The sequence below is a fragment of the Rhodopseudomonas sp. BAL398 genome, from assembly GCF_033001325.1.
Lineage (GTDB): Bacteria > Pseudomonadota > Alphaproteobacteria > Rhizobiales > Xanthobacteraceae > JARJEH01.
Map to the genome: position 1 here is coordinate 5,592,116 of NZ_CP133111.1, position 56,472 is coordinate 5,648,587.

Annotated in this window: 53 protein-coding genes (2 of these 53 only partly in view); 28 read left to right on the top strand and 25 right to left on the bottom strand. The window is 63.1% G+C overall.

Annotation, left to right across the window (positions count from 1 at the left end; genetic code table 11):
* Positions 1-212: the end of an acyl-CoA dehydrogenase gene (locus RBJ75_RS26330; protein WP_234707445.1), read on the top strand. It extends 2,014 nt beyond the left edge of the window; 212 of the gene's 2,226 nt are visible here — the last part of the coding sequence; the start codon falls outside the window, past its left edge; it ends in the stop codon at positions 210-212.
* Between the two features lie 9 nt (positions 213-221).
* Positions 222-1,415: a CaiB/BaiF CoA transferase family protein gene (locus tag RBJ75_RS26335; protein WP_044414031.1), complete on the top strand. Its 1,194-nt coding sequence runs from the start codon at positions 222-224 to the stop codon at positions 1,413-1,415.
* 25 nt (positions 1,416-1,440) lie between these two features.
* Here RBJ75_RS26335 and RBJ75_RS26340 read toward each other — a convergent pair whose 3' ends face one another.
* Positions 1,441-1,944, bottom strand: a complete 504-nt coding sequence (locus RBJ75_RS26340; protein WP_044414004.1) for a MarR family winged helix-turn-helix transcriptional regulator — start codon at positions 1,942-1,944, stop codon at positions 1,441-1,443.
* Between the two features lie 282 nt (positions 1,945-2,226).
* Here RBJ75_RS26340 and RBJ75_RS26345 point away from each other — a divergent pair, with 282 nt between their 5' ends.
* From RBJ75_RS26345 to RBJ75_RS26360, 4 genes are all read left to right on the top strand, one after another.
* On the top strand, positions 2,227-2,556 hold the full coding sequence (locus RBJ75_RS26345) for a hypothetical protein (protein WP_044414001.1): 330 nt from the start codon (positions 2,227-2,229) through the stop codon (positions 2,554-2,556).
* An 18-nt stretch (positions 2,557-2,574) separates the two neighbouring features.
* The gene (locus tag RBJ75_RS26350) at positions 2,575-3,894 is read left to right on the top strand and encodes a Rieske 2Fe-2S domain-containing protein (protein ID WP_044413998.1); all 1,320 of its coding nucleotides are present in this window, start codon (positions 2,575-2,577) and stop codon (positions 3,892-3,894) included.
* A gap of 28 nt (positions 3,895-3,922) precedes the next feature.
* Complete coding sequence (locus tag RBJ75_RS26355; RefSeq protein ID WP_044414027.1) at positions 3,923-4,900, top strand: PDR/VanB family oxidoreductase; 978 nt, start codon at positions 3,923-3,925, stop codon at positions 4,898-4,900.
* 81 nt (positions 4,901-4,981) lie between these two features.
* On the top strand, positions 4,982-6,274 hold the full coding sequence (locus RBJ75_RS26360) for a CaiB/BaiF CoA transferase family protein (protein ID WP_044414024.1): 1,293 nt from the start codon (positions 4,982-4,984) through the stop codon (positions 6,272-6,274).
* 147 nt (positions 6,275-6,421) lie between these two features.
* On the opposite strand, the gene RBJ75_RS26365 is transcribed toward RBJ75_RS26360, so the two are convergent.
* The 3 genes from RBJ75_RS26365 to RBJ75_RS26375 form a co-directional block, all read right to left on the bottom strand.
* Positions 6,422-7,438, bottom strand: a complete 1,017-nt coding sequence (locus tag RBJ75_RS26365) for a zinc-dependent alcohol dehydrogenase family protein (protein WP_044413995.1) — start codon at positions 7,436-7,438, stop codon at positions 6,422-6,424.
* Between the two features lie 123 nt (positions 7,439-7,561).
* Positions 7,562-8,437 (bottom strand): alpha/beta fold hydrolase, encoded by an 876-nt coding sequence (locus tag RBJ75_RS26370; protein WP_044413992.1) that lies wholly within the window; start codon positions 8,435-8,437, stop codon positions 7,562-7,564.
* Positions 8,434-9,453 carry a zinc-dependent alcohol dehydrogenase family protein gene (locus RBJ75_RS26375; RefSeq protein ID WP_044414021.1) on the bottom strand — a complete coding sequence of 340 codons (1,020 nt, stop codon included), beginning with the start codon at positions 9,451-9,453 and terminating at the stop codon, positions 8,434-8,436. The genes RBJ75_RS26370 and RBJ75_RS26375 overlap by 4 nt, the downstream gene beginning before the upstream one ends.
* A gap of 24 nt (positions 9,454-9,477) precedes the next feature.
* On the opposite strand from RBJ75_RS26375, the gene RBJ75_RS26380 reads away from it, so the two are divergent.
* The 3 genes from RBJ75_RS26380 to RBJ75_RS26390 all read left to right on the top strand — a co-directional run bounded on the left by RBJ75_RS26380 (position 9,478) and on the right by RBJ75_RS26390 (position 11,383).
* A complete protein-coding gene (locus RBJ75_RS26380) occupies positions 9,478-10,155 on the top strand; it encodes a TetR/AcrR family transcriptional regulator (RefSeq protein ID WP_317528561.1) in 678 nt (225 codons plus the stop codon).
* A 149-nt stretch (positions 10,156-10,304) separates the two neighbouring features.
* A complete protein-coding gene (locus RBJ75_RS26385) occupies positions 10,305-10,763 on the top strand; it encodes a hypothetical protein (protein WP_044407240.1) in 459 nt (152 codons plus the stop codon).
* A gap of 26 nt (positions 10,764-10,789) precedes the next feature.
* A complete protein-coding gene (locus RBJ75_RS26390) occupies positions 10,790-11,383 on the top strand; it encodes a peptide deformylase (protein ID WP_052628843.1) in 594 nt (197 codons plus the stop codon).
* A gap of 129 nt (positions 11,384-11,512) precedes the next feature.
* On the opposite strand, the gene RBJ75_RS26395 is transcribed toward RBJ75_RS26390, so the two are convergent.
* The 3 genes from RBJ75_RS26395 to RBJ75_RS26405 all read right to left on the bottom strand — a co-directional run bounded on the left by RBJ75_RS26395 (position 11,513) and on the right by RBJ75_RS26405 (position 13,728).
* A complete protein-coding gene (locus RBJ75_RS26395; RefSeq protein WP_210165448.1) occupies positions 11,513-11,731 on the bottom strand; it encodes a hypothetical protein in 219 nt (72 codons plus the stop codon).
* Positions 11,732-11,946: 215 nt separating this feature from the next.
* A complete protein-coding gene (locus tag RBJ75_RS26400; protein ID WP_044407246.1) occupies positions 11,947-12,669 on the bottom strand; it encodes a substrate-binding domain-containing protein in 723 nt (240 codons plus the stop codon).
* Between the two features lie 105 nt (positions 12,670-12,774).
* Entirely contained in the window at positions 12,775-13,728 is a 954-nt protein-coding gene (locus tag RBJ75_RS26405) for an alpha/beta hydrolase (RefSeq protein WP_080900911.1), read from the bottom strand.
* Positions 13,729-13,973: 245 nt separating this feature from the next.
* Here RBJ75_RS26405 and RBJ75_RS26410 point away from each other — a divergent pair, with 245 nt between their 5' ends.
* Genes RBJ75_RS26410 through RBJ75_RS26420 form a run of 3 tightly spaced genes read left to right on the top strand, consistent with a single transcriptional unit; the run spans position 13,974 to position 18,087 of the window.
* Entirely contained in the window at positions 13,974-15,593 is a 1,620-nt protein-coding gene (locus tag RBJ75_RS26410) for an FAD-dependent monooxygenase (RefSeq protein ID WP_044407248.1), read from the top strand.
* Between the two features lie 3 nt (positions 15,594-15,596).
* Positions 15,597-16,739 carry a serine hydrolase domain-containing protein gene (locus RBJ75_RS26415; protein ID WP_044407251.1) on the top strand — a complete coding sequence of 381 codons (1,143 nt, stop codon included), beginning with the start codon at positions 15,597-15,599 and terminating at the stop codon, positions 16,737-16,739.
* 55 nt (positions 16,740-16,794) lie between these two features.
* On the top strand, positions 16,795-18,087 hold the full coding sequence (locus RBJ75_RS26420) for a spinster family MFS transporter (protein WP_044407254.1): 1,293 nt from the start codon (positions 16,795-16,797) through the stop codon (positions 18,085-18,087).
* Between the two features lie 112 nt (positions 18,088-18,199).
* Here RBJ75_RS26420 and RBJ75_RS26425 read toward each other — a convergent pair whose 3' ends face one another.
* Both RBJ75_RS26425 and RBJ75_RS26430 read right to left on the bottom strand, forming a co-directional pair.
* Entirely contained in the window at positions 18,200-18,874 is a 675-nt protein-coding gene (locus tag RBJ75_RS26425) for a FadR/GntR family transcriptional regulator (RefSeq protein WP_044407256.1), read from the bottom strand.
* 145 nt (positions 18,875-19,019) lie between these two features.
* Positions 19,020-19,922: a LysR family transcriptional regulator gene (locus RBJ75_RS26430; RefSeq protein WP_317528562.1), complete on the bottom strand. Its 903-nt coding sequence runs from the start codon at positions 19,920-19,922 to the stop codon at positions 19,020-19,022.
* 107 nt (positions 19,923-20,029) lie between these two features.
* Here RBJ75_RS26430 and RBJ75_RS26435 point away from each other — a divergent pair, with 107 nt between their 5' ends.
* The 4 genes from RBJ75_RS26435 to RBJ75_RS26450 are packed head-to-tail and all read left to right on the top strand — an operon-like array spanning position 20,030 to position 25,091.
* Entirely contained in the window at positions 20,030-21,649 is a 1,620-nt protein-coding gene (locus RBJ75_RS26435) for an FAD-dependent monooxygenase (protein WP_044407259.1), read from the top strand.
* A gap of 11 nt (positions 21,650-21,660) precedes the next feature.
* Positions 21,661-22,452 (top strand): alpha/beta fold hydrolase, encoded by a 792-nt coding sequence (locus tag RBJ75_RS26440; protein WP_160297921.1) that lies wholly within the window; start codon positions 21,661-21,663, stop codon positions 22,450-22,452.
* A gap of 22 nt (positions 22,453-22,474) precedes the next feature.
* Positions 22,475-23,887 (top strand): MFS transporter, encoded by a 1,413-nt coding sequence (locus RBJ75_RS26445; protein WP_044407261.1) that lies wholly within the window; start codon positions 22,475-22,477, stop codon positions 23,885-23,887.
* A 4-nt stretch (positions 23,888-23,891) separates the two neighbouring features.
* On the top strand, positions 23,892-25,091 hold the full coding sequence (locus tag RBJ75_RS26450) for a M24 family metallopeptidase (RefSeq protein WP_276156900.1): 1,200 nt from the start codon (positions 23,892-23,894) through the stop codon (positions 25,089-25,091).
* A gap of 193 nt (positions 25,092-25,284) precedes the next feature.
* Here the strand turns inward: RBJ75_RS26450 and RBJ75_RS26455 are convergent, their stop codons facing one another.
* From RBJ75_RS26455 to RBJ75_RS26510, 12 genes are all read right to left on the bottom strand, one after another.
* Entirely contained in the window at positions 25,285-26,184 is a 900-nt protein-coding gene (locus tag RBJ75_RS26455; protein WP_160297914.1) for an MBL fold metallo-hydrolase, read from the bottom strand.
* 14 nt (positions 26,185-26,198) lie between these two features.
* A complete protein-coding gene (locus tag RBJ75_RS26460) occupies positions 26,199-27,419 on the bottom strand; it encodes an FAD-dependent monooxygenase (protein ID WP_044406540.1) in 1,221 nt (406 codons plus the stop codon).
* The gene (locus tag RBJ75_RS26465) at positions 27,416-28,366 is read right to left on the bottom strand and encodes a branched-chain amino acid ABC transporter permease (protein ID WP_317528563.1); all 951 of its coding nucleotides are present in this window, start codon (positions 28,364-28,366) and stop codon (positions 27,416-27,418) included. Before RBJ75_RS26465 ends, RBJ75_RS26460 begins: the two co-directional genes overlap by 4 nt.
* A gap of 32 nt (positions 28,367-28,398) precedes the next feature.
* Positions 28,399-29,196 (bottom strand): branched-chain amino acid ABC transporter permease, encoded by a 798-nt coding sequence (locus tag RBJ75_RS26470; RefSeq protein WP_234707322.1) that lies wholly within the window; start codon positions 29,194-29,196, stop codon positions 28,399-28,401.
* Positions 29,197-29,267: 71 nt separating this feature from the next.
* Positions 29,268-29,963: an ABC transporter ATP-binding protein gene (locus tag RBJ75_RS26475; RefSeq protein ID WP_044406534.1), complete on the bottom strand. Its 696-nt coding sequence runs from the start codon at positions 29,961-29,963 to the stop codon at positions 29,268-29,270.
* Positions 29,956-30,672, bottom strand: a complete 717-nt coding sequence (locus RBJ75_RS26480) for an ABC transporter ATP-binding protein (protein WP_044406531.1) — start codon at positions 30,670-30,672, stop codon at positions 29,956-29,958. The genes RBJ75_RS26475 and RBJ75_RS26480 overlap by 8 nt, the downstream gene beginning before the upstream one ends.
* 9 nt (positions 30,673-30,681) lie before the next feature.
* Positions 30,682-31,941: an ABC transporter substrate-binding protein gene (locus RBJ75_RS26485; RefSeq protein ID WP_080900886.1), complete on the bottom strand. Its 1,260-nt coding sequence runs from the start codon at positions 31,939-31,941 to the stop codon at positions 30,682-30,684.
* Between the two features lie 96 nt (positions 31,942-32,037).
* Positions 32,038-33,231 carry a CaiB/BaiF CoA transferase family protein gene (locus tag RBJ75_RS26490; protein ID WP_201776297.1) on the bottom strand — a complete coding sequence of 398 codons (1,194 nt, stop codon included), beginning with the start codon at positions 33,229-33,231 and terminating at the stop codon, positions 32,038-32,040.
* Between the two features lie 3 nt (positions 33,232-33,234).
* Entirely contained in the window at positions 33,235-33,987 is a 753-nt protein-coding gene (locus RBJ75_RS26495) for an IclR family transcriptional regulator (protein ID WP_044406525.1), read from the bottom strand.
* An 855-nt stretch (positions 33,988-34,842) separates the two neighbouring features.
* On the bottom strand, positions 34,843-36,024 hold the full coding sequence (locus RBJ75_RS26500; RefSeq protein ID WP_044417812.1) for an ABC transporter substrate-binding protein: 1,182 nt from the start codon (positions 36,022-36,024) through the stop codon (positions 34,843-34,845).
* A 152-nt stretch (positions 36,025-36,176) separates the two neighbouring features.
* A complete protein-coding gene (locus RBJ75_RS26505) occupies positions 36,177-36,962 on the bottom strand; it encodes an enoyl-CoA hydratase-related protein (RefSeq protein ID WP_044417810.1) in 786 nt (261 codons plus the stop codon).
* Between the two features lie 16 nt (positions 36,963-36,978).
* Positions 36,979-38,466 carry an AMP-binding protein gene (locus RBJ75_RS26510; protein WP_276156902.1) on the bottom strand — a complete coding sequence of 496 codons (1,488 nt, stop codon included), beginning with the start codon at positions 38,464-38,466 and terminating at the stop codon, positions 36,979-36,981.
* 127 nt (positions 38,467-38,593) lie between these two features.
* On the opposite strand from RBJ75_RS26510, the gene RBJ75_RS26515 reads away from it, so the two are divergent.
* From RBJ75_RS26515 to RBJ75_RS26530, 4 genes are all read left to right on the top strand, one after another.
* Positions 38,594-39,757: an AraC family transcriptional regulator gene (locus tag RBJ75_RS26515; protein ID WP_160297944.1), complete on the top strand. Its 1,164-nt coding sequence runs from the start codon at positions 38,594-38,596 to the stop codon at positions 39,755-39,757.
* 122 nt (positions 39,758-39,879) lie between these two features.
* Positions 39,880-40,911: an NADPH:quinone oxidoreductase family protein gene (locus RBJ75_RS26520; protein WP_044413469.1), complete on the top strand. Its 1,032-nt coding sequence runs from the start codon at positions 39,880-39,882 to the stop codon at positions 40,909-40,911.
* Positions 40,908-42,431, top strand: a complete 1,524-nt coding sequence (locus RBJ75_RS26525) for an AMP-binding protein (protein WP_044413466.1) — start codon at positions 40,908-40,910, stop codon at positions 42,429-42,431. Before RBJ75_RS26520 ends, RBJ75_RS26525 begins: the two co-directional genes overlap by 4 nt.
* On the top strand, positions 42,428-43,654 hold the full coding sequence (locus RBJ75_RS26530) for an acyl-CoA dehydrogenase family protein (protein ID WP_052628968.1): 1,227 nt from the start codon (positions 42,428-42,430) through the stop codon (positions 43,652-43,654). Before RBJ75_RS26525 ends, RBJ75_RS26530 begins: the two co-directional genes overlap by 4 nt.
* Positions 43,655-43,977: 323 nt before the next feature.
* On the opposite strand, the gene RBJ75_RS26535 is transcribed toward RBJ75_RS26530, so the two are convergent.
* On the bottom strand, positions 43,978-44,640 hold the full coding sequence (locus RBJ75_RS26535) for a TetR/AcrR family transcriptional regulator (protein ID WP_044413462.1): 663 nt from the start codon (positions 44,638-44,640) through the stop codon (positions 43,978-43,980).
* Between the two features lie 146 nt (positions 44,641-44,786).
* Between RBJ75_RS26535 and RBJ75_RS26540 the strand changes: the two genes are divergently transcribed.
* The 8 genes from RBJ75_RS26540 to RBJ75_RS26575 all read left to right on the top strand — a co-directional run bounded on the left by RBJ75_RS26540 (position 44,787) and on the right by RBJ75_RS26575 (position 53,283).
* Positions 44,787-45,650: an FAD binding domain-containing protein gene (locus RBJ75_RS26540; RefSeq protein ID WP_044413460.1), complete on the top strand. Its 864-nt coding sequence runs from the start codon at positions 44,787-44,789 to the stop codon at positions 45,648-45,650.
* The gene (locus RBJ75_RS26545) at positions 45,647-46,156 is read left to right on the top strand and encodes a (2Fe-2S)-binding protein (protein WP_044413459.1); all 510 of its coding nucleotides are present in this window, start codon (positions 45,647-45,649) and stop codon (positions 46,154-46,156) included. Before RBJ75_RS26540 ends, RBJ75_RS26545 begins: the two co-directional genes overlap by 4 nt.
* Complete coding sequence (locus RBJ75_RS26550; RefSeq protein WP_044413456.1) at positions 46,153-48,528, top strand: xanthine dehydrogenase family protein molybdopterin-binding subunit; 2,376 nt, start codon at positions 46,153-46,155, stop codon at positions 48,526-48,528. Before RBJ75_RS26545 ends, RBJ75_RS26550 begins: the two co-directional genes overlap by 4 nt.
* A 41-nt stretch (positions 48,529-48,569) precedes the next feature.
* Positions 48,570-49,814, top strand: a complete 1,245-nt coding sequence (locus tag RBJ75_RS26555) for an ABC transporter substrate-binding protein (RefSeq protein WP_044413453.1) — start codon at positions 48,570-48,572, stop codon at positions 49,812-49,814.
* Positions 49,815-49,944: 130 nt separating this feature from the next.
* Positions 49,945-50,820, top strand: coding sequence for a branched-chain amino acid ABC transporter permease (locus RBJ75_RS26560; RefSeq protein ID WP_044413448.1), 876 nt, complete (start codon positions 49,945-49,947; stop codon positions 50,818-50,820).
* Between the two features lie 9 nt (positions 50,821-50,829).
* Entirely contained in the window at positions 50,830-51,834 is a 1,005-nt protein-coding gene (locus RBJ75_RS26565) for a branched-chain amino acid ABC transporter permease (RefSeq protein ID WP_044413477.1), read from the top strand.
* Positions 51,831-52,586 carry an ABC transporter ATP-binding protein gene (locus RBJ75_RS26570; RefSeq protein WP_044413446.1) on the top strand — a complete coding sequence of 252 codons (756 nt, stop codon included), beginning with the start codon at positions 51,831-51,833 and terminating at the stop codon, positions 52,584-52,586. The genes RBJ75_RS26565 and RBJ75_RS26570 overlap by 4 nt, the downstream gene beginning before the upstream one ends.
* Positions 52,579-53,283, top strand: a complete 705-nt coding sequence (locus RBJ75_RS26575; protein WP_044413443.1) for an ABC transporter ATP-binding protein — start codon at positions 52,579-52,581, stop codon at positions 53,281-53,283. The genes RBJ75_RS26570 and RBJ75_RS26575 overlap by 8 nt, the downstream gene beginning before the upstream one ends.
* 75 nt (positions 53,284-53,358) lie before the next feature.
* Here RBJ75_RS26575 and RBJ75_RS26580 read toward each other — a convergent pair whose 3' ends face one another.
* The 3 genes in view from RBJ75_RS26580 to RBJ75_RS26590 are tightly spaced (at most 49 nt apart) and all read right to left on the bottom strand, a layout consistent with a single transcriptional unit that may run on beyond the window.
* Positions 53,359-54,951: a class I adenylate-forming enzyme family protein gene (locus RBJ75_RS26580; RefSeq protein WP_052628967.1), complete on the bottom strand. Its 1,593-nt coding sequence runs from the start codon at positions 54,949-54,951 to the stop codon at positions 53,359-53,361.
* A gap of 49 nt (positions 54,952-55,000) precedes the next feature.
* Positions 55,001-55,786, bottom strand: coding sequence for an ABC transporter permease (locus tag RBJ75_RS26585; protein ID WP_044413441.1), 786 nt, complete (start codon positions 55,784-55,786; stop codon positions 55,001-55,003).
* A protein-coding gene (locus RBJ75_RS26590) for an ABC transporter ATP-binding protein (RefSeq protein WP_201776319.1) crosses the window boundary here: on the bottom strand, positions 55,783-56,472 show its 3' portion. Its footprint extends 69 nt past the window's final position; 690 of the gene's 759 nt are visible here — the last part of the coding sequence; its start codon lies beyond the right edge, outside the window; the stop codon is at positions 55,783-55,785. Before RBJ75_RS26590 ends, RBJ75_RS26585 begins: the two co-directional genes overlap by 4 nt.

The window sequence follows — 56,472 nt, forward strand, 5'->3', positions numbered from 1 at the left end:
TGTTCTCGGGCGAACTGATGGAGCGGTTCGGCGAAGCCGCGCTCGATATTCTCGGGATGCGTGCAGCGCTGTCCGAGCAGATGGCCGGCGCGATCGACAATGGCAGGTTCGAACAGAACCTGCGGCATTCGCTGATGTGGGTCATCAGCATCGGGACCAACGAAATTCAGCGCAGTTTGATCGCGCAGCGCGCGCTCGGGCTGCCCAGATAGGAGAGATTGATGCCGCAAGACGATGCGTCGGCACCGCTCGCAGGGCTGCGGGTGCTGGATTTCTCGATCATGCTGGCGGGGCCGTATTGCGCCCGCCTGCTCGCCGACGGCGGCGCCGACGTGATCAAGATCGAGCCGCCGGAAGGCGACGATATGCGGCTGCGGGCGCCGCTGCGCGACGGCCACAGCGCGTATTTCGGGCAGCTCAACGCGGGCAAGCGCAGCATCGCGCTCGATTTGAAGAATACCGAGGCGATTGACCTTCTCAAGCACCTAGTCGCGGAGACCGATGTTCTCGTGGAGAATTTCCGGCCCGGCGTGATGGACCGCCTCGGGCTCGGCTACGACGCGCTCCGCGCAATCAATCCGCGCCTGGTGTATTGCTCGATTTCCGGCTACGGCCAGACCGGCCCCGCGGCTGAGCGCGCCGCCTATGCGATGATCGTTCACGCCGAGAGCGGCTTCGACCGATCGTTGATGCGCTACGCAGGCGATCGCGATCGGCCGGCCGCGGGCGCAATCTTTGTTGCCGACGTGCTCGGCGGAATCTTCGGCTATGCGGCGATCCAGACGGCGCTGGTGCAGCGCGCACGGACCGGGGAGGGCCAGCGCATCGACGTGTCGCTGATGGATTGCATGCTGAACCTGATGGTCTACGAATTGCAGGAAGCGCAATTTCCGGTTCACTCGGCGCGCCCGACCTACGGGCCGGTGCGAGCGCTGGACGGCGACATCCTGATCGCACCGATCACGCCGCGGAATTTCGCCGCGCTGTGCGAGGTGACCGGCCAGCGTGAACTTGCCGACGACCCGCGCTTCAACCAGAACGCCAAACGCGGAACCAACTGGTCGGCGATGATGCAGGTGATCGAACAGTGGACCTCGCGGCACACCGTTCAGCAGTGCAAGGAGGCACTCGAGCGGGCCGGCGTTCCCTATGCCGAGTATCGCGATCCGGGAGCGGCGCTGACCGATCCCCATCTCGCGGCGCGGGGATCGTTCGGCACCATCGCGGACGCGGCGGGCGCGTTCAGCGGGGTCAACGCGCCGTGGAAGATGTCGACGGGGCCGACGACGATCGGATGCGAGATTCCGGCGGTGGGCCAGCATCGCGACGAACTGCTCGCCGAGACGCTGGGGCTGTCTGCGGATGCGATCGCAAGGTTGGCGGCCTCCGGCGTGTTCGGAGCGCCGCGGGGCTAGACCGTCCTGCCGGTGCGCGGCGCGGCTAGGTCTCGTCGCCGCCGCCAAGATCCGGCATTGGCGCCTTGGCGATCGCCAGCATGCATTTCAGGAAGCTCGCACGGTCCTCTTTGCCGAGAGGCGCCAACATGATGTCCTGCAGTTCCGCGGCCGACGGGACCACCGCGAGCAGAGCGTCGGCGCCCTTCTGCGTAATCTGAACCTGGATCGAGCGCCGGTCTTCGGCATGCGCGGCCTTGGCCACGAGCTTGCGGGCCGTCATGCGCTTCAGCATTTCGCTCAACGTGTTGCGGTCGCAGCTGATGCGGTCGGCGAGCACCGACGGGGTGAGGGGACCGTGCTGGTACAGCGCCATCAGCACACCGAACTGGCGCGGCGTGACTTCGCTTTGTCGCGTCACCGCCTGGTAGAGCACGTCGTAGCGGGCATCGAGCAACCGGATCAGGAAGCCGATGCCGCCTTCGAGCTGCCAATCGCGCGCAAGCTCCGCAGCCTGCGGCGACTTCGTCGTTTTCTTCTCAGCCGCCATTGTTTCGTTGATCCGAGCAGAGCCCACGCCGAGCGCATGCGGTTAGCAGGTGCAGCACGCGATCACAATCCCCGGAGCCCCTGGGCGGAGGCTAGAGCAGGATGACTCATCTTCGAGACGTCATCCCGCTCCAGCTTGGTTTTCGAGCATGATCTCTTCCGAAAACCGGGACCCACTTTTCGGGATCATGCCCTAAGCAGCTCTTGTAAATCACTCGCAGTAGTAATACGTATACGTATTATAAGCTGGTTCGCGACCAACGAAACCGGCAGGGAGGAAGACTTGGAGCTGCGCGAATTCCTGTCCGTTCCCTATCTGCTCGAGGCCGAAGCGGTCGAAGCCGCGCCGGGGCAGTGGCTCGTGCGCCTTGCCTATCCGGAGCTGCCGGGCTGCACCGCCGAGGGCGCCGTCGTCGAAGACGCGCTGCGCGAGCTGGAGCGGCGCCGGATCGAGACGATCGTCGGCCTGCTCGAAGCCGGCGAGCGGCCGCCGGTGCCACGACCGCCGCTGGCGACGGCCGATCCGCCATGGATTGCGCGCGACCTCGGCCTTGCGGACCGTGTCGAGGCCTTGCTCGGCGAAGCCGCACGATTACCGGACCATCGGCGATGACTCCGAAGGAGAACCAAAATGCTGTCGCATGAAGACAATGAAAGGCTGGTGAGGGTCGGCAAGGGCACCCCGCTCGGCGAACTGTTCCGGCTGTACTGGATTCCGTTCCTGCAGTCGGGCGACCTTGTGGGCGACGGCCAGCCGAAGCGGGTGCGGCTGCTTGGCGAGGACCTGGTGGCGTTCCGCGATTCCGAGGGGCGGGTCGGCTTGGTCGATCAGGCATGCCCGCATCGCGGCGCGCCGATGGTGTTCGCGCGCAACGAGGATTGCGGGCTGCGCTGCGTCTATCACGGCTGGAAGTTCGATGTCTCCGGCGCGGTCGTCGACATGCCGGCCGAACCGGCGCGCAGCCGCCTCAAGGAGCGCGTGCGGATAAAGTCCTACGTCTGCCGCGAGCGCAACGGCATGATCTGGACCTATATGGGGCCGGACCAGTCCGCGCCGCCGCCGCTGCCGAATGTCGAATGGAATCTGGTGCCGCAGCAGCAGGTCCACGTCTCGCTGCGGGTGCAGGAGTGCAACTGGCTGCAGGCGGTCGAAGGCGAGATCGATTCTGCTCACGCGCCGCTGCTGCACGGCCGGCTCGACTCCCAGGGCACCACAAGCGCCTGGATCCAGAAGCGCGACCTGCGCCCGACCTTCGAATGCGTCAAGCAGGAGTTCGGGATGAGCATCGCGGCGCGGCGCAACTACGACGCCAACACGCTGTACTGGCGCGTCAACCAGTTCATGCTGCCGTTCTACACGCTGGTGCCGCCGCTGTCGCCGTTTCCCGATCTCAGCGGTCACGCCTGGGTGCCAATCGACGACGAGAACACGCTGTGCATCATGTTCTCGTATCACCCGTCCGAGCCGTTGCGCGACAAGACCCGGCAGATCTTTGCCGAAGGCCACAACGGCCGTGAAAGTGGCCACGCCAGCCGCCACGCGCTGGTCCAGCATCCGGTGACCGTGCCGTATGCCGGCTATTGGACCAAGTACAATCCGCAAAACGGCTTCCAGTTCGACTTCGAGGCGCAACAGACCACTTGGTTTTCCGGCCTCCCCGGGCTGTGGGTGCAGGACGGGGCCTGCCAGAGCGGGGTGTCGCCGATCTTCGACCGCACCAGGGAGAACCTCTGCGCCAGCGACACCGGCATCGCGATGACGCGGCGGTTCATTCTCGAAGCGCTGGGGGCCTATCGCGATCACGGTACCAAGCCGAAGGGAGTCACCGATCCCGACGTGTTCATGGTGCGGGCGGTGTCGATGCGACTGCCGCCGGAGGATTCGTGGGTCGATGTCGGCGCGCCGTTCATGCGCGCGCAACTCGGCGCCGATTTCGGCTACGAGGTTTGACGCGGCGATGCAGGCGACGCCATCGTCCATGACCCGGCCTGACCAGCCCGGCGCCGTCACCGAAGTCCGCGTCAGGCGGATCGGCTACGAGGCCGAGACGATCAATTCCTACGAACTGACCGCGCCGAACGGGGCCGAGCTGCCGCCGTTCACCGCCGGCAGTCACATCGATCTGCATCTGCCGAACGGCATGATCCGCAGCTATTCGCTGCTCAACGATCCGCGCGAGCGGAATCGCTACGTCATCGCGGTGAACAACCACGCCGACAGCCGCGGCGGCTCGCGCTACATCCACGGCAGTCTCATGGCCGGGGCCCTGCTGATGGTGTCGTTGCCGCGCAACAATTTCGCGCTGCACGAAGACGCCGCGCATTCCGTGCTGATCGCCGGCGGGATCGGGATCACCCCGCTGCTGTCGATGATCCGCCGGCTCGAGGCGCTCGGAAAGCCCTGGGAGCTGTTTTACGCGGCGCGCAAGCGGAGTGCGGCGGCGTTTCTCGACGAGCTGTCGGCGCTGCGCGACAATATCCATCTCGCTCTGCACGTCGATTTCGACGACGAGCGCGGCGGCCGGCTGTTCGATCTGGCGGCGATCGTCGGCAACGTCCGCGCCGACGCGCATTTGTATTGCTGCGGCCCGCTGCCGATGCTGGCGGCGTTCGAAGCTGCCGCCGCCGGCCGGCCGCGCGAGCAGGTCCACGTCGAATATTTTCAGGCCAAGGACGCCCCGGCGCTCGACGGCGGGTTCGAGGTCACGCTGGCGCGCAGTCGACGCACCGTTGCGGTCGAGCCCGGCAAGACCATTCTGGACGCGCTGCTCGATGCCGGCATCGCGGCGAATTACTCTTGTGCGGAAGGCGTCTGCGGCACCTGCGAGACCCTCGTGCTCGAAGGCATTCCCGACCACCGCGACCAGTTTCTCAGCGACGAGGAGCGCGCCGCCAACCGGACCATCATGATCTGCTGCTCGGGCGCCAAATCCGGCAGGCTGGTTCTTGACCTTTAAACAACCACAACAAGTATCGAGCTGGAGGATGCACGAGATGACGAACCTGATCCTGTCGACCCGAGCGTGCCGGTGGTCTCGATGCTAGACCGGATCGTGGCGGAGTTTCCCGAGCATACGCCGCGGCTGCCGGCCGCCCCGACAGCCCTCGGCGGCGTCCGCGTCGTCGACTTCTCGCACTTCATCGCCGGGCCGTTCGCGACCACGATCCTCGCCGACATGGGCGCCGACGTGATCAAGATCGAGGCGCCGGGGCGAGGCGACGATTTGCGCCGCTATCCGCCGGTGCATCCGGAGCTGGCGCACGGCGCGCCGTTCCAGTGGACTAACCGCAACAAGCGCAGCGTCGCGCTGGATCTCAAATCGCCAAGCGGTGTCGCGATCGCGCGCGAGCTGATCGCGACCGCCGACGTCGTGGTCGAGAATTTTTCCACCGGGGTGATGGCGCGGTTCGGACTGGACTATGACGGCTGCCGTCAAATCAAGCCGGACATCGTCTACTGCTCGGTGTCCGCCTACGGCCGCAGCGGGCCGTTCGCGGACCGGCTTGGATTCGATCCGATCGCACAGGTCGAGAGCGGCTTCGTGTCGATGAACGGCTATGCCGATCGCGCGGGTGTCCGCGCGCTGTCGCCGGTGATGGACATTTCGACCGCGATGATGGCCTGCAACGCGATCCTCGGCGCGCTGGTGGCGCGACAGCGGACCGGCGAGGGCCAGGCGATCGAGGTGTCGCTGTTCGACACCGCGGTGACGATGACCGGTTACGCCAGTATGCAGCAATTGTTCAGCGGCGCCGATCCGCAGCGCAACGGCAACACCAGTCCCGACACCTGTCCGTCGGGCGTGTTCCAGGCCAGCGACTGCGCATTCTACATCAATTGCGGCAACGACAAGATCTTCCAGCGCCTGATGGGGCAGGTGATCGGCCGCCCCGACCTCGCGCAGGCGACGGACTACGCGACCGGCCCGGATCGTGTCCGTCGCCGCGACGAGCTGTTCGCCATCCTCGGCGACGCGTTCGCGCAGCAGCCATGGGCGCATTGGCAGGCGCGGATGCGCGCGGCCGGCGTGCCGCACGGGCAGCTTCGCAGCGTCGGCGAGGCGATCCGCTCGCCGGAAGCCCGCGACCGCGGCCTCGTCACCCGCATCCGGCACGACGGCGTCGGCTGGGTGCCGAACGTGGCCTCGCCGATCCGCTATTCGGGCACGCCGCTGGTCGATCCGGTGTCGGCACCGACGGTCGGTCAGCACACCGAAACCGTGCTGCGCGAACTGCTCGGCTACGACGACGCCGGGCTGGCAGAGCATGCCGCGGCCGGCGCGTTCGGCGCCGAAGCGCCGCCCGCATCGCCGCAGGCCACGCGGCGGTGACGTCGCGCACGCTGCGCGGCCGGTCGCGATCGTCGGTATCGTCGAGACCGACAATTTCCGTCATGGCGTTCGCCCGACGCCGAATTCAAGCTGGCGCTTCGTGCGCCCAGCCGCGCGGCGTGGTGGGTTGGGATGGGCTAAGGGGGATCATTGGATCCTCAGAGCGATCTTGCCGAAGTGGCGCCCCTCGGCCAGATAGCCGAGGGCATCCGGGAACGATTCCAGACCGTCGAACACATGGTCAATGACAGGCCGCAAGGCGTGCCGGACGATTGCCTTGTTCATGCTCTCGAACACGGATCGCGGACCGACGGCGACGCCCTGCATCCGCACGGTGCGCATGAAGGTGGTGACCACGTTGAAATCGGGCGCGATATTGCCGGTCACAGATCCGACGAGCATCACATCGCCGCCGCGCCGGACGGCGCGCAGCGACTGGGATAGCGTCGCGGCGCCGCCGAGCTCGATGACCCGGTCAGCGCCCGGATCGCCGAAGATCCGCTTCGCGGTTTCGCCCCAGCGAGGGTCGTCTGCGTAGTTGATCAAATGCTCGGCGCCCATGGCGCCCGCACGCTCCAGCTTCGCCGGATCCTTGGAGGTAATGGCCACCTCCGCGCCGCCCGCGACGGCGAACTGCAGAGCAAAGAGTGCGACGCCGCCTGTGCCTAACACCAGGACTTTGTCGCCCGGCTTGGTGTTCGCTAGGCCATAGAGCGCGTTCCATGCGGTCACCGCGGCGCAGGGCAGACACGCGGCCTCCACGTCGTCCAAGTGCGCCGGGACCTCCACCAAGTCAGGCTCGTCGAACAGCGCTTCTTCTGCGAGCACGCCCTGGCTAGGCCCCCCGCGTGGGCCGCCTTCGGTCGATTCGCCGCCGCTGGCCACCCAGCCCGGCACGTGGATCGGTAGAACTCTTGCGCCGACTTGGAAGCGCCTTGCCTGGGGTCCGGCGGCGATGATCTCGCCGACGCCGTCGGACACCGGGGTTAGGGGCAAACGCATTTTCGGATCGTATCGGCCGTCAACGACGAGAAGATCTCGGAAGTTGAGCGAGACAGCACGCATCCGCACGACCACCTGGCGAGGCCCGGGAACCGGCGTCGGCTTCTCCTCGATGGAGAGCCCGCCCACCCCCCAGGAATTGATCTGGACTACTCGACCCATTAGCCACCCCCGTTGCTGTTATGCGTGGACGCCGGTGCGTTCAGTCGGCGACGAGAACCGCCTTCCGAAGCTGCAGAGCGTCCGGTCCCTGCAGCGCCGTGCAAACCATTGCGTCGAAGGTGTTCATAAGGTGGGAGTGCTCTGATGGAGGAGCGTTCGCAGCGCCGCGCTGAACTCGGGGGCGGACTCGACCTGAGGATAGTGGCCCAGACCAGCCAGGCCAACGCGGCGGGCGGCGGGCAGGTCAGTCTCTGCGTGCGCCAAGATGTGCGCGCCGGAGATCGGATCGGCGAGGCCATAGATGAAGCCGATCGGCGTAGACGTCTGGCGCATCGCGGCGACCCAGCTCGCCCCAAGCTCGGCTCGTTCCGCCATGTAGATCAGCTGCTCCGGCCAAAGATGTTGGCCCTCCTTCCGAGAGATCGCCTTCCACATATCATCTATCCGATCGGCGGTCGGAGGACGCGCCGGGAACAGCGCCGGCAGGGATGCCGCCAGCGTCTCTCGGGTGATCTGCCGGGCCAGGAGCTTTCCGTGAGCCTGATCTACGAGGGCCAGCTGGGTGGGCGTCGGCCGATAGAGCTCGGCATAGACCGATGAATTGGAGAAGATAGCTTGCTCGATCTCCAGGGACGCTTGGCCGTACAGCCCCCGATGTAGCAACTGCTGCAGCAGGATGCCTCCAAGGTCGTGTCCGATCACCGTGGCTTTGTAGACGTCCAAGCTTCGAAGAATCTTCAACGCGCGGTCAGTCTGAACGATCGAGGAATAGTTCGCGTTCTGAGGTTTGTCGGATGCGCCGTAGCCGAGGTGGTCGAAGGTGACGCACCGGAAGTCGTGGGCGAGGTCGGCGATGACCTCCGCCCAGTCGTGGGACGACGTCGGGAAGCCGTGCAGGAACACGAGCGTCGGCCCAGCGCCCCTGACTTGGGTGAAGATTCGATGCCCCTCAAGATCAATGAAGTTCCCATCGGCCCACCACTCTTGAAGCCTGATCACGCGCGTCCCCTCACTCGGATGGCAATCTTTCCCTGCTGCTCGCCGCTCGCGAGGCGCGCAAACGCCTGGGGCGCGTCTTCAAAGCCGAAGACGCTGTCGATCAAGGCGTGGATTCCATTCTGGTCCAAGAAGCGGAGCAGGTCCTCGAAGCTTGTCCGCGAGCCAACCGTCACCCCTCGCACAGTCAGATTCTTCGTGATCATTTGCCCCAGATTGACCTCAGGCGTGGCGCCACCGAGGTAGCCGATAGAGACAATCCGGCCGTTCTGGGCTGCCGCTCCGAGCGATCGTGGAATTGTGCTCTGTCCCCCGACGTCCAGGATCAAATCGGCGCCTTTCTGCTGAGTCAGATCGAGAACTGCGCCGCTCCAATCGGGCGTCGTCGTGCTGTCGATGAGGATCGACGCGCCGAGCTTGCGGGCTGTCTCAAGCTTCTGAGCCGACCTTGAGACGGCTATGACTTGCAGCCCGGAGGCAGCAGCGATCTGGATGGCGAATGTCGATACGCCTCCCGAGCCTTGGACCAGAACGGTGTCGCCCGGGCGCGCCTCGCCTTTTTCGAACAGTGCACACCATGCGGTGAGCGCCGCGATAGGGAGGGCGGCGCATTCATCGTCCGTGAAGCTGGCCGGGGCCGCCACGACGGCGTCTTGCGGAAACACCCTTTGCTCGCAGAGCACGCCGTCCAGAGGCGATCCAAGCGTGTTCCGTCGGTCAGAGGGCCGACTGGGACCTCGGTCCCAGGTCTGCATATAGCAGCCAATTACCCGGTCTCCGACTTTCCACTTCGTCACCCCAGCGCCGATCGCCGACACCGTCCCGACGGCGTCTGAGGCCGGGATCATCGGGAGCCGCTGGCTTGGCGCGTACAATCCGGCCGCGATAGCGAGATCTCGAAAGTTTAGGGTGACCGCGGCGATGTTGACCAGCACCTCGCCCGCGCCAGGCGCCGGGGGCGGCCGATCGGCAAGGGCCAGACTCGCAATGTCAAAAGCCCGCAATTCCCATACCCGCATGCAGAACCCCATCCAAAGACAATAATGTATATCAATTCACCCGTGCTAGGTTGTCAAGGCGTGAAGTGCGAGGAGGAATGGTCTGTGGCGAGGTTGAGTCGTGAAGAGAGCCGCGAGCGGACCCGCGCCCTGTTGAGGCGTGCGGCGGCGGCGAACTTCGCCAAATACGGCTTCGAGGGTGCGTCGGTAGATCAGATCTCGGAGGCTGCCGGTTTTTCCCGCGGCGCCTTCTACTCAAACTTCGCCGACAAGGAGGCTATCTTCCTGGACCTACTGGTCCAGCACCTTGAGCACGACATCGATGGGTTTAAGCGCATCGCAGCCGAAAGCCGAACTCTGGAGGAGTTGATTACCGGCCTCACGGCCAGCTACCGGGATCTTGGTCAACGTCCGGACTGGTGTCTGCTCTCCTCGGAGTTCCAACTATATGCATCGAGGGTTGGCCGGCCGGACTCCGAATTCTCCCGAGCCTATGAGGACTTCCGACAGAGGCTTTCCGCTCTCCTCGACGAAGCCTTCCAGAGGTTCGATTTCCGCGGGGAGTTGAGCGCGCGTCAATTGGCGAGCGCGATCATCGGCCTCTCCCACGGCCTTGCCCTCGAGCGCGCGGCCTCGAAGGTGAATCTACCCATGGAAGTGACAGGCATGGCAATCCGCGCGTTGCTCTTCGGGGCTGCTGCGAGCAACGCGGGTGTTAGGTAGTCAGGATGATTTTAGGGATTTTCGATGAATTCCGAAATCTGATAGGGCGGCATTGGCACAGGAATTGGCAGGGCATTCTCAACCATCACGCGCCATGTCGCTGGAGTAATTCCAGCAAAACGCTCATCCGCCTCCGGATCGATGGAATAATGTCCTTTCTGGCGATTGCTCAAGGCAGAATTGCCAATCCGACCGTCCTGATCGACGAAATCGAGAAGGCACCGACCCAGTCGGCCTACGGCCGGCTCTGGGACGCGCTTCTCGGATTTCTTGAGCCGGAAACCGCGGAGCGCTACCGCGATCCTGCGCTACAGGCGCCGCTCGACTTGTCAATGGCAGCTCGTCAACGTAGCCGATCCTTCAGGAAGCCAAGCCTGCATGATCATCGGCGGCAGGCCGGAGATGCGCGAGTCCAACGGATGGGTATCGGGAACGAGGTAGTTGCGCGCTGGCTATCGAACTGCCGCCCTTGCATGAACATTCCGAATTGCGGCCATGCAACCAGCGAGCAGGAAACCTTTCTGACGACTATCGGCCGGAACCGAAGCTGGAACGTCGGGTTTACGAACGGAGATGCAAGAGTGGCTGCAGCTATCGGCGGTTTTTGAAATGAGCTCCGAAGAGGGTTTTTGAGATGAGCTCCGAAGAGAACGACAAGAGCGTTGACATCATTCGGATCGGCCATCCGGTTCTCGAGCAGGTGGCGACTTCGGTCACGGAAGCCCAGCGCCGATCACCGGCATTTTTGGAACTGGTCCAGGTGATGCGAGCGACTCTAAAAGGCAAGGGCGTTGGGCTTGCGGCCCCGCAGATTCGCGCCGGCTACCGCCTGTTCGTGATGGAAGATACCGAGGAGAACTGCAGGAACGACCCCGAGGCGGTCCGAAAAGGACGGAAGGCGTTCCCGGAGATCGTGGCGATTAATCCGAGTTGGAAACAGGTTGGAGAAGAAAAGACCAGTTTCCTCGAAGGATGCCTGAGCATTCCGGATTTGCAGGGCAAAGTCGAACGTTGCCGGACCATCGACTGCGAGTGGACCGACATCCATGGGAAGCTGCAACGCGAAACGATGACCGATTGGAAGGCGCGCATTTTTCAGCACGAACACGACCATCTGGAAGGCAAACTTTACGTCGAATATCTCCCATCCGCCCCGACCATAAGATACCCCAGCGATGGCCTTGGCGTTCCAGAAGAGTTGTTGAGGGCGATCGGATCAGCCAGATAGTCCCGTCGCTGGACTTGACGCAAATTCAACACCCGGTCCTTGGCAGGCAAGCCCAGAAGCGAGTCTATAGCGACGCTATATTGCTGCGGAGGCTCTGGATGACGGGCGCGCTTGAATCCACTGCGAGGCTCACGGGTCCGATATTTGCTCCTTCGCTGGTGCTACCCAGACCCGCGACTGGATCCGGGCAGCGCTGAGGAAGCGGCGAAGTGCCGGATTATCATTGCGGGGCGACCAGAACGCGCTGAAGGGCAGCCGCTCATCGAGAATCTCCGCGAAGGTGACGCCGGGATAGTCCATTGCGGCGTCGGCGCTGGTGGTGATCGTTACCCCCAGGCCCAGTCCCACACAGTGGAATGAGTTCGCGAAAACCCTCATCGAAGACTACGACAATGTTTTCACAGACCTACAGTCAAACTCGCGTGCCTTTCCATTGCTCTGGGCATCTGCTTTTAACTCGTACCAACATCCATTCGCATCTGCGCCCATCGTTCCGTTCTGTCCGGACGTCGTCAGAAATCGTAGTGAACATATCAACCGGCGGGAGATGGTGGCGTGCTAAACTATGACGCGAAGGCCCTTTCATCGTGCAGCTCGTACCGACAAACACCGCGAGTGCGAAGATAATCGTCCAGCTCCGATGCCGATAGGAACTGGATTAGCTGCAAAGCCATTTCACGGCGGCTGTCCTTGTGGACGAACATCGACATGTCGATGTTCAGGCTCATGTCGGGCGGAAAAATTGCGACCGGCGCGACGCCGGGGGCAGCGATGATTCGCGACAGTGGAGCGATGGCGTATTGCACCAGGCCCTGCGCGGCGGCGATCGGCGGCTCCGCGGCGCCCATCGGGCGAAGACGATCGCGGAGTTGCTCTTGCAGGCCCAGCAGTTCAATGGCGCGCAAGAAGGTCTTCCCGCTGGTGCCGATCGACGTGTAGGCGATCGATTCCGCATCCGCCAGAAGCTCGTAGATAGTCTCCCGCGTCCTCACGATCTCCCCCGGTTCGGATCCGACCGCTCCGATCGCCAGCGGTACGCGTCCGAACGGAACGTGGATATCCGAATGGATGCGGCCTCGTGCGATCATCTCGTCCACAAACCAGGGATTGCTCAATCCGACATCGAAATCCTCGCCGTCGATGACACGCCTGGCGACCGCGGGATTCACGTCGTAATTCACCTCAACTGCGATCCCGGATTGACGCGTGAATTGCGGAACCAACGCCTCGATCTCGGCCTGCACAGCCACGGCGCAGATGAAGGTCAGTTTGTCGTCGGTTGTCATGGCGATTATTTCCTCCGATTCATCTCGACGCTGTGGGACTTCAGCGCCCGGCTCGCGGTGAGTTCACGTCTCTCACCGAGTGCGGCCGACGCCGGCCCCCGTTTTCTATCGTGGATTTCTGATGAAATTCACGATCGCTTTGCCCAGCCGGTCATCGGATGTGCCGATGTGAGCTATGGCGGACGAATGATTGTGTCCGGGCAACCACATCATCGGCGGCGACTTGCGCTTTGCTTGCGCGAGTCGGAACACCAACTCGGCACAATAGACGTCGATCAGGGGGTTCTCGAATTCCGCCCAGGCGACGAAGGTCGCAACGCTGTCGCGATCGATGTGATGCACCGGTGAAAGCTCCTCGAAGCGAGAAGCGTCGGTGCCGTAATATTGTTCGACCCGCTTGGCGTTCGGGTTCTCCGCGAGATTGTCGATTCTCACCCGGCCGCTCACGACGATCATGCCCGCGAGCGCCCGTGCGGGCGTGGAGAACGCCGGATCATAGGCGTAGCTTCCGGCGTGCGCCGCGCCGGCCGAATGGGACATCAGGAACACACGGGCAGGATCGAAGCCGTATTCATGAGCGTGCGCGCGAGCCCAATCGACGGCGGCCGCGATGTCCTGGGTTGCGCCGGGATAGGCCGCGTGCGTAGCCAGCCGATATCCGACATTGATGGCCGCGATTCCGCGCTGGGCAAGGTAGTACAGCACGTTGGAGTAGATCTGCTCGGTGCGGTTGCGGTGACCGCTGACAAATGCACCGCCATGCACGAACAGGACAACGGGTGGCGTATCGACCTTTGCGGTCGGCAGAAACACATCGAGGTGCTGTCGCTCATGCGAACCGTAGGGGATGTCGCGATGCACGTGCACGCCGGCCCGGGACGCCAGTTTCAGAACCTCCGAAAATTCCGCGATCATGATATCGACGTGTCCCCGGGTGTCATCGGGCCATTTTGGGCCGAGTTCGGCCATCATCGCGCGCAGCGGCGCGGGAATATCGGGCAAATCAAGATCGTCGTGCGCAGATAGGGAAGGCCGCTGGAGAGATACCGCGTCTGACATCGGAGCGCTCGTTCAAGAGGGATCGGCAGCAGGAGCAGTGAGACCAATAACTCATTAAAGGTCCCAAAAACTGTAAGCATGTAGCCATAATGATGAGCTTTATCGTGTTACGCAATATGAATGAGTGAACCAATCAAATAGAATGTTGACAGTCGAGCGATCTGGCAATTACACTCCTTGAAAATCGCCGCGGGCCAGCCGTGCCCTTCGCGCGCACGCCTAGGGCGAAACCAAGGGAGGCAGCCATGTTGGAGACGGACGTCCTGGTCGTTGGGGCCGGACCGGTCGGATTGACGACGTCGATCGCGCTGTCGCAGCACGGCGTCAGACATGTCGTCGTGGAGCGTCATCCTGGCACTTCCGTCGCGCCGAAGGCGCGCGGCATCAATGCGCGAACCATGGAAATGTATCGGCAGATGGGTGTCGAGGACGACATCCGTGCCGCGGGGATGCCCTCCCGGTTCGGCGGCATGATTCTGTGGGCCGAAAGCCTTGCCGGCAAAGAGATCAACCGTCTTGCGCCCAACCGGAGATCCGCGACGGGGCAGGCGATTTCGCCGGTGACAAATTGCGGCTGCTCGCAGGACGTGCTGGAGCCGGTCCTGCGCCGTCATGCGGAAGCCTTGGCGCCGAGTTGTATCAAATTCAACACCGAACTCTGCGATTTGCGTGAAGAGGGAGGTCGCGTCACCGGCGTGCTGAAGGGGCCGACGAGCGACGTGACCAATGCATTCCGGGCGCGCTATGTGATCGCCGCAGATGGCACGCGAAGTTTCGTCCGGGACGCGCTCGGGATCGGCAGGACTGGCGAAAAGGACATTTACGACTCGGTGAACGTGCACTTTCGCGCGGACCTCCGGCCGTGGGTCGAGGATCGGCCTGCCTCCCTATATTTGATCGAGCAGCCGGAGCTGCGGGCGACATTTCTGACCGTCAACGGCGCCGATCGTTGGGGCTTTTTGGTTCACAGCCTGAGCGCCTATGACTTCACCAAGCAGAATCTCACGCCGGAGCGCTGTATCGAGTTGGTCCGCCGGGCCGTCGGTGTCCAGGACCTTGCGGTTGAGATCCTCGGCATCAATTTCTGGAACTGCTCGGCGATGGTCGCGGACAGCTTCCGCAGCGGCAATGTCTTTCTGGTCGGCGATGCCGCGCATGAGACCACCCCCAGCGGCGGCTTTGGCATGAACCTCGGCGTGCAGGACGCGCAGAATCTGGCCTGGAAGATCGCGGCGGTGTTGCGCGGTGAGGCCGCGCCGTCGCTTCTCGACAGCTACGAAGCCGAGCGGCGGCCTCATGCTCTCGAGGTCGTTCACGCCACGCTGTTGAATATGCAGAGTTTCGACCGCACCAAGCGTCAAGCCGAGGCGCGGCTGCCGCGAAAGGAATTTCTCAACGAGCGCGGCCTGATTTTCGGGGCGCAATACCAGTCCGGAGCCGTCGTGCCCGATGGCTCGGAGCCGCCGGCCGTGAGCGATCCGGTCACCGAATATCTGCCGTCCGGCTATCCGGGATGCCGCGCCCCCCACGTCTGGATTGAGGAGAATGGTGAGCGGCGTTCGACGATCGATCTCTTCGGGCGCGGCTTCGTGTTGTTAGCTGCCGCTGGCGGCGCGGCGTGGCGATCGGCGGCCCGTCAACACGGCCTGCCGCCGATCGATATCCGAGTTCTGGGCGACGACATCGTCGACGTCGATCAGTCGTGGATGACGACCTACGGGGTCGGGGAAGGTGGCGCCGTTCTCGTCCGCCCGGACGGCTACATCGGCTGGCGAGCCGCGTCGATGCCCGCCAATCCCGAGCGCGCGTTGGCGGATGCGTTCGGTCAGATCTTCGACCGCGCCCTCCTGCAGCGGGCGGTGTAGCCAATGGACTCGGAAATCGAACCCGCGCTGATTCTGCCCGCAAGCCCGGTGTCGCTTGATCTCGATCCGGCGAAACTCGAGCGCGCCTGCGACATCGTCGAGTCCCATATCGCCGGCGATTTCCAGCCGGGCGCGCAGCTTGCCGTCGCACGGCATGGCCGGCTTGCGCTGTACCGCAATTTCGGCCGCGCCACTGTCGAGCCCGCGCGCCGGGTCGATGAGCAAACGCTGTTTCCACTGTTTTCAAACACCAAAGTCATCACCGCGGCGGCGGTATGGACGCTGGTCGAGGAGGGAAGGCTGCGCTTCTCCGATCGCGTCGCCGACTACATCCCGGGCTTTGCGGCGCACGGCAAGGAGAGCGTGACGGTCGCGCATCTGCTGACCCATCAGGCCGGGTTCCCGGCGGCCGAAGTCGCGCCGGACCGGTTCATGGATGTCGAACGCCTACGACAGGCGGTTTGCGAATTCAAGCTCGAATGGCCGCCGGGGTCGCGCCTCAGCTACCACCGCACGGCCGCCCATTGGGTCATCGCTGTGCTGATCGAGGCGATCACCGGTGCCGACTATCGCGGCGAAATTCGCCGTCGCGTGATCGAGCCGCTGGGGCTCGCCCAGGAGATGTTCCTCGGATTACCTGAGCGCGAGGACCATCGCGCGGCGACAATGTATACACCGAGGGAAGGGGAGGCTTGGCCGCTCGACCCGATGGTCGGCACGCCTCTCTTCAGGCGCGCGGGCATCCCGGGGGGAGGCGGCTATGCGACGGCGCGCGCGATGGCTGTGTTCTACCAGATGATGGCGCTGGGTGGGGTCTGGAACGGCTTTCGCCTGGTGTCGCCGCGGATGATCGACTACGTGACCCGCGACTTTACCGGCGACCTCGTCGACGACTACACCGGCTTCACCATGCATCGCGGCCTCGGCCCGTTTTCCCGCGGCCACTCGCTCACCGTGCGGGGGCTGGGCGCCATCGCGCATCCGCGTACATTCGGACACAGCGGCGTCGGCACGTCCTATTGCTGGGCCGACCCGACCAGCGGCCTGTCATTCGCCTTTCTAAGCAACTGCCGCCGCGACAACGCGTGGCACAACAAGCGCATGGATACGCTGAGTACGCTGATCCACGCTTCGATCCTGGGATGAATGCTCACCGCGTGTCGGCATGCCGCGACGACGGCGTCCGAGAGGGAGGATAGTCGTGACCATCACCATTCCGAATACGCCGGACGTTTCGCAGGCGGAGCGCATCGTCGCGCGCGGCACATGGTACGCGTGGTACGTGGCGTTCATTCTCACCGCGTGTTACACGCTCTCCTTCGTCGATTCCAAGATACCGTTCATCCTGGTGCAGTTGATCAAGAAGGATCTGTCGCTGACGGACACCCAGATGGGCATACTGGCTGGACCGGCCTTCTCTCTGACTTATGCGATCTTCACCATCCCCTTGGCGCGGTTATCTGACCGGTTGAGCCGGAAATATATCATCGCTGGGGCGGTGACGGTCTGGAGTGCATTCACGGCGTCTTGCGGTTTCGCACATTCGTTTGGGTTGTTCATGCTGGGTCGGGTCGGCGTCGCCTTTGGCGAATCGGCGCTCACGCCCGCGGCGCATTCGATCATTGCCGACTACTTTCCCGAACGGCAACGCGCCAAAGTGATTGCGATCTATTTCAGCGGCATCGCCGTGGGCGGCTTTCTGGCGCTGTCGCTCGGCGGATTTCTGGCCGATCGATACGGCTGGCGCTCGGCGATGTACGCCGTCGGCGCGACGGGCCTGGTGCTTTCGCTGCTGATGATCTCGACGGTGCGGGAACCCGCCCGCGAACAGAAAAACCCGTCCCGTAAGCTGTCGGAGGGCAGCCTGGTGGCGCTGTTTGCCCATCCGGCGATCCGAAACACCATCATCGGCGGCACCTTGCTGGGGATGTCGTTCTCAGCGTCCAGCGCCTGGTCGCCGGCCTACATTATGCGCAACTATGGCATGTCGGCCTCGGCCACCGGTGCAAGCCTCGGTGCAATCTCGGGAGTGATCGCCCTTGTTGGCATCCTGCTGGGAGGCTTCATTGCGACCTGGTTCTCTCGCAAGGATGTCCGCTACGGCCACCGATTCCTGGCAGTCGCCTTCTTTGTGGCTGCGCCGTTGAACGTCGCTTCCTTCTTCGTCGACAGCTATCCGATGTTCCTGTTCTTCCATGCCGTGGCCATGTTGCTTGTGATTACCTATCCCGGCCCGACCTACGCGACGATCCAATCGCTGGTGCAGCCGGGGTCGCGCAGTTTCGCCGCGGCCGTCACGCTGTTCTGCATCCAGGGCCTTGGCATTGCATTCGGCGCGTTTTTCGCCGGCTTTCTCAGCGATCAACTGGCGGGTCACTTCGGCCAGAACTCGTTGCGCTGGTCCATTGCTGCGATGTCGCTGTTGTCCATTGCGGCCGCTTTCCACTATTGGATCGCGTCGAACCATATGGGCCACCGTTCGGTCAACACCTGACGAATGTCGTCTTCCGACAGCCTCGGGGGCCCCGAGGCAACAAACATGGCGGCGGCCCATCCGTGGCCAGATCCCGTGGTTGCGCGCCCGAGGGTCGCTGGCCTTCGATCGGCTATTCGAACAGATTGCGCTGCGTGGTCAGAAGGTGATCGCGCATCGCCCGGCCGGCATCGTCGGCGGAGCGCTTGCGCAGCATCTCGCAGATCGTCCGGTGATGGGCGATCGTCTTGCGGCGCTTTTCGGGAGTGATGGTGGAGAGGCGCAACGCCTGCCAGTCGCCTGACGAGCGCGCCTCGTTGAAGGCCAAAACCAAATTGACCAGAACGTCGTTGCGCGTCGCCTTAGCGATCGCCAGATGAAACGCGCCGTCCCACTTGATCCACTCCTCGTCGTCCTTGACCTCAGTGGTCCGTCGCATGCAGGTCTCGATGGCGACGAGATCGGCCTCGCTGCCCTTCACGGCGGCGATGGCCGTCATCGATGGTTCGACGACAAGGCGAGTCTCGAGGACGGACGCCGGACTTCCACGAATGATGCGCTGGTCGATGCTGACTGGTCCGATGGTCCGGCGACCGAGAAAGGTGCCGTTGCGACGCCCCCGCCAGATATGTCCTTCGAGCTCCATTCGGGTGAGCAAATGGCGCAACGCACGTCGGCTGACGCCGAGTTCGGCCGCGAGCTCCCGTTCAGGCGGAAGCTTGTCGCCTTCGGTCAGTTGGTGCTGGGCAATGAAGGCCAGCAACTGGTTGGTCTCGACGGATTCGGATTGATGTTCAGATTTGGTCACTGAGGTCAGGTCCGGTGCGATAGGATTTGAGTGGATGCCAGCCGTTAGCCGTCGTTGACGGGCGATTGACGCTCGACGATGAATAGTACCGCAATCGGCGTTGAAGTTGTCGATTTTTAGTTGCAGCCTCTCGATCGTAGCTGCGTTATCGAGAAGCTCGGCCCGGCGATGCCAACAGCACTTTGCCCTCGCGGATCAGGGTCCTGCAGACGTCCTTGAGCGCGACAACGGCCTCTCGTGTCGCTCGGCTGGCCGGACGTGCGCGCGGCAAGGCGAGGATGCGGTGGGCCTGCATCCAGGGCAATAGCGACGCCGACAGCGTTCCCGCCGACACCTCTTCGTGGATGCCCGAATAGGGCAACAGTCCATATCCCAGCCCCGATGCCACCAGTCGCTTCAACGGAATGCTGCTGTCCACGCGCAACGAAATCGGCACGGATGGGGAAAATTGATTGCGGCTGAGGGGTGCGATCGCGGACGGCAGGCTGTCGAACTGTTTTCGCGTGATCCTGCCGCGCTTCAGCAAAGGGTCGCGGGGCGGGCCAATCAGAAAGACTTGCTCGACGACCAGCGGGTCATAGTCGAGATGATCATTGGGTTGCGGGCCGGTGACAATAGCGACATCCAGCTCGCCGCGGAGAAGGCGGTCGCTCATCACTTCGGTCAGCCCCTCGCTTAGTTCGAGCCGTATCCGCGGAAACCGTTTGCGCAACATGAGCGCGAACGGCACGTAGAAAATTTCGGCCAGGCTCGAGGGCGCGCCGAGTCGCACCGTTCCGCTGGGCTCGCGGTTTTCGGTTCGGACTTCGGCCTTGATATCGTCGATGGTGCCGAGCAACCAGCGTCCGCGCGCCAGCAGGACCTTGCCCGGCTCCGTCACGGTGACGCCGCGGGCGCTGCGTTCCAGCAAGGCGCCGCCGAGCTCGCGCTCGAGTTCCTTGACATGCCGGCTGAGCGCTGATTGCGCGATGTTGAGCACGCTGGCCGCAGCGGCAAATCCGCCGCGCTCGGCGACAGCGACGAAGTAACGAAGTTGCCGCAGGTCCAATTTCGTCTCCATCTCAATTCGCGATGGCAACCATATCAAACATATTCTTGTGAGATAGCAAGAAAATGGCACCATCTTACCAAAATACGAAGGGGAGGGAGACGCGCATGACTAGCGCCGTTGTTGACGCACGCCAGACGACCGTATTCATCGCCGGCGGGGGCCCCGTGGGGCTCGCGATGGCGCTGCTTCTCGACAGGTTCGGGATTGATTGCGTTGCGGTCGAGAAGAGTGCCACAACCACCGATCATCCTAAGTCGCGCGGCTGTTGGGTACGTACCATGGAGATCTTCCGGCAATGGGGGATCGAATCCGCGATCCGCGACCGCGGCCTGCAAGAAAATTCGGACGTGTTCGTGTACCTCGACAGTATTGCGGGGAGCGAGTTTGGCCGCACAAGGCCAGAGCCGAACGTCGGGCACACCCCGGCGTGGAAGTGCCTGGTCGCCCAGGATGCGGTCGAGGAAGAGATTCTCCGCGTGGTCGAGCGATCGAACCACGCCACCGTGTTGTTCAACACCGCATGCGAGTCATTCGAGGAGACCAACAGCGGGGTCCGGATCAGGACGCGATGCGAGAAGACGGGGGACATCATCGAGTGGAGTGCGGCTTATTTGATCGCCGCCGATGGCGCGGGCAGCCAGACCCGCCGCAGCGCGGGCATCGAGATGGTGGGACCAGCTACGCTGGCGGTGATGTCGAACGAATATTGGCGGGCCGACCTGTCGCGCCTGCCGATCGCCCGTGAGGCCGCCGGCTTCATGGTGATCCCGGACAAGCCCGGCCTGCCCCGCGCTGGCATCCTCAACACCAACGGCCGGGACCGCTGGTTGACGGTGACGCAGATCGGGCTGACCAAGGACGACCGCGAGCGGCCCTGGACCGATCAGGAATTCATCGAGATCGCGCGCGGCCATGTTGGAATTCCAGATCTCGACGTGACGCTCCTCAACCGTTCGATCTGGCGCGTCAGCATGCAGGTGGCCGAGAGGTTCCGCAGCGGCCGGGTATTCCTGGTCGGCGATTGCGCCCATCGCTTTCCGCCTACCGGCGGGTTCGGCCTGAATTCCGGGGTGCAGGACGCGCACAATCTGGCCTGGAAGCTGGCCTTTGTCCTCAAGGGCTGGGCCGGCGATCGTCTGCTCGACAGCTATTCCAGTGAGCGGCGGCCGGTCGCTCAATCCAACGCCAGCTTCAGCTTTGGCAACCGGGAGCGGATCGGCTTCACCGACGATGCGGTGCGGTCGCGGAATCCGGATCGGATCCGGTTCTGGATCAACGATATGGACAATCATCTGCACAGTATCGGCCAGAATCTCGGGCAGGTCTACGAAGACGGCGCGGTGATTCACGACGGCACCGTCGCCAAGGCGCTGAACTCCCGTTACTACACGCCGACCGATCGCCCCGGCGCGCGCTTTCCTCACATATGGCTCGATCCATCGCGCAGACATTCGACGCTGGACTGGTTCGACAAGGAGTTCGCCGTCGTCACCGGGCCGCTCGGCACGGAATGGCTTGAAGCCGGCCGGCAGGTTTCCAATCAGTCCGGCGTGCCGCTGTCGTTGAAACAATTGCCGGCGGCCGACCCTGCGGCCGGGTTCGAACTCGGAATGCGCGGCGCGGCCTTGGTGCGTCCCGATGGCTATGTGGCATGGCGGATGCCGTGGCTGCCGTCGGATCCGGCAAAGGAACTCGCCGGCGCTCTGTCGACATTGCTGCACTAATGGAGCTTCCGATGCAATTCTTCGAAGCCCAGGGCGTGGCGACGGCCTATCGGGTCTCCGGCCGTGGCGTGCCGATCGTGCTGCTGCATGGTGGCGAGGCCGATCATGCGATGTTCGATGACCTTGCGAGTGCGTTGAACGATCACTTCACGGTCATCGCCTATGATCAGCGCGATTCCGGTGTCACGCGAAATCCGTCGTCGCCCTATTCGCTGGCCGATCTGGCCGACGATGTTGCCGCGCTGATCTGCGGCCTCGGCCACGATCGAATCCATGTGATGGGGACGTCGCTCGGCGGCCTCATCGCGCAGGCGCTGGCGGCGCGGCATCCGGATCGGATCGACCGGTTGATACTCAGCAGCACCTGGAAGATCGACAGGGGGCCGCTCGAGGTCAATCCGGACGCGTTCCGTGCGCTGGCCGCATATCGCTCCGACGTGGCCACCCATGCTCCGAAGATCGCCGAATACTTCTTTCCCCCGGAATGCCTGCGCCGGCGGCCGGAATTGATCGAGATCTTCCGCGGCACCAGCCGCGACGACGGACAAAAGGCCCGCCGCGCCGCGCTGCTGACTAAGCCGGTTGCGGCGGATTTGTCGGCCTTCGATCGGCCGACGCTGTTGCTGGCCGGAAGCGCGGATCGCCTGATTCCCAATTCAGAGACATTTGCGATCGGCTCCGATCTGAAGCGTGCACAGACGCGCGTGATCGAGCAAGTCGGCCATGTGTCGGCCATCGAAGCGCCGGAACGGGTGGCACAGGCGATCGTCGCCTTTCTGAATCCAACCACGGCGACTGAATAATAACAGAAGGGGAGGAAGAACCATGACTGATCAGGCGAGCGCGGTATCGTTCGACGAAGCGCCGGTAACAAAGCGCTATTGGCTATCGATTGTCCTTTTTGCCATTACAGGCGTCGTCGATTTCTTCGACTTCTTCGTGGTCGGCTTTCTTGTATCGGTGCTGGCGCCGAAATGGCATCTGACCTTCGGGCAGACCTCGATCATGCTGATGAGCGCCGGGGTCGGCGCCATGCTGGGCTCGGTGGTTGCGGGCTTTCTTGCCGATCGCTTCGGTCGCAAACCGCTGGCGGTTGGTGGTATCCTGATTTGCGGAATCAGTTCCGGAGCGATTGCGCTGATTCCGGAAGATGGATGGGTTCTCTTTGCGATCCTGCGGTTCTTCGTCGGCTTCGGACTCGCAGCGGGCGCGGCGGCCGCTGTTCCGGCCATCGTCGAATTCGCTCCGACCCGCCACCGGACTTTGGTCACCAGCCTGGTATTCGTCCCGATCGCATTCGGCGTGCTATCGGCCTCGATCGGGGCGAGCTTCCTGCTGCCGTTGGTGGGCTGGCGCGGGCTTGCGGCAGTCGGCTTCCTGCCGATCATCCTGGCAATGCTGACCTGGATTGTGATGCCGGAGTCGCCGCGTTGGTTGATCAGCAAGGGTCGGTCGCGGGAGGCGCAGACCAGTATCCGCAAGCTTTATCGGGTCGGCGATCGGCCCCTTGCGTTTCCGGTTGTCACGGTGGCGACCCCGGCGCGGTTCTCGGACCTGTTTGCCGAGCAGCGACGCTTCTGGCTGACGGTGCTGACCTGGCTGGGCGCCAGCACCGCAGTCTATGGCGTGTTCCTGTGGGGGCCGACGATCGTCGCCCTGTTGCTCCATGTCGCGCCGAAGGATGCGGCGAAGATGTTCATCTTTGTCAGCATCGCAGGGGTGCTTGGCCGTGCTGGGTTTGCGTTCTTGGCGCATCGCGTCGGCCGCAAGCCGTGCGGTCAGCTGATGGGCTATGGCACCGCGATCTCGCTGGGACTGGCCGCGTATTTTCACAACGACTTTGTCGGCACCGTGCCGCTGTTCCTGGTGTTTTTGATAGCCGGCGCGCTGTTCTTCGACGGCGGATTTTCCAACCTCGTCCCCTATCCGGCGGAGATCTTCCCGGTTCAACTGAGCGGGCGAGCCGTCGGGTTGGCCCAACTCGCCAATGGCGTCGGCAAGATCGTCGGTCCGCTCTGTCTGGCGTTGATCGCGGGGGCGGACAATCTGGTTCAACCGCAAGCGACTGCATCGGCGGTGATGCCGGCATTCCTGTTCCTAGCGGGTTCAGGCCTGCTGGTCGGGCTCGCCTTTACGCTACTCGGTGAGGAACCGCACGGGCGGCCGGTCGCGCTGACCAGCGGCAAACGGGTCGGGACTCTGACGCTTGACCAGATGCCGGCAAAAACAGCGGTGTAATCAAATGAAAAACGAATTCGTGAATGATCTACGAGGCAGCAAACAATTAGGCGCGCCGTTCGACACCGGCAAGCTCGACCGGTTGATGGACGAAGCAGGTATCGACGTCATAGTCGCGACCTCACGTCACAACGTGCAGTATCTGCTCGGTGGCTATCGCTTCTTTTTCTTCGACGTGATGGAGGCGATCGGCACCAGCCGCTATCTGCCGGCGTTCATCTACCAGAAAGGCCGACCTGAATCGGCCGCCTATATCGGCAATCGCATGGAGGCATTCGAGCACGAAAACGGCAGCATCTGGACCCCGGTCGTCAAGACGGCGACCTGGGGGACTCTCGATACGATCGGAGCGGTGATTGACCACGTCCGAAAGCTCGGTGGCGACACGGGCAGAATCGGTATCGAAACCGGCTTCCTGCCGTCGGACGCCAAGGACGTGCTGGCGCGTCTCGACGGCATCGAGTTGCGGGACGCGCATTTCGTTCTGGAACGCCTGCGCGCCGTGAAGTCGCACGCCGAAATTGATTTGATCCGGCAGGCTTCCGAGCGCGTCGTCGACGCAATGGGGGCCACATTCGGGGTCTGTGGCGCCGGGATGACCAAGCAGGATATTGTGCAGAACCTGAAGCGCGAAGAGCAGGAGCGCGATCTCGTATTCGAATATTGCTTGATCGCTGCGGGCACCAGCCACAACCGTGCGCCGTCGGGGCAGCGGTTGGCGCTGGGCGACGTGATCTCGCTGGACTCCGGCGGCAACTACCGTGGCTATATCGGCGACCTTAGCCGTATGGGCATCATCGGCGAGCCTGATGCGGAATTGATCGAACTGTTGCAGGAGGTCGAGGCGATCCAGCAATCTGCCCGGCGTCCCATCAAGCCCGGTGTGTCGGGCGGCGACATCATCGCGGCGGGAATGTCGGTCGTCGAATCGTCGCCACATCGCGACGTCCTCGATTTCACCGCGCACGGAATTGGGCTCGTCAGCCACGAGGCGCCGCGCCTCACCGCAAACGGACCCGTGCCATATCCGGCCTTCGATGCCGATCGGCCTCTCGAGGAAGGAATGGTGATCTCCATCGAAACGGCGCTTCTGCACCCCAGGCGCGGCTATATCAAGCTCGAGGACACCCTGATTGTCACGGCCGATGGCTGGGAAGCTCCGGGTGACGTGAGGCGTGGTTGGACCGTTGCTCTGTCAGGATAACGGATAGTTGTGCAGCGCAACCGACCGGTCAGATCGTGAATGCAAGTGGTTCCCGGCGAGGACACGATGAGCCGAAGCTGGCTCACGGTGGAGCGATCCATTCATCAACGCTAAGTTCGTAGCGCGATCGGGATCGGATTCTCATCGCGCACCCACGTCGGCGAGAGTTTCTCGCCGCGCGAGAGCATGACCGCTACAACGTATGACGCCACGGCATTGGTACTTGGCGAAAACCGTCCCCAGATCGCTCGATGCCGATCAAGCCGGGAAACCCCAAATGCATGCCCATCACCGGCATTTTGTCGGTGGCCACCATATCGAACACGCGACGTCGGGTCTCGGCAGCGCCCTGCGGATCGACATCGAACACCACGCCCGCCTGCGGAATGGCCATCTGCACTTCGGGCACATGCACGATGTCTCCCCAGATCAAAAGCGTGTCCGTGCCCGAGCTGAGCAGCCCCATGCTGTGACCCGGAGTGTGCCCTGGCGCCTTCAATGCGGTGACGCCCGGAAACACATCTCCTTCGTGGAATAGCCGCAGACGGTTTCGATAAGGTGCAAGCTGTTCGCGCGGACAATCGAAGAACAGCGCGAGCTGGTCCTTGGCGGCCCGCTGCATCATCGCGTCGTCCATCCAGTACGCATATTCTGCCGCACTGACCACCAATTCGGCGTTCGGAAAACGCGCCTCGCCGCTGACCCTATTGGTCAATCCGCCGCAATGATCCGGATGGATATGGGTCAGTAGAACGGTGTCGACCGCAAGATTGTCGATGCCCGCCGCGGCGAGAACGGATGGAAGACGTCCGGCATTGCGCCCCATATAGTCGCCCGCTCCCGTGTCGATCAGCATCGTGCGACCCGCTTGCTGAATCACGAACGTATTGATTTCGACGACCGGTGACGGTCGCCCGCCGCGCAGCAGGATCGCCTTTGCGGTGTCAGGATCGACGTTGCGAAGGACGCTCTCAGCGCCCTTGACGTATCCGTCCGATAGAGCGGTGACGAGGATTTCGCCGACGCGGACGCGATAGATTGCCGGCACTTGCGTGGCTGCCGCCGCCGTGCTGAATTCGACTGATACGGACAAGGCTAAGATTCCTCTCACCAGGCCGGCAGATTTCGCCATTCGTCATCGTTGCCGAGAACAGCTTTCTCGGCGTCGTAGCTGTAGAGCCAGTGTTGCTCGGGCGTGATGCGATCGCCGAACGCCTCGTTTTTCTTTCGGAACCGCTCGTTCCGCCGCGCCACTGCGTCTGCATCAGCGAGGTGATACCAGCCTTCGGCTTCACGCGAATGCCGAACCATTCGGTTGGCGCGCTCCAATCGCAGCCCTTCATATTGGTTCAATGCGTTTTCTGGATTTGCGGCGCCAAGCTGCAGACACCGCGCCAACACCCACGCGTCCTCGATTCCCTGCCCGGCACCGGAAGCGTGGTAGGGCAGCATCGCATGCGCGGCATCCCCCATCAGCGCGATGCGGCCGGACACCCAGCTGTCCAACGGATTTCGATCGTACATCGCCGTGACGAAGGTCTGCTTGGTGGCGGCGACGATGCGGGCCGGTCTGTCATACCAACCCTTGAATGCAGCCAGAATTTCATCTTTCGAGGCGGTCTGCGACCACGATTCCTGCTTGTTGCCATTGCTCGGACCGGTCGCTAGCCAGTTCAGCTTGCGACCGCCGGACATGTAGTAATACACAAACGACAGATTTGGCCCCATGTCGATATAGGCGGATACGGGGATTTCGAGATCGCTGACGTCGGCGGCGTCGAGCACGCCGCGCCAGGACACGTACCCCGACGCGCGCGGCGGGTCCGGCTTAAAGATCTGCTCGCGAACGACGGAGTGGATCCCGTCTGCACCGATCACCACATCGCCCTCGAAGCGCTCACCGTTCTCGCACACGACCCAGGCCTGATTACCGTCCTGACCCATCGACTTGACCTTGTGGCCCATCCGCACCTTGCTGTGGTCGAGGCGTCGCGTTAGCGCATCGATCACATCCGGACGATAGGCGTGATAATAGGCGCTGCCATAGATCGCCCTGACCTGCGGCTTGAGCGCGACGCGCAGCACAGTCTCGCCAGTGTCCCAAACCGAATATTTGTGAAAGTCCGGCTCAGCGCAGAAGCTCTCGAGATCGTCGCCCAGCCCCAGCCATGTCAGGATACGAACCGCGTTCGGGCTGAGCTGGATGCCCGCACCGACCTCGCCGAAGCTCGTGGCCTGCTCGAGAAGCACGTAATCCACCTTAGCCTTCTGCAGACTGAGCGCCAGTGCCGAGCCGCCGATTCCCGCACCGATGATGATGACCTTCATTTTGTTCTCCTTCTCGACTTGAGCAGCCAATCGCCGCGAAACAAATGGTTCAACGTGCCGCAGATCCCTCGCGGAAACACCAAGATGCAGATGACGACCAGCAGGCCGTACAGCAGCGAGTCGAAGCCGGGCAGATTGCCGCCGAACTCCCCCCTCAGCCACTCACCGAGAGGAAACAGCAAGATGGTGCCGATCACCGGCCCCCACACCGTTCCCATACCGCCGACCATCGTGAACAGGATCACCTTGATGGTGATGGACGGTCCGAAGAACGTCAGCGGATTCACGAACATGAGATATTGCGCGTAGATCGATCCCCCCAACGCGGTCAGAGCGCCGCTCGCGGCAAGCGCGACCATGCGTTCGCGCGCGGGGCTGATGCCCATGGCCTTCGCCGCCAGCGGATTTTCGCGGACCGCTCGGAACCGGTAACCAGGCGCCGATTGCGATAGCGCGGCGACGACGATCTGACAGACGACCAGAAACCCCACGGCGGTCCACAGATACGACGCATCGGAGCCGAACTGCATGGCGCCCCAGCCGTTGGCCGACGGCAGGCTGATGCCGCGACTAGCACCGAACGGCTCGAAGCTGTCGAGACTGATATAGGCCATCTCGGCGATCGCAAGCGTCATCACCGCGAAGGCGAGATCGCCGATGGCGCAGCGCTCCGCCAACCAAGCTATAGCCACCCCGGCGAGCGCCGCGAGCAGGGCGCCCGCAATCATGCCGATCCATGGGCTGATGCCGTAATGGCTAAACAGCAGCACCGACGTGTAGGCGCCGATGCCGAAGAACAATCCATGCCCGAACGAGAACGTTCCTGCGATGCCGCCCGCGAGATTCCACGCCGACGCGACGCCAGCATAGATCACGGCGAGAAACACCACGCCGACCCAATAATGCGGCATCGTCTCGGCCACTGCGAGCGCGGCAACGATGACCAAAGCGTTGAGCGCGACTTGTAGCAAAGCTGTCTTCATGGCCGGAACCTCATGGCCGCGAAGCCGCCAGGGCGGAGCATCAGCACGCCGACCAGCAGTGCATAAGGCAGCAGTGCGCCGAACGACCCGGGAAGAAACAGCAGCCCGAGCGCCTGAGCGACCCCGACGACCAGTCCCGCGATCATGGTGCCGACCAAGGAGCCCATGCCACCGACGATCATGATGACAAGCGACAGAACGGTGTATTGCAGACCGATGTCCGGTGTGAGCGTCACGATCGAGCTCATCGGCGGCGCGATGATGCCCAGCATGCCGATCCCGATCGCCCATGTCAGTCCCTCGAGACGCTCGACCGACAAGCCGGCCAAACGTGCCGCCAGATTGTCATTCGCCACCGCTCGCACGTAGCGGCCGAAATCTGACCGCTGCAACGCGATTGCCAACGCTCCCAATCCGGCCAGCGAGACCGCCGAACCGGCGATCGTCGTCCGCGTGAACCCGGTGCCGAGAATGTGCACGAATTGCGAGTTGAGCGGATTTTCCACGGACTGCAGATCGCCACCGAAACCGATCAGCATGCCCGCCTCAATGACGAAGGAAAGTCCGAGCAGAAGCTGAACGGCAAGCAAATGATGCCGGGTCCGGATCGGATGGATCAATGCCCAATACAGCGCCCAGCCGACACAGGCCATCAGCGGCACCAGGACCAGCGCGAACAGCAGCGGGTTGATGTCGGTCAGCCGGCTGAGCGCGTAGGTCAAATACATCGCGAGCACGAACAGCGAGCCGTGAGCAAAATTCGTTGTCCCGGAGATGCGATAAATCAGCGTCATTCCAGCCGTCAGAAAGCCCAGCATAAGTCCAGTCAGAAGGCCCTGGATGAGGCCAGACACGACAAGTCCCATCACGTTAGATACACCTTCCCCAGAGCCGCCTCTTTCAACTGCGCGCTATCGCCTTCGAGCACGATGCGGCCTCCGGTCATGACGTAGCCGCGGGTGCACAGATCGAGACTGAGCTCGGCATTCTGCTCCGAGAGCAGGATCGTGGTGCCGGTGGCATGAACCTCTCGTAACGTCGTGAACACTTCATCGATCGCGACCGGGGACAGCCCAAGCGTCGGCTCGTCGATGAGAAGCAGGCGCGGCTCCGCCATCAGCGCGCGGGTGATGACGACGAGCTGCTGCTGGCCGCCGGACAGGGTCCCAGCGCGGCGGGATCGCAATTCGGCGAGTAGCGGAAGCGCACCGAGCAATTCGTCGAGCCGACGGCGACGTGCCCGCGGTTTCAGCCGTGCCCCGCCGACCAGCAAATTTTCCTCGACCGACAAATCGGAAAAGATGTGCCTACCTTCGGGAATCTGGATGACACCCCGGTCGACGACCTGGTTGGAGCGCAGCTCGCCGATGGCCTCGTCGGCGAATTTGATCGAGCCGGAGCGCGCCGGCACCAAGCCGGAAACGGCGCGCAGCAACGTTGTTTTTCCGGCGTTGTTCGGGCCCAGCAACGCGACGCATTCATTGTGGCCGACCCGCATGCTGACGTCGTGCAGCACATCGACCTTTCCGTAGCTGACAAATAGGTTGTCGATTTCAAGCAAAGGATGCTCTCTTCCTTGTGCCGAGATACGCGGCGGTGACGCCGGGATCGCGGGCGACCACCTCCGGAGCGCCCTGCGCGATCATGCGCCCCGACGCCATGACGTAGATGTGTCGACACAGCGACCGCACCACGTGCATGACGTGCTCAACGATGACGACGGCGACGCCGCTCTGGTGGAGCAGCTGTATTTGCTCGCACATGAATTCGGCTTCCGGCAACGTCAGGCCGGCCATGACCTCGTCGAACAAAACGACTTTAGGCCGCGCGAGGATGCAGCGAGCAAGCTCGATCCGCCGGATCATGCCGGGGTTCAGCTCCGTGGCGCACGCGCTCCACGGAATGTCGAAGGTTGCCGCGGCGCTGCGCGCGCGTTCGTGCGCATCCCTCAACTTGCTGTGCAGCAACGCGGCGGTCGTCAGCACATCCCCGGCTGAGAGTTCGGGAAACAGCTCCAGTTCCTGGAAGCTCCGGACGATGCCGAGCCGCGCACGCTGGTGCGCGGGCAAGCTTTCGATCCGTCGCCCATTGAAGCTGATCGTACCAGCGTGCGGCCGCTCGAAGCCGCTGAGCAGGCGAAATAGCGTGCTCTTGCCGGCACCATTGGGGCCGATGATGCCGTAGATCTTGTCGTTTCCGATCGACAGACTCACGTCGCTCACGGCCCGAAGGTGGCCGTAGGATTTGGAGATACCTGATGCCTCGAGCATTGCGTCCGCCTACCAAGCGTAAGAACCGGTTGCGAGATTGGGCGGATAGATCACCGTCTTGTGGCCCTCGTTCCAATGCACGAAGAGTGCGACCGGGTTTTTCGGCTTTCCCGAAGCTTCGTAGGCGACGCCGTTTTCGAACTGCGGCATCGTAACCCGCGGGCTGTCGGCCGGCAGTTGGACCGCGTGCACTGCCGCCGCGAGCTTGGTGGGATCGGACGATTTGGCGTCTTCCAGCGCCTGAACGACCAGCCAGGCAGCCTGGGCGCCAGCCGCCATGCCCTGATCAATCTCCTCGTCCTTGAAGCCGGCCTTGGTGGCCGCCGAGACGAGCCATTCGACGCCCGGCGTCTTCACGCCGTTGTCAAACTGCGCCAGAGCGAAGGTCTTTCCGGACAGCGCCTTCGGGGCGATGTCGCCGAGCAATTGCCACATCCGATCGTTGCTGAACGCGTCCGATCCGCCGATCCAGATGGGCGGGCTCGTGTAGTTTTGCGCGACGCGCGCCTGATGCAGCAGGATCCCGTCCTGCAAATATCCGATCGAGATCACGGCATTCGGATCGGTCGCCTTTACCCGCTGGACGATCGGCGTCATATCCCCGACCTTGGGCGGGAAGCCGAAGGTTTCCAGCACCTTGATGTTAGATTTCTTCAACACGGCGACGGCCGCCTGGCTAGCGGTCTTGCCGTAGTCGTTGTTCGGAAACGTCAGCGCGGTCGTCTTGATGCCGGCGCTGTGATTTTGGTTGAGCCAGTTGACGAATTCGGCGTAGCTCTCGCCGAACTGGCTCGAGGTCATCGAAACGGTCGTAAAGTACTTGTAGTTGCGCTCGAATAGTCCATCGAACGAAGCCTGCGTCGAGATCACGCCGACGCCGGCGCGCTCCGCTACCGGCGCGGCCGCTTCGGCCTCCGGCGTGGAATAAGGCCCGATCACGATCTTCGCCTGTTCCTGGCCGATCAGCCGGCGTGCTTCTTGTGCGGTAGTCACCTGGTCGGACGCATCGTCGGCGACCACCAGATCGAGCTTCGCGCCGCCGAGCGCCTTGATGCCGCCGCTGCGATTGACCTCCTGGATGACCAGATCGACGCCGCGCTTGTTAGCCTGCCCCGCCGAGGCGTAGCGTCCGGACAGCGGCAGCAGCACGCCGATCTTTATATTGGTCTCCGCGGCTAACGCGGCTCCGCACAGGGCGGTCGACGACATCGCCATAACAACGGCACACAGGCCGGCCAGGTAGCCACGTTGTTCGAATTTCCTGCTCATCGTTTCCTACTCCTTTTTGATTGTTGAGTGCCGGCCGATTGTTGCGTTCAATCTTGTGTGGCCGGAACTGCCCCTGGCTGCGGGGCGTTGCGCCGTTCATCCCGTCACGATGGCTCCCGTGCGAGCGAGTTCTTCAATCCTTGCGGCGTCGTAGCCGCAAACCTCGGCTAGCACCGCGCCGGTGTGCTCGCCGAGCCGGGGCGGATAGGACAGTGTCCGATCGGACGACCATTTCAACGGGTTGCCAAGAAACGACAGGCTGTTGCCGGTCGCAGGGTTGACCAGCGTTTCGACCATGCTGCGCAGCGCGGTGACCTCATGGTCGAGCGCTTCGTCGACCTCGTTGAGGGCGCCGGCCGGAATCCGTTCCGCCTTCAGCCGTTCGACCCAATCGGCCGCCGACTTTGTCGAAAAGATCGACTGCAGCGTCTTCGCCAGAACATCGACATGAGCAATCCGCCCCGCCCCCGTGGCGAACCGGTCGTCCTCGGCCAGTTCGGGGTGGCCGACGGCGCTGCTGAACTTCTTGAAGAACGCGTCGCCGGTCGGCGAGATCACGAAGTATTTGCCGTCGGAACCGGAGAACACTTCGCTCGGCGCGATCATGTGATGTCGCGAGCCATTGCGGCGCGGCACTTCACCGGAGATGAAATAGTTCTGCGCCTGCCAAGTCAGCAGCGCCACCTGGCAGTCGAACAACGACACCTGGATTTCCTGGCCCACGCCGCTGCGCGACGCACCGAACAGCGCGCCGACCAGACCCAGCGCCAGATAGAGCCCGCCGGCGAGATCGGCTACCTGATAACCGGCGCGCACCGGCTTGCCGTCGCGCTCGCCGGTCAGGCTCATGAAGCCGGCCTGCGCCTGAATCACGAGATCGAAGGCCGGCGTGCTGCGATACTCGCCCTCGTCGTGGAACCCGATCAACTGCCCGACGCAGATCTTCGGATTGATGGCCTTCAGCGTCTGAAGATCGACACCCAGCCTTTTCGGCACGTCGGGCGCGAAATTGTGGATCACGGCGTCGGAATGTCGGACGAGTTCGTCGAACGCGGCACGTCCACTGTCCTGCTTGAGATCAATTGCGACACTGCGCTTACCGCGATTGACCGACAGGAAGAATGACGACTCCCCGTCCGCGAAATGCGGCGGAACGGCCCGCGCCAGATCGCCGTCGAGCGACTCGATCTTCACCACATCGGCTCCCATCTGCGCAAGCAATTGCCCCGCGAACGGCCCTCCGAGCACCCAACCCATGTCCAGGACGCGGACACCTTCCAACATCGCCATGCATTAAGCTCCATGCAGATTTTGTACGGCCGACACCAGCATCGGCGGCCAAGTCGCGATCCGCTCGCGGTCAATCCCATTGCCGCGTGAAGGCCACAAAATGCTCATCGCTCCGTGCGCGTAGCCGTCGCTCTTCAGAATCGGCACGGATATCGAATTGGTGCCGACGACGCGCTCGCCGGAACTGATCGCGAAGCCGGCCTTCTTCACCTCGGCCAGTTTGGTACGGAGCTTGGTCGGATCGACGATACTTTTTGCGGTGATGCGTTCTAGCTTCTGATCGAACACGGCGGCCTGGACGGACGGATCGCTGAACGCGAGGACCACTCGCCCCCCCGCACTGATGTGCAGCGGAGCGGCGTTTCCGAGCTTGTTGGCGTAGCGGATCGGCTGGGTGCTTTCGATCTCGTAGATCGTCACGTTGAACAGATCCCGCCGCTCCGACAGGCTGACGGTCTCGTTAGTCTGCTGCGCGATGTCGCGCATAATCGGAATGGCGGCAGCGAGCATCGCGTTGCGCCCGAGGGCAGCGCGCGCGAGCAGCAGTGAGGCGGAACCCAGCCCGTAAGCCCCTCCCTCGTGGGCTTCAACAAAACCGTATTTGGTGAAGCTCTGGAGCAGGCGGTGAACGGTCGACTTGTTCATGTCAGCGGCGGTCGCGATCTGCCTCAACGGAACACGCGCACCGTCTTCGCGCTCGCAGAGATCAGCCAGCACCTTCAGAAGCTTCAGACCCTGTTCGAGCGTGCGGCTCATTTACGATCCTTGTGCGTTTCACTATGTGAAACGTCGTTTCATTTATTATCTTTTTTAGAACGGTGCTGTGCCACCGTCAAGTCCGCAGTACCCTGCGAGGCCGACGTTCTCGTTCGTTCGCGGGAGAAGCTCGGTTTCGTCGGTGCTTTGTTCTCAACTCGAACCGCTCCGGCACCGGCGATGGATTGCGAGATCCATCTTTTCGAAGGGGGCGTCGGTGGTATCGATCACGCTCGAGGGCCGGCTCCGCGACGGTGACTACGACCGAGACGCCATGCGTAACGAGGGGCCGATAGATTAAGCGTCGCCGCGCGCGGCCCAAATACCGCGGAGAGCTCGATGAGCAATATCGCAGACCGGTTCGTCCTCGCCGTGGTCGAGGCCATCCATGTCGATCGCAAATCCAGCGCAGGAGTAATCGTTCGATCGATTGCAAGTGTCGGTGTCAGATCATGGCACCTAGTGTCGCTTCGCCAATAAGCGGAGTTTGATTCGCTAGCGGGTATTGCGGACCTGGCGAACCTTAACCCGGGCACAAGAAGCCGCGCGGTCGATGGGCATGCAAGCGCCGCATCGTCGACGACGAAGCACGCCAGATCGCTTTGCGGCTGCCGAAGGGGACTGTTTCGGCCAAGGGCCGAACGGTGGTGCCACTGGTGCGACCGAAGCTCTAGGACCAGCTGCTCGCTGTCGCTGACCCGGAGCCTCAACCGGACAAACCGGGCGATCAACCGATCGGCCCGAAGCCGGGCGGAGGCAAAGCCCCGCGCGGCAAGGTTCCAAAAGAAATGGCCAGGGCGGCCCGCCCTAACGCGCGAGCCCCCATCTCGTGTTCCAGAGCTGCAGTCGAGCTATCTAGACGCTGACAGGGTTCCATATACGCCCGTCGAACTGAACCATTACCTCATTGCTGAACAAATTGCGTGATTCGTTTGATGTCTTGATATGCACGCCAGGCATCATCAGCTTCGAGATGTTGGGCCTGTCCAGGCTGATCGCCGTTTTCAGGAGATTCTCCCGGGTCACCTCGTCACCGAGTTGACCGATGACATCGGCCATGATTTGGGCGAACACATAGGAGCTCAAGCCAGTCCTGTTGTGCGGTTCGAGATCCGGAACATGCTTTTTCATGAAGTCGAAATAGGCCCGCATGGCAGGATCGCTCTCCCATTGAGGATCGCCCGGATCTTTTACGAAGGCGCTCGAATAAATCCCCTTGCAGATCTCCAGCCCGACCGGCCGAAATGTCTCGTAGATCGTACCGAATGCACCGTTGATGATCTGTATCGGCCGCCAACCGATTTCATTCATGCGCTTGATCGACTGCACGGTCGCTCGACCGGTGGACAGATTGATCAGCACCTCCGCGCCGGTCGATTTTAGCGTCACGATCTGAGAGTCGATGGTTGGCTGAGTGATTTCGTAGGACATCTCGGAAACGACCATTTCTTGATTTTCCGGGCCGAGTCCCTTGCGCACTCCCTTGATCATGTCCTTTCCAAAATCGTCGTTCTGATAGAGCATCGCAATCTTAGCACCGGGATGGGCACGGGCAGCAAATTTCCCGTACATCTCACCAATGGTCTGAAGGTCGGGTAGCCCCGGTGTGCTCCACGGTGCGTTCTTGGGATCGTTGAAGCGAGCCGCGCCGCTCGACACGAAGAGCTGCGGGATCTTCTTGATGTTTAGATAGCGCTGGACAGCCGCCTGGGTCGGCGTGCCGAACGAATTGAACGTTGCAAAGACCTCGTCACTCTCGACGAGTCTGCGGGTCACCTCAACCGTCTTTGGTGGACTGTAGGCGTCGTCCAGGGAGATGAGCGAGATCTTTCGACCATTGACGCCACCCTCCGAACTCAGCTTGTCGAAATACGCAGATTGAACGCGCTTAAAGGATCCGGCTCCCGATAGTGGTCCGCTATAGGCGGTCGTCTGGCCCAGTTTGATCTCTTGCGGTGCTGACGCTGCTTTCGCTCGGATCGACGTGAGTGGAAGTGCCAGCCCCCAACCAACTAATGCTCTCCGGGAGATTGTCATCTTAATATCCTTGTGACGATTGACCACAGTGACCAGCTCGCTCAGCTAGCTGCGCCGGGATCTTCGAGATACTGCCATTTGGCACCGTCCTCCATGTCATTGCCGCTTGAGCCCTTTGGCCGATCCGCTCAGATCTGCTTGTGGGGCATCACTCAGTCGAGCGGCGCCCATATCGGCGCGCGCTTCTCGACGAAAGCCACACGGCCTTCGATCCGATCGCCGCTTTTCAGTAACGACTGCACCGCCGGGAGCGCACGCTCGACGACAAACGCGCGCTCGAGATCGGGCTCCTGCATGCCGGCACGGATCGCTTGCTTGGAGGCGCGAATCGCAAGCGGAGATGCTTCGAGAATCTCGGAAGCCCAGACTCTTGCAACGTTGAGCGCTTCGCCACGAGGGACCACCTCGTTGACAAATCCCATGCTGAAGCCCTGCTGTGCCGTCACGCGCCGAGAAGTCAGGATCAAGCCGAGCGCATTTTTCAATCCGATCTGGCGGGGAAGGCGCTGCAATCCGCCCGCTAGTGCCGCCAGACCAACGCGAGGTTCAGGCAGGGAGAAAGTGGCGTGTTCGGCGGCGATGACGATATCGCAGGCAAGCGCGAGTTCGAAGCCGCCGCCGACTGCCAGTCCGTTCACGGCGGCGATGATCGGCTTATCGATGTCGACTCGCCGCGACAGCCCGGCAAAGCCCCGTTCAGGCAATCCCCACGTCCGCTCTGGACCGTCGTATTTGAGATCGTTGCCGGCCGAGAATGCCCTGTCGCCGGCACCGGTGATAATCGCGGCACAGAGCTCCCCATTGCGTCGAAAATCGTCGAACACGATTTCAAGTTCGCGATGCGCCGGCCAATGCAGCGAATTGAAGACGTCGGGCCGGTTCAGCGTCACGATGAGGAGCTTGCCCTCGGTTTGGACTTTGCAAAATTCTAGGATCATCTGCGTTTCCGAATGTTCAGGGGCGGGGAGGGTTGTGCGGCAGACGCGCGTTGCGTAGCTGCGAGCGCCGAAGCTTGCCGGCCTCGTCGTGCAGCGACTGGCTGACGAATTCGAAGCTGTGCGGGATTTTGTAACCAACTAGGCGCTCGTGAAGCCAAGCGCGCAATTCCTGCTCGGCGATCGGGTGTACGGCGTAGACGATCGCGTGAACGCGGGCTCCGAGGTCGCTGTCGGGGAGTCCGATCACGGCACAATCGTTGATCCCCGGATGGTGCTCCAGCGCGGCCTCGACTTCGGCCGGGTACACATTCGCGCCGCCCGAGATGATCATGTCGACCCGGCGGTCGGCGATGAACAGGTAGCCGTCCTCGTCGACCCAGCCCATGTCGCCGACGGTTTCGTAGCCGTTCTGCTGACGAAGTGCCTCGGCGCCGATATAGCGATAGGTCGTGCCGACACCCTGCTTGTGGCGCATGAATATTTCGCCGACCTCGCCGGGGGGCAACTCCTTGCCGCTCTCGTCGAGAATGCGGATCACGTTGTCAAAGGGCCGCCCGACCGAGCCCTTGTGAGACAGCCATTCTGTCCCGGTGATCCAAGTGAAGCCGATCCGTTCGGACGAGCCGTAGAATTCATGAATACGCCCGGCGCCGAGCCATTCGATCCAGCGCTCCTTGAGCCAAGCCGGGCAGCTCGAAGCCGAATGAACGACCATGCGAAGGGAACTGAGGTCGAAGGCATTTCGTTGCGCTTCGTCCAGATCCCAGATCCGACTCATCATCGTCGGCACCACGGGCAGGACATGAATCGCATAGCGTTCCACGGCGGCAAGACATTCGACGGGATCGAACCGCTTCATGATCACGACGTGACCGCCGGCCAACAACGTGCGGTAGGCATAGGCAAACGGCATTCCATGATACAGCGGGCCTGGAATGACGACGCGATCCTCCAGCTCGATGTGCATGCCGGGAGGACCGTCCGGATCGAGCGCGCCGAGATCGGTCGTGAAGATAATTTTCGGTCGACCGGTGCTTCCGCCTGACGTCAGTCCGCGCGGTGGCCGCGAAATGGCATCCTCCTCCAACTTCTCATCCGAGATCGCCTCGTCTGGCGAAAAGGTCGTCGGCAGAACCTGGAACGCGAAGCCGTCATCCGCCGGAAGACCGATTCCGAGGGTCGGCCTGACCAGATCCAGGATGGCTCGACGCTCGGGGGCGGGCAGCTTAGGCGAGATCGGCAATAGCGTCGCGCCGAGTTTTAACCCGGCCAAGACCGTCTCGACGAACGCGATGTCGTTCGGCAGTGCAATAACGATAACGTCACCGGGCTTAACGCCGCGGGAACGATAGTCCCGCGCCAGCCGGTTCGACCGCCGGTCGAGTTCGCGTCGTGACAGTGTGCGCTCTCCGCAGGTGACCATTGGACGGTCCGGCGCGGCTGCGGCGAGCTGGGCGACCCGTGCCCCTACGGAGATCATGATTGCCATGCTGTCGCTGTGCATTCCCTTGTCGTTGAGTCCACCGCGGTCGGGGCGGTCCGATGCGTTCGACGGACTCGCGTCCCTCGACCCTTGCCTCTCTAACGCGAAAGGCTGGTCATGTCGTACGCCGTTGGCTAGTTTCGACCCAATGCCTGACATGCTCGAAGCGGATGTCAAATCCGCTCAAGGACTGCGGAGCTTCAATTTCTGCAGAGAATACAACCACGGGGAGCAAGCGCAGATGTCCGCCGGTTCAACCATTCCTGCCGACCGCGGGCGGCGACTGTTGTCGCTGTGGGCGGAGCGGGGATACGATTTGGAACGGCTGCTCCGCCGCTCCACCATCTCCCGCGAGCTGCTAGCGTCGCGCAACGGGCGTTTCACTCAGCCGCAATTCACTGCGTTCTTCCGATCAGCCGCCGTGATTTTGCGGGACGAGTCATGGGGGCTCTGCCCCTCGCGGATTCCGGTTGGAACGTTCCCGATGATTTGCCGCGCTGCAATAACACAGCCCACGCTGGGCCGCGTATTGAGCTCCGGGCTGGCGAACTACCGCGTGGTCACCCGTGACTTCACAGCGCGCGTCAACACCACCGCGCCAATGGTACGGGTAACGCTTCGCGACGTGATCCCGGACCCCGATGCCCGCAGGCAGTTCCACGCCACTTTTATGTTCTTCCTCTATAGCCTGATGTGCTGGACGACAGAGAAGCGAATTCCGCTTCAGGCGGTTCACTTCGTCTTTTCAGCGTCCGAAGCGAGCGAAGAACTGGCGCGGGCGTTCCGCGCGCCGGTCCACTACAATTCCGAGCAAACCGAACTGATCTTCGAGAAGCGCTGCCTCCGCTTGCCAAACGTTCAGGATCCGCAGGCCTGCGAACAGCTTCTGTCGCAGTGTCCCGGAGCATTGGCGGTAGCGTTCGACGACAAGACCAACGCCACCGAACGCGTTCGCCGCTATCTGCGGACACATCTCGTCGATCGCAACTCCCTCCAGCATACCGCCGCCCATCTCCGGACATCCGCCGCCACGCTGCGCCGGCGTTTGGCCGAGGACGGTACCAATTTTCAGAAGCTAAAGGACGAAGTCCGCCGCGACATTTCGATCAACCTGCTCGTCGAAACCAATATGCGGCTGGAAGATCTCGCCGGACGGGTCGGCTTCTTGGAAGTCAGCGCATTCCATCGCGCTTTCCGGCGCTGGACCGGATGCGCGCCAAGCGATTACCGCAGCGGCAATTCCGGTGATGGCAGAGGCGCCGCCGTTAAGAGCTGTCCGGATCCCGAATGGATGAGCGAAACCGTCAGGTGATGTGAGCGCATCCGCGATGGCTGACGCGGCCTCCTGAATCGTAGAACCTGCACCGAAATGCGAGGCCTTGAGCGTGCCCCCGTGGGCCGGCCCGCAACTGCGGTTGTTCGAGCGAGGCTGTGATGAAGGCACTTTTGAGTCGCGAGATTGGCGGTCCCGACTCGCTGACGGTGGAAACCGTCGACGATCCGCGCGCCGGTCCCGGCGAAGTTGTCATCGACGTCGAGGCTTGCGGCGTGAACTTCCCCGACGCCTTACTGATCTGGGACAAGTACCAGATCAAGGCTGCGCGTCCGTTCTCGCCGGGATCCGAGGTGTGCGGCTTTATCAGTAGTTTGGGCACCGGCGTGCAGGGATTCGCCGTCGGTCAGCGGGTGATCGCTCGCTGCGCCTGGGGTGGCATGGCCGAGCGAGTCCGCGTTACCGCCGATCGCTGCCTTCCGGTTCCCGACGGCCTGCCGGCCGAAGAGCTCGCGACTCTGCAGTTCACCTATGCCACGACATTCCACGCATTGCAGGATCGCGCCGCTCTAAGGAAGGGGGAAACGCTTCTGGTGCTGGGTGCCGCGGGCGGCGTCGGCACCGCGGCCGTCGAATTGGGCAAGGCGTTCGGAGCACGGGTGATCGCGGCCTGCTCCAGCGCCGAGAAGCAGGCATTCGCCGCCTCGCGCGGCGCCGACGTGACGGTGGCCTACCCGCGGGCGATGGACCGCGAGGGAGCAAAGGCATTTTCGAATTCGATCAAGGAAGCGGCCGGAACGCAGGGTGTCGACGTCATTCTCGATCCTGTCGGAGGCGACTACACCGAGGCCGCGCTCCGTTCGATTGGCCGCAATGGGCGGCTCCTGGTCGTCGGATTTCCGGCCGGAATCGCAAGAATCCCGATGAATCTGCCGCTGCTGAAATACTGCTCAATCATGGGCGTCGACTGGCGCAATTTCAACATCAACGAGTCTGCCCGCAGCGCGGAAAATTCTCGGACTCTCATCAAGATGTACCAGCGTGGTGAAATTAGGCCGACGATCTCGACTATCTTCCCGCTGGGCGATGCGAAAACCGCGATCCGGCAGATGGCGGACCGCGCGGTGCTGGGGAAAGTCGCTATCCGCATCGCGTCATCGCCGAAAGCGTCAGCCCCGAGGCGACGCCCATGAGCGATGAACTGCGCAGGTGGGCGCAGACGTTTCCCGAGAAGGCGGCGTGGCGGCTCGCAGATGGCAGCGAAGAACTCAGCTTCGGAGAGCTGGATTTGTGGTCGAGCCAGACCATGCAATGGCTGGCTGCGTGCGGGGTGATCACCGGCGATGTGATTGCCATGTGTTTGCCGAATTGCGCGGAATTATTCGCCATCGCCTGGGCGGCGCGCCGGCTCGGCGCCTACTTCACGCCGATCAGCATCCATCTCAAACCCGACGAGGCCGCCTATATTCTGGCCGACTCCGGCGCGCGCGTGTACTTCGCCACCACGGAGACGGCCTATCCGTTCAACGGTCGCACAGTGCTGGTGACGCCAGGGCTCAGCGGCAGCCCGTATGAGCGGGCACGTCAGCAGTTCGGAGCCGATGTGGATCTCCCCGAGCGGCCGCTCGGAAAGGATTTTGTCTATTCGTCCGGCACCACAGGCCAGCCCAAGGGCGTCAAGCGCCCGCTGTTCGCCGACCCCGAGCGAGAGCGGCGCCAGGCGTATTGGATCCAGGCCTTCTCGAATCATGACGAGACATCCGTTTGCCTTACGCCAGCGCCGCTCTATCACGCTGCCCCGCTGCGGTTTGCGATGCGCGCAATCCAGTACGGCGGCACGGTGATCGGTATGCGAAAATTCCACGCCGAGACTGCGCTCGATGCGATCCAGACCTGGAAGGTCACCCACAGCCTCTGGGTTCCGACGATGTTCTATCGGATGCTGAGACTGCCGGAAACTCGCAGGGCCGCCTATGATCTGAGCTCAATGCGCTGCGCCATCCATTCGGGTGGCCCCTGCGCAGCCGATCTTAAGCAGCAGATGATCGCCTGGTGGGGGCCGATCATCTGGGAGTACTACGCAGCCTCCGAAGGCAACGGTGCCACCTGCATCTCCTCGACCGAATCGCTGCGGCGGCCGGGGGCGGTCGGGCGAGCGGCGCTCGGAAAAATCCATATCGTTGGCCCCGACGGATCAGAGGTTGCCGCCGGGCAGACCGGCGAGGTCTACTTCGAGTACGGGCCGACCTTTGAATACCACAACGACCCAATCAAGACCGCTGCCTCTCGCAATGATCGCGGCTGGACGACCGTCGGCGACATCGGCCATCTCGATTCAGAGGGATACCTATTTCTTTCCGATCGCAAGGCGCACACCATCGTGTCGGGCGGTGTCAACATCTATCCGCTCGAGATCGAGCAACTGCTTTGTCGCCACCCTGCTGTCGCCGACGCCGCGGTGTTCGGTGTTCCGAACCAGGAGTACGGCGAGGAGGTCGTGGCCGTTATCGAATTGATGCCGGAAGTCCGGCCCGCCGCGGACCTCCGCACCCAGCTCGACGCCTATTGCAGAGAACATTTGTCCGCCGTGAAGCGTCCGAAGCAGATCGTCTTCGAATCATGCCTGCCGCGCGGCGACAACGGCAAGCTGTCGAAGGTAGCGCTCCGTCAACGGTTTCTGATCAACCCGCCTTCCCTTGGAGTATCGCGATGAATTTTAGCCTTTCGCCCGGACAACAAGCGATCAAGGAAAAGGCTGTCGATTTCGTCAGGAATGTCTGCGGACCGATGGAGAAGGACTGGCCGCTCAGCGATTTCGATGCGACGCCGCAGCAGATTCAGTACCTTCGTGACAAATTTGAGGAGTATGGCTTCCGCGGACTCGCCATTCCGAAGGATGCCGGAGGAAAGGGGGCTGGGGCGCTCGCGAAATCGCTGGTCTACGAACAGCTCAAATCGTCGTTCGTGACGCACGGAAACATGGCGCTCTGGCGCGACTATATCGATCCGCCGCCGGCGTTGTTTCGAGCGCCGGCCGCGCAACGCCAAAAGTATCTGGAACCGATCTTGAGCGGAAAGAAAACATACCACATCGCGATCTCAGAGCCGAGTACCGGATCTGACGCCGCAGGGATCACGACGACCGCGCGGCGCGAAGGCGGCGATTACGTTATCAACGGCATCAAGCGGTGGACGCAGGACCCCGACGAGCCCTACATCCGGCCCGATTACTTTGTCGTTTACGCCGTAACCGGTCCCGGTGACGGCTACCGCGGCATCAGTTCGATCCTCGTCGACTATCCGCACGACGCCATTCGTGTCATCCGCAAGATGAACACGGCGCCGTCCGGCACGACGATGGGCAAGGTCGTGGATCTCGAATTCAAGGACTGCCGGGTTCCGGCTGCCAATCTGCTTGGACAGGAGGGGCTCGGTTTCGCGAATTTTAACGAGCAACTCAACCGCAATCGCGCGGTAATCTCCGCGGGCGCCATTGGCATCGCCAACCGTTGCCTGAGTATTGCGGCTGACTACGCAAAACGCCGAGAGACCTTCGGCCAGCCGCTCGCAGACAGGCAAGCGATTCAGTGGATGCTCGCGGATTCGGCAATCGAGATCAATGCCGGCCGGCTGCTCGCTTATTCGGCGGCCGCTAAGCTTGATCGGGGCGAAGATGCACGGGTCGAGGCGGCGATGGCGAAATCCTATTGCCCCCGCGTCGCCTGTCAGGTGATTGATCGCACGATCCAAATTCTCGGCGGTCTGGGTTTTGTCGAAAGCTCGCGTCTCCGCGACGCGTATTTCCATCAGCGGTTGATGCTGGTTGCCGAAGGCAGCGATGAAGCGATGAAGCTGACAGTGGCGCGCGGCGTGCTCTCTGGATGGGGGCGGGCGGAGTCGGCAAACGAGAGCTACTTCGAGCGTATCCAGCAATAGGCGGCGACGGACTTAGATCGTCCACGCATTGCGCAAAATCGATGCCAGCAAAGGGTCACTGAAGAGTCCGACCGAGATTGAACGATGGTGCACTGGTTCGACGAAAGTAAATGCATTTAGGGGAAAATGGCGCCTGCATAACCCCGATTTCTGTCTCCGCAATCCTGACCGAATGACCGCTTCGATCTGAGAGCGGTCGCTGTAGACGATCTTGTTGCCAGGACCGCATCGAATCGGCAGGTCATGGCTGAGAACTTGCTTGTCAGTGGGGATGGTTGAGATCGCTGATGGCCGGTCGGCGTTGCCGCTGGAGATGTCCGCGATCATTTCGGCGGCGGGCCGGGCGGGAAGCCGCGCATGAAGCGCCGGACGTGGTCGGTGATGATCGGATCGAGTTCGGCCGGAACCGGCGTGCCGTAGACGTATTTGCGGATCGCGATGTAGAAGATCTGGCCGTGAAGGCCCCAGACCGCTTCCTGCTCGCGCTCGGTGATCTTCGCGCGCGACGGCGCCGCCGGATTTTCCAGCCGCCTTAACTCTCGGCACACCGGGATCACCAGCTTGTCGCGGATGATGGTGAGATAACGTCCGGTGATGTCGTAGGAACGCAGGCCGGAGAACACGAAGATCCGCACCCATTCGTAGTTGAAGATGCGCTCGACATATTCAAGATAGAATTGAATCAGCCGGTCTTCGAGGGAGCGTGAGCGATCGGCGATCAGCATCTCCCACTGCGGATTCCAGCGGCTGACATAGACGTGGTCGTAGACCCGTTCGATCAGCGCTTCCTTGCTCGGAAAATGCCGGTAGATCGCCGAATGGGTGATCCCGATCCGCTTCGCCAGCTCGCGGGTCTGACCCTCGAAGCCGTGCTCGGCGAAGAACGCGATCGCCGCTTCCAGGATCGCCTTTTCGCGATCGGCGGATTTCATGTTCTTGCGCGCTGGCGCCGGGCTCGGGGGCTTGGGGGCAGTCTTCTGCAGCATTGCTCGTTCACTCCGGCCGGCGGCGGGAATCGGTCCGACCGCCGGTGATTTGAGACGGATGGTAATTTTGTTGACAGGCAATTCAACTGCCCTCATGATTGAGACCAATTGGTCACAAAAGTTGACCGGCACATCGGGAGGCGGCGCTGAAGGCAAGCGGCTTCGCATATTTACCCGCGCGATCGATCGGCGACGCGGTGGCGGCGTTTCGCAACTGCGAGGGCGAGGCGCGCTATCTCGCCGGCGGGCAGAGCCTGCTGGCGGCGATGAATCTGCGGCTGCTCGCGCCCGACCTGCTAATCGACATTTCCCGGATCGACGAACTGCGCGGCATCGAACTGCGTGGTGACGAAGTGCGAATCGGCGCGCTGACCCGCCACGCCGAACTGCTGACGTCGCCGCTGATCGCCGAACACGTGCCGCTGCTCGCCGCCGCCGCGCCGTGGGTGGCGCATCCGGCGATCCGCAACAAGGGGACCTTGGGCGGCTCGATCGCCTTCGCCGATCCGGCTTCGGAATTTCCCGCCGTGGCGCTGGCGCTGAATGCGACGGTGGAGCTCGACGGCGGCGACGATCGCCGCCGGGTCGCGGCAGAAGACTTCTTTCGGGACCTGTACGAGACCGCGGCCGAGCCGGGCGAGATCGTCAGCGCCGTGCATTTTCCGGCGGCCGGACCGGATGATCGCTTCGCCTTCGACGAACTGGCGCGCCGGCGCGGCGACTACGCCATCGTCGGCACGGCGATTGCCGCGACTTTCGCTGGCGACGTGGTCGAGCGCATCCGCATCGCGCTGTTGTCGGTCGGCGCCACGCCGTTTCTTGCACGTGGTGCGGCCGCGGCGCTGCAAGGAACGACGCTGGGCGACGACGACATCGCGCGGGCGCAGGCCGCGCTCGCCGGGGAATTGCGGCCGAGCGAGGACGTGCATGTCTCGTCGGAGACCCGACTGCATCTCGCTTCGGTGCTGCTGAAGCGGCAGTTGAAAAAGCTGCGGGAGGGCGGCCGATGAGCGCTGTCGCGATCTCGCTCACCGTCAACGGCGAGGCGATCGCCGCGCTGGTCGAGCCGCGGTTGTCGTTGGTGGACTTCCTGCGGCATCAGTTGCGGCTCACCGGCACCCATGTCGGCTGCGAGATGGGTGCGTGCGGGGCGTGCCTGGTGCTGCTGGACGGGCGCGCGGTGCACGGCTGTCTCAGCCTTGCGGTACAGGCCGACGGCGCCGCCATCGTCACCGTCGAGGGACTGTCGGAGGGGGGCGCGATTGCCGACCTGCAGGCGGCGTTTCACCGCCGCAACGCACTGCAATGCGGCTTCTGCACGCCGGGCATGCTGATCACCGCGCAGGAATTGCTGCAGCACAACGCTGATCCGTCGCGCGAGCAGATTCGCGACGCGCTGTCGGGAAATTATTGCCGCTGCACTGGCTATGAGGCGATCGTCGACGCGATCGAGACGACGGCGCGAGAGCGCCGCGCCGCCGCGGCGACCGGCAATCTGGTGGAGAGCGAGGCATGAACGCGCCGCTGTCCCAGGTCGATCGGCCTAACAGCTACATCGGCAAGAGCCTGCCGCGGCCCAATGCCAAGCGGCTTCTCGCCGGCCGTGGCCGCTTCGTCGACGATATCCAGCTGCCGCGGATGCTGCACGCCGTGTTCGTGCGCAGCCCGCATGCCCATGCGGAGATTGTCGCAGTCCATGTCGCGGATGCTCAGTCGATGCCGGGGGCACGGCGTGTCGTGCTCGGCGACGAGATCGCGACGCTGTGCGAGCCCTGGACCGGGACGCTGCGCCACTTCAAAGGGATGAAGTCGCCGCCGCAAGCGCCGCTGGCCCAGGATCGCGTGAGTTGGGTCGGACAGCCAGTGGTCGCAATCCTCGCCGACAGCCGCGCGCAGGCGGAGGATGCCGCCGAGCGGGTGACGGTCGACTACCGCGAACTGCCGGCAGTGGTCGACTACGACGCTGCGCTCGCGCCCGATGCGGTGCTGGTCCACGACGCGCTCGGGGACAACCTCGCCTTCACGGCCACGATCGAGAGCGGCGACGCCGATGATGCGTTCAACCGCGCGGACGCCGTCGTCGATGTTGATCTGAGCTTCGGCCGGCATACGCCAGTGACGCTGGAGCCGCGCTCGATCGTCGCCGATTTCGAGCCGGGCGAGCGATCGCTGACGGTGCATCATTCGACCCAGACGCCCTACCAGTTCCAGGACATCTTCGCGCGCCACTTCAGGCTCGACGAATCGCGGGTGCGGGTGATCGCGCCGGACATCGGCGGCTCGTTCGGGATGAAGCTGCACGTCTATCCCGAGGACATGGCGGTGGTCGCGCTCAGCATGCTGGCGCAGCGGCCGGTGAAATACGTCGCCGACCGCGGCGAGTCGTTCCTCAACGACATCCACCTGCGCGACCACCGGCTGCGTGCCGAACTGGCGTTGGCCGCAGACGGCCGTTTCCTCGGGATGCGGGTGCGGGACGATACCGCGATCGGCGCCTATTCTGCCTATCCGCGGACCAGCGCGGTCGAGGGCAATCAGGTCGTCCGGCTGATGGGGGCGCCCTACAGGATCACCGACTATCGCGCCGACCTGCGGGTGATCTTCCAGAACAAGACCCAGACCAGCCAGTATCGCGGTGTCGGCCACCCGATCGCCTGTGCGGCCAGCGAACGGCTGGTAGACCTCGCGGCGCAGAAGCTCGGACTCGATCCGTTCGAGATCCGGCGACGCAACTACGTCACCGACGACATGTATCCGCACACCACCGCGAGCGGCTACCGCTTCGAGCGGCTGTCGTTCGACGAGTGCCTGACCAAGCTGCACGCATTGATGGACTATCCGGCGCTGCGCGCCGAGCAGGCGAGGCTGCGCGGGCAGGGCGTCTATCGCGGCATTGGGCTCGCCACCTATGTGGAGATCACCAACCCGTCGCCGGCGTTCTACGGCGTCGGCGGAGCGCACATCTCGGCGCAGGACGGCTGCGTGTTGAAGCTGACGCCCTCCGGCGAGGTGCAATGCGCGATCAGCGTCACCGAACAGGGGCAGGGCACCGAGACCGTCATCGGCCAGATCGTCGCCGACGAATTCGGCGTCGATCTCGCGCGCGTCAAAGTGCTGACCGGCGACACCGAGACGACGCCGCACGGCGGCGCCACCTGGGCTTGCCGCGGCGCCGGCATCGGCGGCGAGACCGCGCTGCAGGCCGCGCGTCTGCTCAAGGCCAATGTGCTGAAGATCGGGGCTGCGATCCTGCAATCAGCGCCGGAGCAGCTCGCGATTTCGGATGGGCGGCTGATCGATCGCACCAGCGGCGCGGCGCGGATGCCGCTCGGGGAGCTCGCCGCGCTGGTGTATTTCCGCTCCGACACGCTGCCACCGAACCTCCATGCCGGTCTCACCGTGGCGCATCACTACGCGCCGCAGGGTTATCCGTTCGCTTTCACCAACGGCATCCATGCCAGCCTGGTGGAGGTCGATGCCGAGACCGGATTCATCAGGCTGCTGAAGCATTGGGTGGTGGAGGATTGCGGCCGCGTCATCAACCCGCTGCTGGTCGAGGAGCAGGTCCGCGGCGGCACCGTGCAGGGCATAGGGGCGGCGCTGTTCGAGGAGTGCCTGTACGGCGACGACGGCCAGCTCTTAAACGGATCGATGGCCGACTATCTGGTGCCGATGGCCTTTGAGATGCCGGATATCGTCATCGCCCATGTCGAGACCCCGACCAAGGACACCGAACTCGGCGCCAAGGGCTGCGGCGAGGCGGGTACCTCGGCTGCCTCCGGCGCGGTGCTGAACGCGGTCAACGACGCGCTGGCGCCGCTCGATGCGTCGATTTCGCAAATTCCGATGACGCCGCAGCGAATGCTGCGGGCGTTGCGGCTGGTTTGAACTGCGACGACCAACGACAACAATCGAACGGGAGAGAGAGCATGACAGATATGCTGAAGCACGGCCTTTCACGTCGAACTCTGATCAAGGGCACGGCCTCGGCCGCAGCGCTGAGCCTGCTGGCGTCGCCGCGGATCGTCCGCGCCGACGAGGGCACCATCAAGATCGGCTTTCCGGTGCCGATCACCGGGCCGTTCGGCGCCGAGGCCAAGGACCAGGTCAAGAGCGCCGAGCTGGCGATCAAGCAGTTCAACGCCGAAGGCGGGCTGGGCGGCCGCATGGCCGAGCTTTTGGTACGCGACGACAAGCTCAACCCGGGCGAAGCCGCGACCCGCACGCTGGAGCTGATCGAGAAGGACAAGGCCAACTTCATCGTCGGCTCGCTGTCCAGCGCGGTGCAGCTCTCCGTCAACGAAGTCACCCGCGCCCGCGGTGTGATCTACGTCTCGATCAGCCAGTCCGACACCATCAATGAAGCCAAGGATTTCTCCCGCTTCACCTTCCACGAGGCGATGAACCCGCAGATGACCGCGGGCGCGGTCGCGCGCTACGCCTTCAAGAAGGGCCAGAAGGTCGCGTACCTGACCGCCGACTACGCTTACGGCCACGAGATGGTGGCGGCGTTCAAGCGCACCGCCCCGGCCGGAGTCGAAACCGTCGGCGAGGTGCTGCATCCGCTCGGCGCGCCGGATTATTCGGCGTTCATGCCGCGGCTGCTGTCGATGAAGGCCGACGTGCTGTGCATCTGCAATTTCGGCCGCGATCAAGCCAACGCGATCAAGCAGGCGGTCGATTTCGGCCTCAAGGCGCAATCCAGGATCGTGGTTCCGGTGCTGCTCTACAAGCAGCGGCTCGCCAGCAGCCCCGACGTGTTCGAGGGCGTGGTCGGCGCGGCGAACTATTACTGGGGCATCGAGGACACCACTCCGTCGGCCAAGGCGTTCAATGACGCCTATCGGGCGGCGAATGGCGGCGCGGTGCCGACCGACTACGGCGCCTACGGCTACACCGGCATCCGCTCGCTGCTGATGGCGGTGAAGGCGGCCGGCAGCACCGACACCGACAAGGTGATCGCGGCGATGGAAAACCTCAAATACGATGTCGCCAAGGGACCGCAGAGCTACCGCAAGTGCGACCACCAATCGGTGCAGCAGGTGTTCGTGCTGGAATCCAAGAAAAAGTCGGAAATGAAGAACGCCGACGACCTGTTCAAGGTGGTGAACACCGAGCCCGCCGACCCGGCGACGCTGCGGTCTTGCGAAGAACTCGGTCACAAGCCTTCGTAAGTCAGTGAATTGAGACTATCCAAGCCGTCGTTGTGAGGAGGCGAAACCCACGAAGCAATCCAGCTCGGCGCTCGATGCCGGATTACTTCGCTTCGCTCGCAATGACGTAGTTGTCACCGCCGGAGAGACCATGGATCTTCAACTCGTTTCGATGCAGCTGTTCTCCGGCGTCGCGCTCGGCGCGTTGCTGATCATGCTCGCGCTCGGCCTGTCGATCATCTTCGGCATTCTCGGCGTGGTGAATTTCGCGCATGGCAGCTTCTTCATGGTCGGCGCCTATGCCGGGGTGTTCTTCCTCGCCTACACCGGGAATTTCTGGTGGGCGCTGCTGCTGGCGCCGCTGGCCGTCGGTCTGCTCGGGCTCGGCGTCGAGCGGATCCTGATCCGGCCGTTGTACGGCCGGCCGCCCGATGATCCGATTTTGCTCACCTTCGGCCTCAGCTACATCCTGGTCGAAGCCGTGCGGATCCTGTTCGGCACCGACGGCATTCCGTTTGACACACCGGCAGCGCTGCGCGGCGTCACCAATATCGGGATCGGCTACTTCCCGACCTACCGGCTGTTCGTGATCGCGCTGGTCGCGGCGATCCTGGTCGTGCTGTGGCTGGTGCTGGAGAAGACCAAGATCGGCTTGATCGTGCGCGCCGGGGCGCGCGATCCGCAGATCATGCGGGTGCTGGGCGTCGATATCCAGAAATTGTGGCTGGTGGTATTCGGCGTCGGCATTGGGCTCGCCGCGCTGGGCGGCGTGCTCGCGGCGCCGATGCGCACCGTCAATCCTGAGATGGGCAATTTCGTGCTGTCGGAAGCGTTCGTCGTCACCGTGATTGGCGGCATGGGCTCACTGCTCGGTTCGGTGGTGGCGGGCCTTCTGGTCGGCATCGTCGTCAACATGACCTCTCTGGTCGCGCCCGAGATGGCGACGATCGCGATGTTCGCCTTCATGGCGCTGGTGTTGCTGGTGCGGCCGCAGGGGCTGTTCGGCAAGCCCGGCTTCGGGGGTTGAGCGATGCCGATGCTGGCAACCAAGCCGCTCGCCGAGCCGCTCGAACCAGCGCAAGCGGCTGTACCGCGGACACCACGGCTCGGCCGTTGGCGGGTGCCGCTGTCGATCGCGGTGCTATGCGCACTGCCGTGGCTGTTGCCGTCGCAGGCGCTGGCGGTGAACGTACTGATCTATGGCCTGTACGCAATGGGCTACAATCTGCTGTTCGGCTACACCGGGTTGCTGTCGTTCGGCCACGCCGCGCTGTTCGGCACCGGAGCCTATGTCACCGGCATCGCGATCGGCCAGTTCGATGCCGATTGGCTGGTCGGGATGGCGCTCGGGGTGATTGCCGCCGGCCTGATGGCTGCGATGATCGGCGTATTGTCGACCCGCACCCGCGGGATCTATTTCGCGATGGTGACGCTGGCGTTGTCGCAACTGGTGTACCACGTCGCGCTGCAGGCCTCGTCCTGGACCGGAGGCGAAAACGGCCTGCGCGGCTTCACGGTATCACGGGTCGGGTTCGGTCCGTTCAGCGCTGACTTCCTCGATCCGGTCAACAAGTATTATGTCGTGCTGACCTTCGTCGCGCTGGCGATGTGGGCGCTGTCGCGGATTCTGGCGTCGCCGTTCGGCGGCGTGATCGAGGCGATCCGCGAGAACGAGACCCGCGCCAAGGCGTGCGGTTACGACGTCGTCCGGACCCGGTTGTTGGCCTTCGTGCTGTCCGGACTGTTCTGCGGTCTCGCCGGCGCGCTGTCTGCGCTGCATTTGTCGATCGTGCCGCTCGACAGCCTCGGCTACGCGATGTCTGGGCAGGCGGTGATGATGACGATGTTGGGCGGGGTCGGCACCTTCTTCGGGCCGTTCGTCGGTGCGCTGGCGTTTCTGGTGATGGAGGACGTGCTGTCGCTGTGGACCTCGCACTGGCAATTGTTTCTCGGCGCGATCTTCGTCGCGCTGGTGCTGTACATGCCGAAGGGGATCTGGGGCACCGGGCTGCTCTGGGTGCAACGCTGGAGGGCGCGATGAGCGGCGATCCGCTGGAGATCGACGATCTAGGCCGCTCGTTCGGTGGCTTCGTCGCGCTGAAGGGCATCACCGCCAGCTTCGGCGGCGACCGGGTCACCGCGATCATCGGGCCGAACGGGGCGGGCAAGAGCACGCTGTTCAACATCCTGTCCGGCGCGCTGAAGCCGTCGACCGGAACGATGCGGTTTCGCGGCCAGGATCTGTCGCGGCTGCCGCAGCACCGCTTCGTGCATCTCGGCATCGCCCGCTCGTATCAGATCACCAGCATCTTCCCGCAGCTCACCGCGCACGAGAACGTCCGGATCGGCGCGCAGGCGTTCGCCTCGCGCTACAACGTGTGGACGCCGCGCGCCTCGTACCATGACGTCTCCGAGCGCGCCGAGCAGGCGCTGGCCGATGTCGGCCTGTCCGCCGGCCGTAACCGCATCGCCTCGACGCTGGCGCATGGCGAACAGCGCGCGCTCGAGATCGCGATCGCCCTGGTGGCCGATCCAAGGCTGCTGCTGCTCGACGAGCCGACTGCCGGCATGGGGCCGGAGGAGACCAAGGCGATGGTCGCGCTGATCGAGCGGCTCGCGGCGGACCGGACCATCCTGTTGGTCGAGCACAAGATGAAGATGGTGCTCGGATTGTGCGATCGCATTCTGGTGCTGCATCACGGCCGGCTGATCGCAGACGGCTCGCCGGCCGAAATTCAGGGCGACGCCAATGTACGCAGCGTCTATCTCGGACAGAGCCTCGGCTATGCTTGAACTGCGCGACCTCAACGCCTGGTACGGCCCCAGCCACGTCGTCCACGGCGTGAGCTTCGATGTGCGCGCCGGCGAGGTACTGGCGCTGATAGGCCGCAACGGCGCCGGCAAGACCACCACGATCAAATCGGTGATGGGGCTGATCGACAAGGTCGCAGGATGGGTGCGTTTCGATGGGCAGGAATTGCTGATGCTGCCGGCGCACGCCCGGTTCCGGCTCGGGCTCGCCTATGTGCCGGAAGACCGCCGCATCGTGCCCGACCTGACGGTGCGGGAGAATCTCCGGCTCGGTCTGCTGCAGGCCGATCCCGGGATCAAGGAGGCGCAGGCGATCGACGGCATCGCCGAGACCTTCCCGCGGCTGAAGGAGCGGCTCGGCCAGACTGCGGTGACGATGTCCGGCGGCGAGCAGCAGATGCTCGCGATCGCGCGGGCGATGATCGCGCGGCCGAAGATGATCCTGCTCGACGAGCCGTCCGAGGGCATCATGCCGGTGCTGGTCGAGGAGATGGGCCGGCTGTTCCGGTCGTTGCGTGACCAGGGCACCACGCTGTTGCTGGTGGAGCAGAACGTCGAATGGGCGCTCAACATAGCCGACCGCGCGGTGATCATCGACCAGGGCGAGATCGTGTTCGAGGGCGATGCGCAAGCGCTCGCGAACGATCGCGAGATTCAGGAACGCTACTGCGCTGTGTGACCACTGCTCGTCAATTGCGCGCCGACTGTAGCTGCGCGCTGATGACAATCGTGGCGGCGGCACGGCCGGCCGAACTCAGTCTTTCACGGCCTTGACGAGGTCGGCCTTCAGCTGTGCCTTCAGGATTTTGCCGGTTGGACCGATCGGCAATTGACTGGTCAGGATAACTTCCTTCGGCCGCTTGTAGGCTGTGAGATTCGCTTTGGCCCAGGCATCGAGTTCGGCGATATCGAGCTGCCGGCCGGCCGCCGGCTGAACATAAGCGATCACTTCTTCATTGCCGTCCACGCTGCGGCCTATCACGGCAACCAGAGCGACACCCGGTACCTGGGATAACACGGCCTCGACTTCGACAGGATAGACATTGAATCCGCTATGAATGATCACGTCCTTCGTTCGTCCGACCAGCGACAAATTGCCGTCTCGGTCCATTGATCCGATGTCGCCCGTCGAAATGAAGCCGTCGGCGCGCCGCACGTCGTTGTTGGCCGCTTCGTTCCGGTAGTATCCCAGCATCAGGTTGGGACCCTTCACCCAGATCTCGCCCTTTTGGCCGATCGCCGCATCATTGCCGTCGTCGCCGACGATGCGGAGTTCGATGCCGGGCTGCACCACGCCGACCGATCGGCCGATCGTAGCGCCGCGGGAGCGGGTCACCGGTGCGATCTCGGTCATGCCGTAGGAATTGCCCAGTTCGAGCCCGAACGCATCTTCAATCTGCGCCTTGAGCGTCAAGTCGAGCGGCATGCCGCCGACCGCGATGAAACGCAGCCGGCTCGACCGAAGCGAGGCGCTGTTGGTCCGCGCGTATTCGAGCAAGCGCGCGAAGATCGTTGGTACGCCCATCACGTAAGTGATGCGATCGGCGGTCAGCGCGGCGACGAAATTGGCGGCGCTGAACTGGGCGACTAACTCCGACGTCCCGCCGGCCCAAATGGCGGTGGTCAGCATAGCGCCAAGACCAATGACGTGACTGACGGGCGTGATATTGTAGAACACGTCGCTCGCGGTGATGTTGCGCAGCTCCGCCATGTTGCCGCCCATATACATGATGGCCTGATGACTCAGCATGACCCCCTTCGGCGCTCCCGTCGTGCCTGACGAGAACAGCAGGACGGCGGTCTGGCGGTCCTTCTCGGCATGGACCGGCTCGGGGCGGGCGTCGGTGTCGGTCGGCCCGAAAGCGACCTTTCCGAAAACCGGATCGTCGTGCGGCCGGGCTTGCACCCGCGCGGCGTGGTCCGAGGCAGCCTGGGAATCGCCGATGGTGTAGACGACGATGCGGCACCCGCAATATGCAATGCATGCGTCGATCTCGCGCGAGGACATCCGCGCGTTGATCGGGCTCGCCCAGGCATCGAGGTCGCTCGCGGCGAAGATGAAGGTGACGGCGGCGATGGAATTCTCGTTGACGATCATCACGCGATCACCACCGACCACTCCGGCGGCTGTCAGCAACGCCTTGGCGCGTCCTATCGCTTGCCAGAACTCCGAATAGGTCACCACCCTGTCACCCGAGATCAGAGCCGGCCGATCGGGCGCGGTCTCTGCCTGTCGCTCCACCAGTCCGGCCAATCGCGGCGGCATCGACGCCAGCAGCCGCTGCGCGCTGCCGCCATTGAACACATTCCGCGCCACGCGCGCCGTATCGAAGTCTGTCTGGGGCATTTCGGATGCTCTTGTTGTCGGTGCCATGGGGGCTGCCGTTCCGCCGTCGTCAGGCGCTTTCGGCCGCGAGATGGTTTCTGTTCTCCCAGAACACCACCTTGCGATGCAGGTACTGCAGCGTTTGATTGCCGATCACCCCAATGCCCGCGAGGACGAGGACGACGGCGAACATGGTGGCGACATCCATCGTCATCGACGAGGCCTGGATCAGATTTCCAAGACCCGCCTTCGATGCGATGAATTCGCCGACGACCGCGCCGATCAGCGCCATCGACACACTGATCTGCAGGCCGGCAAAGATCGACGAGGCGGCGGCGGGCAATTTGACGTTGAGGAGGATGTTCCATCGTGATGCGCTGAACGCGCGGTACAAATTGACGATATCCGAATTGACCGAACGAATGCCGACGAGGGTATTGATGAAGACCGGAAAGAAACAGATCAGGGCAACCAGGACGACCTTGGACGACATGCCGAAGCCGAACCAGACGATGATCAGCGGCGCCAGGGCGACCTTCGGCATCGATTGCAGCGCCACGATATAGGGCATCAGTGCCCGCTCCATGATCGGAATCTCGGCGAGAAATGCGCCGATGGCGATGGCGAGCGAGCAGCCGATCAGATAGCCAGCAACCACCGCATAGAGCGTGGCCAGGATATGCGGATAGAACGTGCCCTCCACGAGGCCGTTGACGAGGGCTGCGCCGACGGCCAACGGCGTCGGCACCAGATAAGCCGGCACTTTGAAAAAACGGATTGATAGATCCCACAGCACCAGCGTGCCGACGAAGAAGCCGACCGAAATCGCGATCTCGACCCAACGGAATTTGGTCATCGTGCACCCTTCGCCGGTTGCAGGCCGCTCGACTTGAACAGCGCCCTCAGATGGGTCGCATATTCGCCGAACATGGATTGTCCCATGGTCTCGACGTCGCGGGCGCGTGGCAGATCAATCTTGAGATCATCGATGACGCGCCCCGGGCGTTGCGACAGCGTGAGCACCCGATCCGACAGATACACCGCCTCGGGAATCGAGTGAGTGATGAACAGGACGGATTTTCCGGTCGTCATCCAGATCTGCTGCAGTTCGTCCATCATGAATTCGCGGGACATCGCGTCGAGCGCCGCGAATGGTTCATCCATCAGCAGCATTGCGGGATCGTGAATGAGGCCGCGGGCGATTCCGACGCGCTGCTGCATTCCGCCCGAGAGTTCGTAAGGGTAATGGTCGACGAAATCGCTGAGGCCGACCAGCCGCAGCAGATCATGAGCCCGATCCCTGTATTCATCGATCGGCATCCGCATCGCCCGGATCGGCACCAGAACGTTCTCCAGAATGGTCTTCCAAGGCAGCAGGGTCGGCTGTTGAAACACGATTCCGATATCCGGGCGCGGCGAACGGACCTCGACCTCGGCCAGCACCACCTTGCCGGAGGTCGGCCGTAACAGGCCGGACACGATCCTAAGCAAGGTCGATTTGCCACATCCGGACGGTCCGAGGATCGAGACGAATTCGCCCTT

What these genes read in the sequence shown, in the direction of transcription:
- RBJ75_RS26335 (WP_044414031.1), top strand. Translation starts at nt 222, where the DNA reads ATGCCGCAAGACGATGCGTCGGCACCGCTCGCAGGGCTGCGGGTGCTG.
- RBJ75_RS26340 (WP_044414004.1), bottom strand. Translation starts at nt 1,944, where the DNA reads ATGGCGGCTGAGAAGAAAACGACGAAGTCGCCGCAGGCTGCGGAGCTT.
- RBJ75_RS26350 (WP_044413998.1), top strand. Translation starts at nt 2,575, where the DNA reads ATGCTGTCGCATGAAGACAATGAAAGGCTGGTGAGGGTCGGCAAGGGC.
- RBJ75_RS26355 (WP_044414027.1), top strand. Translation starts at nt 3,923, where the DNA reads ATGACCCGGCCTGACCAGCCCGGCGCCGTCACCGAAGTCCGCGTCAGG.
- RBJ75_RS26360 (WP_044414024.1), top strand. Translation starts at nt 4,982, where the DNA reads ATGCTAGACCGGATCGTGGCGGAGTTTCCCGAGCATACGCCGCGGCTG.
- RBJ75_RS26365 (WP_044413995.1), bottom strand. Translation starts at nt 7,438, where the DNA reads ATGGGTCGAGTAGTCCAGATCAATTCCTGGGGGGTGGGCGGGCTCTCC.
- RBJ75_RS26375 (WP_044414021.1), bottom strand. Translation starts at nt 9,453, where the DNA reads ATGCGGGTATGGGAATTGCGGGCTTTTGACATTGCGAGTCTGGCCCTT.
- RBJ75_RS26380 (WP_317528561.1), top strand. Translation starts at nt 9,478, where the DNA reads ATGTATATCAATTCACCCGTGCTAGGTTGTCAAGGCGTGAAGTGCGAG.
- RBJ75_RS26385 (WP_044407240.1), top strand. Translation starts at nt 10,305, where the DNA reads ATGTCCTTTCTGGCGATTGCTCAAGGCAGAATTGCCAATCCGACCGTC.
- RBJ75_RS26390 (WP_052628843.1), top strand. Translation starts at nt 10,790, where the DNA reads ATGAGCTCCGAAGAGAACGACAAGAGCGTTGACATCATTCGGATCGGC.
- RBJ75_RS26400 (WP_044407246.1), bottom strand. Translation starts at nt 12,669, where the DNA reads ATGACAACCGACGACAAACTGACCTTCATCTGCGCCGTGGCTGTGCAG.
- RBJ75_RS26405 (WP_080900911.1), bottom strand. Translation starts at nt 13,728, where the DNA reads ATGTCAGACGCGGTATCTCTCCAGCGGCCTTCCCTATCTGCGCACGAC.
- RBJ75_RS26410 (WP_044407248.1), top strand. Translation starts at nt 13,974, where the DNA reads ATGTTGGAGACGGACGTCCTGGTCGTTGGGGCCGGACCGGTCGGATTG.
- RBJ75_RS26415 (WP_044407251.1), top strand. Translation starts at nt 15,597, where the DNA reads ATGGACTCGGAAATCGAACCCGCGCTGATTCTGCCCGCAAGCCCGGTG.
- RBJ75_RS26435 (WP_044407259.1), top strand. Translation starts at nt 20,030, where the DNA reads ATGACTAGCGCCGTTGTTGACGCACGCCAGACGACCGTATTCATCGCC.
- RBJ75_RS26440 (WP_160297921.1), top strand. Translation starts at nt 21,661, where the DNA reads ATGCAATTCTTCGAAGCCCAGGGCGTGGCGACGGCCTATCGGGTCTCC.
- RBJ75_RS26445 (WP_044407261.1), top strand. Translation starts at nt 22,475, where the DNA reads ATGACTGATCAGGCGAGCGCGGTATCGTTCGACGAAGCGCCGGTAACA.
- RBJ75_RS26450 (WP_276156900.1), top strand. Translation starts at nt 23,892, where the DNA reads ATGAAAAACGAATTCGTGAATGATCTACGAGGCAGCAAACAATTAGGC.
- RBJ75_RS26460 (WP_044406540.1), bottom strand. Translation starts at nt 27,419, where the DNA reads ATGAAGGTCATCATCATCGGTGCGGGAATCGGCGGCTCGGCACTGGCG.
- RBJ75_RS26470 (WP_234707322.1), bottom strand. Translation starts at nt 29,196, where the DNA reads ATGACGCTGATTTATCGCATCTCCGGGACAACGAATTTTGCTCACGGC.
- RBJ75_RS26480 (WP_044406531.1), bottom strand. Translation starts at nt 30,672, where the DNA reads ATGCTCGAGGCATCAGGTATCTCCAAATCCTACGGCCACCTTCGGGCC.
- RBJ75_RS26485 (WP_080900886.1), bottom strand. Translation starts at nt 31,941, where the DNA reads ATGAGCAGGAAATTCGAACAACGTGGCTACCTGGCCGGCCTGTGTGCC.
- RBJ75_RS26490 (WP_201776297.1), bottom strand. Translation starts at nt 33,231, where the DNA reads ATGGCGATGTTGGAAGGTGTCCGCGTCCTGGACATGGGTTGGGTGCTC.
- RBJ75_RS26495 (WP_044406525.1), bottom strand. Translation starts at nt 33,987, where the DNA reads ATGAGCCGCACGCTCGAACAGGGTCTGAAGCTTCTGAAGGTGCTGGCT.
- RBJ75_RS26500 (WP_044417812.1), bottom strand. Translation starts at nt 36,024, where the DNA reads ATGACAATCTCCCGGAGAGCATTAGTTGGTTGGGGGCTGGCACTTCCA.
- RBJ75_RS26505 (WP_044417810.1), bottom strand. Translation starts at nt 36,962, where the DNA reads ATGATCCTAGAATTTTGCAAAGTCCAAACCGAGGGCAAGCTCCTCATC.
- RBJ75_RS26510 (WP_276156902.1), bottom strand. Translation starts at nt 38,466, where the DNA reads ATGCACAGCGACAGCATGGCAATCATGATCTCCGTAGGGGCACGGGTC.
- RBJ75_RS26515 (WP_160297944.1), top strand. Translation starts at nt 38,594, where the DNA reads ATGCCTGACATGCTCGAAGCGGATGTCAAATCCGCTCAAGGACTGCGG.
- RBJ75_RS26520 (WP_044413469.1), top strand. Translation starts at nt 39,880, where the DNA reads ATGAAGGCACTTTTGAGTCGCGAGATTGGCGGTCCCGACTCGCTGACG.
- RBJ75_RS26525 (WP_044413466.1), top strand. Translation starts at nt 40,908, where the DNA reads ATGAGCGATGAACTGCGCAGGTGGGCGCAGACGTTTCCCGAGAAGGCG.
- RBJ75_RS26530 (WP_052628968.1), top strand. Translation starts at nt 42,428, where the DNA reads ATGAATTTTAGCCTTTCGCCCGGACAACAAGCGATCAAGGAAAAGGCT.
- RBJ75_RS26535 (WP_044413462.1), bottom strand. Translation starts at nt 44,640, where the DNA reads ATGCTGCAGAAGACTGCCCCCAAGCCCCCGAGCCCGGCGCCAGCGCGC.
- RBJ75_RS26545 (WP_044413459.1), top strand. Translation starts at nt 45,647, where the DNA reads ATGAGCGCTGTCGCGATCTCGCTCACCGTCAACGGCGAGGCGATCGCC.
- RBJ75_RS26550 (WP_044413456.1), top strand. Translation starts at nt 46,153, where the DNA reads ATGAACGCGCCGCTGTCCCAGGTCGATCGGCCTAACAGCTACATCGGC.
- RBJ75_RS26555 (WP_044413453.1), top strand. Translation starts at nt 48,570, where the DNA reads ATGACAGATATGCTGAAGCACGGCCTTTCACGTCGAACTCTGATCAAG.
- RBJ75_RS26560 (WP_044413448.1), top strand. Translation starts at nt 49,945, where the DNA reads ATGGATCTTCAACTCGTTTCGATGCAGCTGTTCTCCGGCGTCGCGCTC.
- RBJ75_RS26565 (WP_044413477.1), top strand. Translation starts at nt 50,830, where the DNA reads ATGCTGGCAACCAAGCCGCTCGCCGAGCCGCTCGAACCAGCGCAAGCG.
- RBJ75_RS26570 (WP_044413446.1), top strand. Translation starts at nt 51,831, where the DNA reads ATGAGCGGCGATCCGCTGGAGATCGACGATCTAGGCCGCTCGTTCGGT.
- RBJ75_RS26575 (WP_044413443.1), top strand. Translation starts at nt 52,579, where the DNA reads ATGCTTGAACTGCGCGACCTCAACGCCTGGTACGGCCCCAGCCACGTC.
- RBJ75_RS26580 (WP_052628967.1), bottom strand. Translation starts at nt 54,951, where the DNA reads ATGCCCCAGACAGACTTCGATACGGCGCGCGTGGCGCGGAATGTGTTC.
- RBJ75_RS26585 (WP_044413441.1), bottom strand. Translation starts at nt 55,786, where the DNA reads ATGACCAAATTCCGTTGGGTCGAGATCGCGATTTCGGTCGGCTTCTTC.